Genomic DNA, 56,138 nt, shown 5'->3' on the forward strand with positions numbered 1-56,138 from the left:
CTCGGCCGGTCAGTGGGGTCGTGGCGATCAGGGTCAGGTACACCTCGACGGTCGATCCGTTACCGGTGAAGACATCCAGGTCGCCGGACAAGCGTGACAGCAGGTAGACGACGGCATCGACGATGAGCCACGAGGCCAGGTTCGCCCCGATCCACCAAGCCCAGCGATTGGTGACCTTGCGGAGCACGAGTGACTGGGACAGGCCCAGGAGTGGCCCCAGTGCCAGGCTCTGGCTGGCGGCCAGCAGGTAGGCCGTCGACACCTCGTTGGCGGATTCCTCTGCGGTGGCGATCGCGGGCGTGATCACCAGCAGCCAGGCAAGCAACGCCGGGCCGACGTTGGAGCTGATCCACGCCTTGCGGGGGATGGGGACGCGCTGCCGAGCGACCAGCCATTGCAGCGCTCCCAGAACGCCCCCGAACAGCAGGGCCCCAAGGGTGGCGATCAGCAGCGCCACCACGACATGGTTGCTCACGAGATTCAGGTTGAGGGTGTCGCTGCCTACCCATACCAAAAGGAAGCCGACAGTCAGAACAACAACGAATGCGATCGTGTTGCAGCCGATCCACTGCCAGTACAGGCGAGTGTTCCAACCACTCGATGAGGCCGCCTTGCGGCCCGATCCGGAAGCCGCCACCAGTCACCCCTTCTCGTGTGTCGTCGGCGCGCCGGTAAACGAAATCGACGGAGCACAATTCGCCCTGAGGTAGACGCCGCCATCCCGGTGACCATCTGATGCGCCTGCCACATTGGCCCGCGCAGCCCGGGGACGTTGAAGCCACGAGCAGAAGCGATAACTCGATCACCGCATCGGGGGAACCGTGGACAAGACTTCACGCTCGGTGCCTGGAGGTTGCACTCCGGCGTGTCCCTCGCGCAGGCAGGCAGCGGCGCTGTTTGAATCCTCGTATGACCAAGCGCGACGACGCGGCCCTTTTCGGTAACCGATTCTTGACCGCGCCCGCTCCCTCGGAGAAATTCCCCGAGGAAGGAATGGCCGCGACGGACGCAATGAGGCTCGTCGATGTGGATCTCGCCATGGAGGGCGATCCACAGCGTAACCTCGCCACGTTTGTCACCACGTGGATGGAGCCGGAGGCGCAACGGCTCATCGCCGAGAACCTCCACCGCAATTTCATCGACCATGCGGAGTACCCCATTTCCGCCGAGATCGAGCAGCGTTGCGTGCGCATGCTCGCCGATCTCTTCAACGCGCCGGGCAAGACGGCCGGATGTCGGACCCAGGGCTCGTCCGAGGCGATCATGCTCGGCGCGCTGTCACTGAAGTGGAAGTGGCGGGAACGTCGCCAGGCAGCCGGCCTGTCGACCGACCGGCCCAACCTGATCTTCGGCGGGGACGTCCACGTCGTGTGGGAGAAGTTCTGCCGCTACTTCGACGTCGAACCGCGGATCGTGCCGCTCGCCGAGAACAAGTACACGATCGGCCCGGAGGACGTGGAGCCCCACCTCGACGAGAACACGATCGGCGTCGTCGCCGTCCTCGGCACCACGTTCACCGGCCACATGGACGATGTCGTCGGGATCGACAAGCTCTTGCGGGACGTCCGCAAGAAGCGGGACCTCGACATTCCGATCCACGTCGACGGCGCCAGCGGCGCCTTCGTGTGGCCCTTCCTCTACCCGGACTCGAAATGGGACTTCCGGCTGGAGCAGGTCCGTTCGATCAACGTCTCGGGCCACAAGTACGGCCTGGTCTACCCCGGAATCGGGTGGCTGATCTTCCGCGAGGAGGCCGACCTCGCCAAGGACCTCGTCTTCTACGAGAACTACCTGGGCAAGACCGACGCGACCTTCACCTTGAATTTCTCCACCGGCGCGTCGATGGTGCTCGCGCAGTACTACAACTTCGTGCGACTCGGCCGCCAGGGCTACACCTACGTCATGAAGTTGATGCAGGAGAACGCCCATGCGCTGGCGGACAACCTGCGAAGCGGCGGCCGCTTCGAAGTAATCGGCAGCGACCTCGAACAGCTGCCCCTGGTCGCCTTCCGCCTCGCCGGCAAGCACTCCTACGACGAGTCCGACGTCGCCTGGCAGCTCTCCGCCGAGCGCGGCTGGATGGTGCCGGCGTACACGCTCCCGCCCAACGCGGAGCGGGTGAAGATCATGCGTGCCCTCGTCAAGGAGACCCTGAGCCGCGAACAGATCGATCGCCTGAGCCAGGACATCGAGGACGCATGTCGCACCCTGGACGACAAGGGCGCGGCGCACGACACCGAGCGGGCCCAGGTCAAGCGCGGCACCGGTTACTGACGCACCTTCGCCGCCCGGTTGCACACCTGCTCGCACTCAGGGCACCTCCATCGCGCACAGAGTGAGTGTGGAATCCCGCCACCCCGACAGCCGTAAGACCAGTTCAGGGGCCTGATCCGCGTAAGCGGGTCGGGCCCCTGAGTGGTTTCCGGGGTTTCTCCGGCGCGCTTGCTAGGGCTTGGTCGAGCCGGGCTGGGTGGTGGGGATGCGCTGGGTGAAGAACAGGGCGATGAGGGCGGCGAAGGCGAGGACCGCGAGTGCGGCGCGCAGTCCGTCGATTCGCGCGTCGGCGTTCGCGTCCAGTACCTGCTGCGTCTGTTCCTCGCGGGCGCCCGCTTCGTCCAGGGCGGTCTGCAGCTGGGCGTCGGAGAGGAACGGGACGCCGCTTTGGAGTTCGACGGTCGCCTGGCTCTTCACACTGTCCGGGACCGTCGGATTCTGCTCGACGCTCGCCAGGAAGGACGAGGTGAGCGAGGCGATCAGGAGCGATCCGGCGAGTGCGGTACCGATCGAGGCGCCGAGGTTGGTGACGGCGTTCTGGACGCCGCCGACCTCCGCGCTCTTCTCCTCCGGCATCGCGGAGACGGTGACGGACCCCAGCTGGGAGGCGAGTGCGCCCATCCCGAGCCCGATCAGGAGCATCGGGATCGTGACCACTTCCGCGCCGGCGTCCGCGTCGAGTGCGGCCATCAGGATCACCGCACCGAGAAGCAGAGCGACGATCCCGAGGCGTACCACTCGTCGGGGTGAGACGTCCGGGAGGAAGCGCGGGATGAGGACCGCGGCGGCGAGCAGGGTCACCGAGAGCGGCAGGAGCCGGGCGCCGGTGGCGAGCGCGGACAGGCCCAGGGCGACGGACAGGTAGAGCGGGACGAGGAAGAACACGCCCATCTGGACGAGGTACTGGAAGAAGAACATCGTCAGCCCACCGGTCAGCTGCTTGTTCTGCAGCATGGCGGGGTCGAGGAGGGGTTCCTTGTGCTGCCCGACGAGGCGGGCCTCCCAGCGGAGGAACAGCCAGGTCAGCCCGATGCCCAGCAGCATCAGCCACACGGTCAGGGAGATCCCGAACAGGGCGGGTGCGTCGGGCTTGGGCTGGAACCAGCCCCACTCGTCGGAGCGGAGCACACCGTAGACGAAGATCCCGAGCCCGAGGGCCGAGAGCACGACACCGATGACGTCGATGCGCGGCCGTTCCTCACTCACCGCGTCGGCGATCGGACGGGCGAGGACGAGGATGCCCAGGACCACGAGGACCTCGCCGGCGAACACCCATCGCCAGGAGAAGTACGCGGTCGCGACGCCGCCGATCAGCGGGCCCACCGCGATCGCCACCGCGCCGGCCGCGGCGACAAGCCCGTAGGCGGCGGGGCGCCGCTCCGTGGGGAAGTTGCCCGCCACGAGCGCCACGATCGCCGGCAGGATCAGCGCTGCCCCGATGCCTTCCAGGAACGACCAGCCGATCAGCAGCACGGTGAGGTTGGGCGCCAGGGCGGTGGTCAGGGAGCCGCAGCCGTAGATGACGCAGCCGATGATGAAGGCGCGTTTGCGGCCGATCAGCGCCCCGACCTTCCCGCCGGGGATCATGAACATCGCCATCACCAGGGTGTAGGCCGTGATGGCCCCCTGGATCCCCACCACCGTGGTGCCGACGTCCTCGGCCACCGTCGCGATCGAGACGTTCATGACAGAGCTGTCGAGCGCCATCAGGAACTGACCGGACGCCAGTACCAGCAGAACGAGTCGCGCCTTCGCGGAACTTTCGGAAGTGCCTGTTCCCGGTGCCATGACCGGTAGCGTCCCAGCCGCCCGAGGGGGTGCGACGCACGACCCGCCGCGCGCGGCGGGTCAATTCGTCGTCGTGTGCGTCAGCTCTGCGGCAGGCGAGGTGCGGCGCACAGCGCCCAGATGACGATGACGTCGATCGCGATCAGCAGCATCGCCCAGAACGGGTAGTACGGCAGCCACATGAAATTCGCGATCATGCCCAGGGCCGCCAGTGCGACACCGATGAAGCGCGCCCACAGGGCTCCCTTGAACAGCGCGATACCCGCGAGCACCATGATGATGCCCAGGATCAGGTGGACCCAGCCCCAGCCGGTCAGGCTGAACTGGTAGACGTAGTTGCGCGTGGTGACGAACACGTCGTCCTTGGCGATGCCGGCGATCCCCTGGAACAGGGTCATCGCCCCGACGAAGATCATCATTACTGCGGCGAACACCACCCATCCACCGGCGGCTGTGCCGCCATGTGAGTGGTTGTGCGCTGAGTCGCCACGCTCGGTCCCTGTGACGTTGCTGGACATAGGGGTCTCCTTCGCCGACGGCCACTGACTCTGCCTCCGGCGGTCTCGGCGCCGGATCAGGCGCTGCGGCAGGCGGCGGTCACGAGGCGAGAATCCGGCTCTTCTGAGCCGCGAACTCCTCCTCGGTCAGTACGCCTTGTTCCTTCAGCTCCCCGAGTTCCTTGAGTTGAGCGATCTTGGCGCTCATGTCGTCGACCGGTGCGGCGGGCGCCGGCGCCGGGGGAGGTGCCGGTGCTTGCTGTGGGGCTGCCGCCGTCTCCTGTCCGGCCCAGCGACCCGCCTGGCGCCGTGAGACCCGGTTGGAGACCGCGGTCGCCGTACCGGCCACCACGGCGGTGCGCGCCACCCCTCGAAGAAGTCCTGGCATGTCGGTCCTCCTTGCTTCTGCCGAGACAATCCGCTCGCTCGGACATCAGGGGCGTCAGGCAGCGGGGCTGTTCCCCTCCGCCGCCTCCGCGGCTTCGAGCGAGGCCAGGAGAGCCTGCACGGGGATGCGTCCGCCCGCCACGAGTTGCGCACCGCCGCGCCGCAGGGCTCGCGCGAGGGGCGCGGCCCAAAGGTTCTCGTACACCAGGATTCCGGCCGCGTTGCCGGGTTCGAGCGCCATCCCTGCCTCGTCGAGGTCGTCCTGGCCCAGAAGTCCGGACGAAACGCCCTCGAACACGGACAGGTCGAGCCGGCCGTCACCGTCCAGATCTGCCAGCTCCAGGGCGACGACACTCCCGTCGTCGTCCTTCCGTACGAACAGGAGGTCGAGAACGCGGATGACGCCTCGGTCCACCAGGTCGAGCAGCAGGGGGAAGCCTTCGCCCGTCATGCGGTTGCCCGGGAACTCGATCACCAGGAAGTCGACCGGTCCCATGTCTTCGATTGCGTCGCTCATCACCACTCCAGACACACGGCTCGCAGGACTTGGCCGCGCCCGGCCTCATCCCGCCACCGTGTCCCGCAGGGCATGGTCGGCCGGAGCTCTCCATCCATTGCAGCATTCGCCAGAAGGCTTCGCATGTTCACGGAGCAGGCCGCCGCCCGTGGCTCGGGCGGCGGCCGGGGCGTCAGATGACCGGCGGTCGGCCCAGGCGGGTCATGTGGCGGACCGTGGACCAGCGCATGGGGTGGCGGGGGCCGCAGGAGCGGCGGACGCCCTCCGCGAAGCCGGCGAACCAGGACGCGAGGCCCGGCAGGGAGCGCGTGCGGGCCAGCGTGAGGAGGGTCCAGACGCCGAGGTAGACGGGGACGAGCAGGGCCGGCAGGTTGCGCTTGGCCAGCCAGACGCGGTTGCGGGCGGTCATCCGGTAGTAGACGGCGTGCCGGGCCGGGCTGGTCTTCGGGTGCTGGAGGAGGAGTTTCGGCTCGTAGACGACCTTCCAGCCCGCGTCGAGGGCCCGCCAGGCCATGTCGGTCTCCTCGTGGGTGAAGAAGAAGTCCTCCGGCCAGCCGCCGATCTCGTCGAGCATCACCATCGACAGGCCGTGGCCGCCGCCCAGGAAGGTCGTGACCTCCCCGCCGCGCATCGGGTCCTTCGCCCCGAGGCGCGGGACGTGGCGCCGCTGCGTCTCGCCCGTCTCGTCGGCGATGCGGAACGACACGACGCCCAGGGCCGGGTCGTCCTCGTACAGGTCGGCCAGGCGGCGGAAGACGTCCGTGTCGACGAGCAGGCCGTCGTCGTCGAGGTCCACCACCACGTCGACGTCGCCGAACGCGCGGAGGGTCTCGATCGCGACGTTCCGGCCGCCGGACACGCCCCGGTTCTCGGGCAGTTCGACGCCGGTCACGCCCTCGGGGAGCTCCGGGAGGGTCCCGGCGCCGTTGCCGACGACCACGATCCGGGTGGCGGCCTCGTCCTGCGCCGCCACGGCGTCGAGCAACGCCCGCAGCTCGACCGGGCGCGTGCCCATCGTCAGTACCGCCACACCCACACGAGGTCGCGCCACGACCACTCCGTTCGCTGTTCACCGGAACTCGCTCCGGGCCGCGATGCTAACGCCCGGCGTCACCTTCCGTTCACCCGCATCACGGGTGTGGTGCACCCGACGTGCGCCGGGAGGGGGGAGCGCGGCGAACGGCGTTGCCCGACGGCTCTACGCTGGTTCCCTTCCGTCAAGTTGAACGATCGTCGAAAGGGTGGTCTCCAGGTGCTGGTCGCGGACCGATATCGGCTTCATGTGTGTATCGGCCGGGGCGGCATGGGCGAGGTGTGGCAGGCCACCGACGAGGTGCTCGGCCGGGACGTCGCCGTGAAGCTGATGCTGGCGCACGGGACCGACCCCTCCGCCGCCGACCGGTTCCGGCTGGAGGCGCAGACCGCCGCCCGGCTGAGCCACCCGCACGTGGTGGGCGTCTTCGACTTCGGTACGTGGGACGGAAAGCTGTTCCTCGTCATGGAGTTGGTGGAGGGAGACAGCCTCGCCGGGAGCCCCTCCGATCCGCTGATCCTGCCCGCCGAGCGGGTCGCCGTGGTCGCCGCCCACGCCGCCGCCGGGCTCGCCGCCGCGCACCGGCAGGGTGTCGTGCACCGGGACATCAAGCCGGGAAACCTCCTGGTCGACGCCGACGGGACGGTGAAGCTCGCCGACTTCGGTATCGCCCGCTTCGTCGACGACCCGTCGGCGGCGCTCACGACCACGGGCCAGATCGTGGGCACGGGGCTCTACCTCGCCCCCGAGCGGGCCCTCGGGCAGCCCGCCTCGCCCGCCTCCGACGTGTACTCGCTCGGTTGCGTGCTCTACCAACTCCTCACCGGCCGCCCGCCGTTCCGCGCGGACACCGCCACGGCCCTGCTGTACCAGCACATCGACACCGCGCCGATGCCGCCCGCCCGGCTCGGGGTGGCGCTGCCGCCCGAGTTCGAGACGTACCTGCTGAGCCTGCTGGCCAAGCAGCCGGAGCAGCGGCCCTCGGCGCAGACCATCGCGGACTGGTTCTCCTCCGGCGCCTGGCGCGGCTACTCCCGGCCCGCCCCGGTGCAGCCCCATGTCCCGCACCACAACGCCGGCCCGCCGCCCGGCGTCGCCACGCGGCCCGCGCCGATGCCCGGGGCCGCGCCCATGCCCGGAGCCATGCCCGGAGCCATGCCCGCCACCGGGCCGACGCACAGACCCGCGCCGCCCGCGCAGGGGCAGAGACCGCCGTCCGCCGGCGCGCCCGCGTCCCGGCGGCGTGAGCGGCCGAGCAGCACCGGCAGCGGGCTCGCGGAGCTCTCCCGGCGCCGTCCCCGCAAGACGGCTGCCGTGGCAGGTGCCATCGCCTTCGTGGTCTTCCTGATCATCGGGATGGCCTGGCTCTCCTGAGGCGCTCGCCCGGGGCGCTCGCCCGGGGCCGCCCCGGAGGCACGTCAGTACAGCCTCGGCGCCATCACCTGCGGCTCCCCGTCCACCGTCGCGAGCAGCAGGCAGCGCGGTACGCCGGGCCCCGGGGTGGCCCGTACGGTCACGGTCGTCGGCGGGTCGGTCGGCAGCTCGATCGGGACGGCGACCGGCCGGTCGTCCTTGGTCGTGGCATGGCCCGTCTCCTTGCCGTCGACGAGGATCTCGACGACGGGCGTGTGCCCGGTCTGGACGGTCGCGGAGACCGAGTGCCCGAGGTAGTCGATGTGGAAGTGGTGCCGTCGCCTCATGGGTCACCTCCGTACCTCCAGAGTAGGTACGGAGCCGTACGGCGGCACCCGGCGGCCCCGGAGGGTCAGCGGCTCGCCCACACGAGGACCCCGAGCAGGATCAGGGTCAGCAGGATCCCGAGGTTGACCACCTTGTACTGGAGGAAGACCGCGGCGAACTCGCGGATGGTCGCCGACGGCCAGAAGTAGGCGGCGGTCGGCGAGCCCACCACCTGGCCGTTCACGCCCGCGCGGCGGGCCAGGATGGCGGCCCGGAAGGCGTGGAAGTTGTTGGTGACGATCACGCACGAGGAGCCCGGCCGTTCCCGCTCCATCAGCTCCTTGCTGAAGAGCATGTTCTCCTCGGTGGTGCGCGAGCGGTCCTCGCGCACCAGCGCGACGGACGGGAAGCCGCGCTCGACGAGGTAGTCGGCCATCGCGTGGGACTCGGGGACCTCCTCGTCGGGGCCCTGCCCGCCCGAGGTGATGAGGACGGGGGCGTCGCCGTCGCGCCGCTCGTACGCGGCCAGCCTCTCGTGCACCTCGCGTCCCCGGTCCAGGCGGCTCGCCAGCAGCGGGGGCACCCGGCGGCCGCCGATCAGGCCCGAGCCGAGGACGACGACGTAGTCGGCGTCGCGGCGGATCCTCATGCGGCCGTACAAGAACGCGTAGCCGACGAAGCAGACGAAGAGGAAGGAGACGTAGCCGAGGATGAGGAGGAGGGTGACGACGAGGGTCTGCAGGGCCCACGAGTCGGTGGCGGCGGCGGCCACCGCCAGGACCATCACCCCGAACATGCCGAGCCCGGCGAGGAGCGCGAGCAGGTTGGCGGGGCGCCTGCCCTCCTTGCGCACCATCTTCACGCCGTTCGCGGTGAGGAGCCCCGCGAGGACGACAGGACCGAGGCCGAGCACGAGCAGCCCGCAGATCATCACGGTCTCGGCGACACCGGGCGGGGCGTCCTCGATCCCGGCGAGCAGCCCGATCCCGAGGAAGGTGACGGCGAGGCCGAGGTGCACGGCGTTGCCGAAGCGGCGCCGGTCCCGCCGTACGCCGAGCCCGAAGAACAGCAGGAAGACCGTGGCCACGGCGAAGGCGTACGACATGACGGCATCGTAGACAGACCTCAGGCCTCCCCGGCCAGAGCGAGCGGGCCTCAGGCCTCCCCGGCCAGAGCGAGCGGGCCTCAGGCCTCCCCGGCCAGAGCGAGCAGACTTCAGGCCTCCCCCGCCAGAGCGAGCAGACCTCAGGCCTCCCCCGCCAGGGCGAACAGGCCGCGTCTCGCGCCCTCTTCGTAGGCGTACCGGAGTTCACTGCCGTCGAGCAGCGACCGGAGCGCCCTCTCGCTCCGGGCGCGGGTCACCACGCAGTACTCCGCAGGCCGGTACGAGTCGTCGAAGGCCGAGGTCCGCAACAGGTCCACGGCGCCCAGCAGATGGGCCGCCGCGTCACGCCTTCCGGCCGACACCCGGATCTGGGCCAGGAGTTCCGCCGCGCCGGCCGCACCCGCCGCCGTGCCCATCCGCAGGTGCTCGCACAGCGCCCACCGGGCGTGTTCGGCGGCGCGGTCCAGGTCCCCGTCCCACGCCGCGAGTTCGGCGCGTGCCATGGACGACCAGGCCTCGGCGTACATGTCGCGGCCCACCCAGGGCCACCGGCTCTCGCGGTCCAGGTCGCCATGGTCCAGCGCCTCCTGCGCGGCCTCCGGGTCCGTGCGGCAGAGGGAGAGCGCGAGGCCCGCCCAGCAGGCGTGCCGGGTCGGCCCGAACTCCGGGTACTCCCCCATTCAGCGCGAGGGCCTCCCGGAATTCGTGCGCCGCCGCGCGCGTACGTCCCTGATACAGGGCGGTCGAGCCCCGCAGATGGGCGAGGAGGCCCAGGGTGCCTTCGTCCCCGTCCCGCACGGCCGCCGCCCAGGCCCGGCCGAGGAGCGGATCGGCGTCCTCCGGGCGGCCCGCCTCCAGATCCAGGAACGCGGCGAGCCACAGGGCGCGGGCCGTCGGCTCCCCGTTGAGCAGGGCGAGGGCGTGCCGCAGCCGCGTCCGGCCCTCGGTGGCCCGCCCGCAGGCCACCCACAGGAACCACAGCGAGACGGCGATCTCGACGGCCTTGTCGGCCTCGTTGCCCGGCGAGAGCGGCGCGGTCGTCGGGTCCATGGCGGCGGCCAGGTCCGGGAGTTCCCGCAGGGCGAGGTCGCGGGCGTCGAGCTGCCGGCCGCTCTGCCACCAGTCGGCGGCCCGCCGGGCGAGCTTCACGCACCACCGCCGGTGCCGCAGGACCACGGACCGTCGGTCGCCGCGTTCGGTGAGCCGGCGGGCGCCCACGGCCCGCATCGCGTGCGGCATCCAGTAGCGGGTGACGTCGTCCTCGCCGGCGAACAGGTCGTCGACGGGGAGGAGGGCGAGGGGCACGAGCCGGTCGAGGACCGCCGGGATCGCCGCCGGGGGCAGTTTCCCCGACGCGCACACCTCGACGACGGCGTCCCGGCCGAAGGTCCCCTCGAAGACGGACAGCCGTTCCCACAGGAGCCGTTCGGCGGGCCCGCCGCAGGCGTATCCGCGCTCGGCGGCGGCGAGCTGGTCAAGGCTCACCGGCTCGCCCCACAGCACGGTCGGCCCACTCCAGGAGGCACCCCAGGAATCACTTCTGGAGTCACCCCGGGAATCGCTCCTGAAGTAACCCCGGGGATCGCTCGTGGATTCACTCGTGGAGTCACCCCAGGAGTCGTTCCACGAGGCCGCTGTCCCGGCCCGTTCCGCGGCCTCCGGTGGATCGCCGATCCCCATGTCGTACCGCCCCCGTCCTCTTCCCATGTGTGAGTTATGCCTGAGTCAATGGCGAACAACCGCCACTACGGCTTGAATGCATATGCCTCGGTCCACATCCTGGGGCGCCCTGGAACCCACACCCACGGTTTGCCGGGGATCGACCAGGGAGGGAAATGAGTACCGGGGAATCCGTCCTGGGAGAGCCGGATCTGTCGCTGATCCACGCACTGCAGATGGCCCCGCGCGCCAGCTGGACCCAGCTCTCGGCCGTTCTGGGGGTGAGTGCCGACACCCTCGCCCGGCGCTGGGAGCACCTCACGGCCGGGGGCTACGCCTGGAGTTCGCTGCTCGCCGCCCGCCGTGGCACGGACGCGATGCTCTACGCCTGGGTCGAGCTGGAGTGCGTCGCGGGCGCCTCCGAGGCCACCGCGATCGAGGTCTCGGGGGATCCGTGCACCCTCGGCGTCCACCAGGTGACCGGCGACGCCGATCTGGTCCTGCTCGTGGTCTGCCCCGACCTCTACGCCCTCGACGCCTATCTCGCCGGGCGGGTGCGGCGGCTGCCCGGGGTGCTCCGGGCCCGCACCCAGGTCGTCACCCGGCTGCACAACCGCCCGTACCGGTCACGGATCGAGCAGCTCACCCCCGGGCAGGTCCAGCTCCTCAGGGAGATCACGGGCGGGGACCGGCCACGCGCGCACGTGCGTACCGCGCCGAACCTCACGGAACTCGACCACCGGCTGGTCGCGGAACTGGCGGGGGACGCCCGCCGCAGCGCCGCCGAGCTGGCCCGGCAGTGCGGTACGAGCGCGTCGACGGTACGGCGGAGGCTGGACGCCCTCACGGCCGGCGGCGCCCTCCACCACCACTGTCTGCCGGCCCCGAGGTTCTCCGGCCGCCCGGTGTGGGCGATGGTCACCACCGACGTACCGCCCCTGGAAGTGCCGACGACGGTGGCGGCGCTGGCCCGGCTGCGTCAGACCCGGCTGGTCACCTCGGTCACCGGACCCCACAACCTGGCCGTCGCCCTGTGGCTCCGTACGGTCGACGAACTGCACGAGGTGACGGCGGCGCTCGTACGGGCCGCCCCGGCGCTGCGGATCTCCGGCACCGCGCTCTCGCTGCGCACCCACAAGATCGGGGCCCAGGTCCTCGGTCCCGACGGGCGGCGGATGCACCACATCCGTCCCGACACCCCCTGACGCATCCGTCCGGGGCGTGGTCTGATGGATGGCATGGAGTTCGCCGTGTTCGTGACGCTGCCGGGTCTGGTCATCCTGCTGACCGTGATCGCCTTCGCCGATCAGATCCTGCGGATGACCGGCCGCGGGAAGCGCAAGGGTCAGATCTCCTCGACCGGCTTCGAGCAGCTGCACGCCACCTTCTCGCAGGGCAAGCAGAACGAGCTGAAGGAGCGCCAGAGCGCGCTCGTGCTGCGCGACGACGAGGAGGACGGCGCCCCGCCGAACCGCTCGACGGTGGACCTCACGGGCGGACGCGCGGTCATCCGGCTTCCGTAGCTCTCTCCGCAGCTCTCTCCGCAGCCCTCGTGGAGCCGGCTCAGACAGCCGGGCGGGACGCCTTGATCGAGTACATCAGCGGGATGCGGGGCCGGTCCGCCGGGAAGCGGTAGTAGCCGTCCTCGTGCCGCTGGAGCGCGCCGTAGCGGGGGAACAGCGAGGCCTCGTGCTCGTGCAGGAACTCGATCCGCAGGCCGACCCGCGCGAGCGCGGTGACGACCTCGCCGACCGGGTGCACCCACTCCACGCTGCGGTTGTGGACGGTGGCGGCGTCGAGCTCGGCGTACGTGCCCGGGCTGGTGTCCACCCAGGGTTCGCGGACGAAGTAGTCGTGCACGATCCGGCTGCCGGTCTCGTCGTCGAGCGAGTCGGTGAACGGATGGAACTCGGCCACGTAGAGGAAGCCGCCCGGGGCGACGAGCGAGGCGGCGGTCTCCGCCCAGCGCTCGATGTCGGGCAGCCAGTTCAGCGCCCCGCTGCCGGTGTAGACGATGTCGTACGCGCTGTCCGGGACGGCCTCGGCGGCGTCGTACACATCGGCGGCGACGAAGGCCGCCCGGTCCTGTGTCAGACCCAGGTCGGCGGCGAGCGAGCGGGCGGTCTCGACGGCCGGCTCGGAGAAGTCCAGGCCGACGACGTGCGAGGCACCGTGGCGGACCCACGAGAGGGTGTCGAGCCCGATGTGGCACTGGAGGTGCAGCAGGGACCGGCCGGTGACGTCACCGACCTCCGCGAGCTCGAAGTCCCGCAGAGCGTCCTTGCCCGCGCGGAAGGCGTCGAGGTCGTAGAACGCGCTCGCGGCGTGGATCGGGACGCGCTCGTCCCAGCGTGCGCGGTTGGCCTCGTGCCAGTCCTCGGGCGTGGGTGAGTACATGTCCGCGAGGTTATCCACAGGTTGAGGGGGACGCGACCCGATTGTCCGCCGCGCGGAGCATCATGGGTGCCATGACTGAGAGTAAGAACGCCGAGCTCAAGGCCGAGCTCACCGAACCGGCCCCCGTGTGGGAGCAGCGCTTCCGCGCGCCGCGCGTCTCCCTGCCCGAGTGGGCCGAGGAGGCCCCGGACCGCTCGCTGTTCGTGTCGAACGCGACGGGGACGTACGAGCTGTACGCCTGGGACCGGGCGAGCGGCGAGCAGCGGCAGGTCACGGACCGGCCGAACGGCACGACGGACGGCACGCTGTCGCCGGACGGCGCCTGGATCTGGTGGTTCGCGGACACCGACGGGGACGAGTTCGGGGTGTGGATGCGCCAGCCGTTCGGCGGCGGCGCGGACGAGCCGGCCGTCGCCGGCCTCGACGCCTCCTATCCGGCGGGGCTCGCCATCGGCCGGGACGGCACGCTCCTGGTGGGCCGCTCCACGGACGAGGACGGCTCGACGGTCCATCTCGTGCGCCCCGGGGCCGGCGCCCCGGTCGAGATCTACCGGCACCGGGAGTCGGCCGGGGTCGGCGACCTGTCGTACGACAGCACGCTGATCGCGATCGAGCACACCGAGCACGGGGACGCGATGCACTCGGCGCTGCGGGTGCTGCGCGCCTCGGACGCGAGCGTGCTCGCCGAGCTCGACGACACCAAGGGCGGCACGGAGGAACTGGGGCTGGCGGTCCTCGGCTTCGCACCGGTCGCCGGGGACACCCGGCTGCTCGTCGGGCACCAGCGGCGCGGCCGCTGGGAGCCGATGCTCTGGGACGTGGCGGCGGGCACGGAGACCGATCTCCGGCTCGACCTGCCGGGCGACGTGTCGGCCGAGTGGTACCCGGACGGGTCCGGCCTGCTGATCGTGCACAGCTTCGAGGCCCGCAGCGAGCTGTGGCGGTACGAGATCGCCACCGGCGCCCTGGTCCGGGTGGAGACCCCGGCCGGTTCGGTGTCGAGCGCGACGGCCCGGCCGGACGGCAGCGTGGAGTACCTGTGGTCCTCGGCCGCCGAGCCGCCGGTGGTGCGCTCCACGGACGGGGGCGTCGTCCTCGACCCGCCCGGCCCGAAGGCGCCGCCGTCGGTGCCGGTGGAGGACGTGTGGGTGGAGGGCCCCGGAGGCAGGGTCCACGCGCTCGTGCAGCGCCCGGCGGGCGAGGGCCCCTTCCCCACGGTCTTCGAGGTGCACGGCGGTCCCACCTGGCACGACAGCGACGCCTTCGCGTCGGGCCCGGCGGCCTGGGTGGACCACGGGTACGCGGTGGTGCGGGTCAACTACCGGGGCTCGACGGGGTACGGACGGGAGTGGACGGACGCGCTCAAGCACCGGATCGGTCTGATCGAGCTGGAGGACATCGAGGCGGTCCGCGCGTGGGCGGTGGCGAGCGGCCTCGCCGACCCGGCCCGGCTCGTGCTGTCCGGCGGCTCCTGGGGCGGCTATCTGACGCTCCTCGGCATCGGCACGCAGCCGGAGGCCTGGGCGGTCGGTCTCGCGGCGGTCCCGGTCGCGGACTACGTCGCGGCGTACGAGGACGAGATGGAGGCCCTCAAGGCGCTGGACCGGACGCTGCTCGGGGGTTCCCCCGAGGAGGTGCCCGAGCGGTACGCGGCCTCGTCGCCGCTGACGTACGTGGACGCGGTGAAGGCCCCGGTGCACATCTCGGCCGGCGTCAACGACCCGCGCTGCCCGATCCGCCAGATCGACAACTACGTCGACCGGCTCAAGGCCCGGGGCGCGGTCCACGAGGTGTACCGCTACGACGCGGGCCACGGCTCGCTCGTGGTGGAGGAGCGGATCAAGCAGGTCGGCCTGGACCTGGCGTTCGCCGAGAAGCACCTGGGGGCCGGTCCGGTGGAAGGCTGAGGCGGCCGGGGACCCGGGGCAGGCAGGGGTGACACCCGGCAGGCAAGTGGGACGCGCCCGGCCCCCGGTGCGCGCGGCAGGCGGGACCCGGCCGACAGGTCGGACCCGGCCGACGGAGGACCGAGGCCGCTTGCGTACCGTGGGGGGCGTGTACCGGTTCCTGAGAACGCCCCGCTGGTGGGGGATCAACGTCTTCGTCCTGCTGGCGATCCCGTTCTGCGTGTTCATGGGGACCTGGCAGCTGGGCAAGTTCGAGGGGCGCGTCGAATCCCACGAGGCGGCCGAGAAGCGGCCCGACGCGAGCACGCTGAAGGCCGAACCGCTGGCCTCGCTGCTCCCGGTGGACACGGAGACCTCGGGCCGGTCGGCCGAGGCGCGCGGCCGGTTCGGGGAGCAGTTCCTCGTCCCGGACCGTGAGCTGGACGGCCGGACCGGCAGTTACGTCCTGACGATGCTGCGGACGGACGGCGGCCGGTCGCTTCCGGTGGTCCGGGGCTGGCTCCCCACGGGTGCCGAGGTCCCCGCCCCGCCGTCCGGCGAGGTCACGGTGGTGGGCGCGCTCCAGGCCTCGGAGAACGGGGGCACCAAGGGCGTCCACCAGGCCGGTGGGCTGCCCGAGGGACAGCTGGGGATGATCAGCGCGGCGTCCCTGGTGAACGTGGTCACGGACGACGTCTACGACGCCTGGATCACCCTCGCCGACTCCCCCACCGGCCTCACCCCGGTCCCGGCGGCGGCCGCGGCGGGCACGAGCCTGGACGCGAAGGCCTTCCAGAACCTCGGCTACACCGCGGAGTGGTTCGTCTTCGCGGGCTTCGTCCTCTTCATGTGGTTCCGCCTGGTGCGCCGCGAGGCGGAGGCGTCCCGCGACGAGGCTCTGGGTCTGTAGCCCCGCCGCCCTGCGCGCGCGCCGGGCGGGAGCCGGTACGCCCTGCGGAGCCCGTACGCCCGCCCAGGAACGGTACGACCGCCGGAGCCGTACGGCTACTCAGGCGCCGTGCGCGCCCAGAGCCGTACGGCCGCTCAGGCGCCGTGCGCCCCCGGAGCCCGTACGCCCGCTCAGGAGGAGCCCAGGACTCCGGTCCGGTAGATGGTGCCCGCGCAGGCGTTGGGGATGCTCGCCGACGCGTAGGGGCCGCCCGGCTCCGCGACATGGCTGACCAGGACGCTGCCGTCCGCCGGACCGCCGTCCTCGTGGAGCAGCTGGGGCGCCACACCGGAGCCCGCGCCCGCTTCCGCGCCGGTGCCCGGTTCGGTGCCGCTCCCCCCGGAGCCCGTACCCCCGCTGGGATCGGGGTTGCCCGTGGCCTCGGTCGGGGTGTCCGTCGGCGGCGGCGTGGTCGGCGGCTCGGTCGGCGTCGGCTCCGTGGGGGTCGGGCTGGTGGTGGTCGTGGGGCAGGTCTCGCTCGGCACCCAGACGAACTTCAACTCGTAGGTGTCGCTCGGCTTCAGGAGGAGCGACGAGTACTCCTGCGAGGGGTCGGGCAGCCCGCTCCCCGCGTCTCCCGAGGTGTGCCGGATCACCGAGATCCGCGCCGGGTCGGCCGCGCCGTGGGCCTCGAAGCCGACGATCCCGCTGCCGTTCACGACGCACGCCCGGTCGGAGACGTTGGCGATGCGGAAGATGCCGTGGACCTTGCCCTCGCCGTCGGGTGCGCCGGCCCCCGCCGAGCTGACGCCGAGCTGCTCGGCCCCGCACGCCGGCACGGAGCCGGGCGGCACGTTCTGCGCCTCCCGGGGACCGGTGGCGGACGCACCGGAGCCGGGTCGCTGCGGCTTGCCCGAGGAACCGTCGGCCGCGCCCTGGCTCGGGGCCAGGGTGCTCGCGGGGGTCGTGGCGCTCTTGCCGCCCTCGACGCCGGTCTCGGCGCCGGTGCCGCCCTGGGCCTCCTCGCCGTGGCCCGCGTTCACGGGGTTGGCGGCGGAGATGCCGCCGGACGCGGCGACGTGCACGAAGGCGGGTACGGCCGTCCCGATGAGGACCGCGGCGGCGGCGGCACCCACGACGGCCTGCCGCTTACGGGCGCGCCGTGCGGGCACGGCGCGGCGCAGGTGCTCCAGCGAGCCCAGGGAGGGCTCCAGGCCGGAGACGGTGCTCTGGAACAGCCGCCGCAGCGCGAGTTCGTCGTCCCCGTCACCCTCGCCGGGGCCGGGCTCGATGTTCACCATGCGCTGTCCACTCAGGTCGTCACGTTCATCCGGGGCGCCGCTCTCGACACCGTCGCCGTTCTCGACATCGGCGCCGCTTCCGACGCCCGCGTCCTTCGCGGCGCTGTCGCCGTTCTCGGCCGCCGCGCCGTTCTCGACGCTGTCGGCCTCGCCGGCGTCCTTGCCAGGTGCCTCGCTCACGACGTCGCTCCCATCGCGACGCGCAGCGACGCGATGCCCCGCGAACCGTACGCCTTCACCGAACCCAGGGATATCCCGAGCGCCTCGGCGACCTGAACCTCGGTCATGTCCGAGAAGTACCGCAGGGCCAGCACCTCACGCTGGCGCCGTTGGAGTCCGCGCATCGCCTTGATCAGGTCCTCGCGCTCCAGCTGGTCGTACGCCCCCTCCTCCGCGCTGGCCATGTCCGGCATCGGCTTGGACAGCAGTTTGAGTCCGAGGATGCGGCGGCGCAGTGCGGACCGGGAGAGGTTCACGACGGTCTGGCGCAGATAGGCGAGCGTCTTCTCCGGCTCACGCACCCGCTTGCGGGCCGAGTGGACGCGGATGAACGCCTCCTGGACGACGTCCTCGCAGGAGGCCGTGTCGTCGAGGAGCAGCGCGGCGAGGCCGAGCAGCGACCGGTAGTGGGCACGGTACGTCTCGGTCAGGTGGTCGACGGTCGTTCCGGCCGCCGAGGCGCCTTCGGTGCTCGTCCGGGGCGACGGGATGCCGTCCACGGCGCTCGCACGGGATCCGGTGGGCACGGGGGCGATCACCGGCATCCCACCGAGAGCGCGCGGCCGCCGATAGGGGCGGACCGCCGGCCCGCGTACGGGGACGACGCCGACGCTCCGCGCGGGGAGCACAGCTGTGCCCGCGCCGCGCAGCGGAGCGATGGTTGCGATGTCGAGTACGTCTGCCACGCATGTTGGACACGCTTCCCCCCGGCAGGGTTGTACGCGTACGCCACCCTTTTCGACGGTGAGTTGTTTGTCCTCATGTGTAACCGTTCTCCCCCGATGCCCCGCTTCACAGCGTGCTCCGCGTCACACGACCATGGGTGCACGCAGAGACGCCCCGCACCCAACTACTGGTTGCAGTAAGGGGGAAGAGCATCGTCGGCTACGGCATCACCGCAGTTCAAGAGGTATCTGACGCCTATTTGCTCACAGGTCGTTCACAGATCCTACAAAGTTGCGACAACAGATTCCGCGATCTGCAGGGCGTTGAGGGCCGCGCCCTTGCGCAGATTGTCGGCGCAGACGAAGAAATCGAGCGCCCGCTCGTCGTCCATGGAGCGCCGTACCCGTCCGACCCAGGCGGGGTCGGTGCCGACGACGTCGGCGGGGGTGGGAAAGTCACCCGCGGCGGGATCGTCGTACAGCACGACCCCCGGCGAGGTCGCGAGGATCTCGTGCGCGCGCCCCAGGGGGACGGGGTGCTCGAAGCGGGCGTGCACGGAGACGGAGTGCCCGGTGACGACCGGCACGCGCACACAGGTGGCGGCGACCCGCAGCGCGGGCAGGGCGAGGATCCGCCGGGTCTCGTCCCGTACGCGCTCCTCCTCCGAGGAGGCACCGTCGGCGCCGGCCGTACCCGACCAGGGCAGGACGTTGAGCGCGAGGGGTCCGGGGAAGGGGCCGGTGTTCTCGCCGACCGCTCGTCGTACGTCTCCGGGGTGGGTGCCCAGGTCTCCGTCGCCGGCCACCAGGCCGAGCTGGGCGCGGAGCGCCTCGACACCGGCCTGTCCCGCACCGGCGCCGCTGGCGGCCTGCTGGGCGGTGACGACCAGTTCGGCGAGCCCGAACTCGGCGTGCAGGGCGCCCACGGCGACGACCAGCGCGAGCGTGGTGCAGCCGGGGCTGGAGACGATGCCACGGGGGCGTACGCGCGCCGCGTGGGCGTTGGTCTCGGGGACGACGAGGGGGACGTCGGGGTCCGCGCGGAAGGCTGCGGAGGTGTCCACGACGACGGCGCCCTTGGTGGCGGCGATGGGCGCCCAGCGGGCGGCCACCGTCTCGGGCACCAGGAAGAGCGCCAGGTCGACGCCCTCCAGGGCCTCCTCGCTCAGCGCGAGGATCTCGCACTCCTCCCCGCGCACGGCCGTCTTGCGACCGGCCGAGCGCGGGGAGGCGAGCAGGCGTATCTCGCCCCAGACGTCCGCGTGGTGCGTGAGCATCTGGAGCATCACCGAGCCGACGGCTCCGGTCGCACCGACGACCGCGAGCGTCGGCTTCGGTGTCATCGGCCGGTGCCTCCGTAGACGACGGCCTCGTCCGAGTCGCTGTCCAGGCCGAAGGCGCTGTGGACGGCGCGCACGGCCTCGTTGACGTCGTCGGCGCGGGTGACGACCGAGATGCGGATCTCGGAGGTCGAGATGAGCTCGATGTTCACGCCCGCGTCGGAGAGCGCGCGGAAGAAGTCCGCGGTGACCCCCGGGTTGGTCTTCATCCCGGCGCCGACCAGGGAGATCTTGCCGATCTGGTCGTCATAGCGCAGCGAGTCGAAGCCGATCGCGGTCTTCGCCTTCTCCAGGGCGTCGATGGCCTTGCGGCCCTCGGCCTTGGGGAGGGTGAAGGAGATGTCCGTGAGACCCGTCGAGGCGGCGGACACGTTCTGCACGATCATGTCGATGTTGATCTCGGCGTCCGCGACGGCCCGGAAGATGGCCGCGGCCTCGCCCGGCTTGTCCGGCACGCCGACGACGGTGATCTTCGCCTCGGAGGTGTCGTGGGCGACGCCCGAGATGATGGCCTGCTCCACCTTGCGGTCCCCTTGCGGCTCGTTGCTGACCCAGGTGCCCTGCAGCCCCGAGAAGGACGAGCGGACGTGGATCGGGATGTTGTAACGGCGTGCGTACTCGACGCACCGGTGCAGCAGCACCTTGGAGCCTGAGGCGGCGAGCTCCAGCATGTCCTCGAAGGAGATCCAGTCGATCTTCTTCGCCTTCTTCACCACGCGCGGGTCGGCCGTGAACACACCGTCGACGTCGGTGTAGATCTCGCAGACCTCGGCGTCGAGCGCGGCGGCCAGCGCCACGGCGGTGGTGTCGGAACCGCCACGACCGAGCGTGGTGATGTCCTTCTTGTCCTGGCTGACACCCTGGAACCCGGCGACGATGGCGATGTTGCCCTCGTCGAGGGCGGTACGGATCCGGCCCGGCGTGACATCGATGATGCGCGCTTTGTTGTGGACCGAGTCGGTGATGACACCGGCCTGACTGCCCGTGAACGACTGGGCCTCGTGGCCCAGGTTTTTGATCGCCATGGCCAGCAGGGCCATGGAGATCCGCTCTCCGGCGGTCAGCAGCATGTCGAACTCACGCCCGGCAGGGATCGGGGATACCTGCTCGGCGAGATCGATCAACTCGTCCGTCGTGTCGCCCATCGCGGAAACCACGACGACCACCTGGTGGCCGTTCTTCTTGGCGTCCACGATCCGCTTGGCGACGCGCTTGATGCCTTCGGCATCGGCAACGGAGGAGCCTCCGTACTTCTGCACGACAAGGCCCACGTGCGCTCCTCGCTCAGTGTGTGCCGCAGCCGGCGCTGCGATCGGCTCAGTCTAACGAGCGACCCGGGAACGCCTACGTGGTATCGAATGGTGAGACGAGGCGCTCACTGGGTGATCATTCCGGCCCCTGCGCGCGCTTCGTCCCCTGCGCATGGCTCGCCCCCTGCGCGCGCTTCGGCCCCTACGCGTCGTCCTGCCATGGCGCGTCGAGGGCCTCCCGTACGTGGACGGTGTACGGGTGGTCGTCGCCGAGGAGGCGTACGCAGACGGTCAGCAGCTCCGCGAAGTCGGCGCGGGCCCGGTCGGTCACGCCGGCGCCGGCGTACAGCCCGGCCAGATTGATCCGGGTGATCAGGGTGTCCAGGTCCTCCTCGCCGAGGACCACGCTCATCTCGGCCGCCGCGTACGCGCCCAGCGCGACGGCGTCGCGGGTCAGGTTCAAGGCCCGGTAGATCCCGGCGAGCTCGGAGCAGGCCAGCAGCGTCTCCCGGTCCTTCGCGCCCAGGACACGGACCATGTCCATGAGCATGCTCTCCTGAAGGGCGACCGCCCTGTGGACCAGCCCGGCCTTCACATGGGCCTTCGCGAGGCAGCTCCGCGCCCTGAACGTGTCCCTGTCGTCGGCTCCCAGCACCTCGGTCATGCGCCGCACCACCGCGGCCGCCGCGTCGATCGCCTCGTCCGCGCGTCCCGCCGAGGCGAGGGTCTCGGCCAGTGCGCCGCGCAGGCCGAGGGTGGCCGGATCGTCCGGGCCGAGCAGCCGCTCACAGCCGGCCAGCGCGCGCTCGTACACGTCGGCCGCCTCCTCGTACAGCCCGTTCAGACTCAGGTACGCGCCCGCGGCGGCCAGCACGGGAAGCAGCGCCTCGCCGTCCCCCGCGGGGTCGGTGCACCGCAGGTGCGCCTCGACGTGCGGCAACAGCACCCGCCACGTCTCCCAGTGGGCCGGGTCGTCGCTGTCCAGCGGTGCGGCGACCCCGAACGCCGTCTCCGCGAGACTGCGGGACCTTCCGATCACCCCCTGCCGCCCGTGCCCGTCCCCGGGGGCCGGACGGCGGGCGACGGCCTGCACGAGCCGGTGGACGGACACCGAGCCGTCCTCGTGCAGGGTGATCATGCTGTGCGCGGCCAGCTCCCCGAGCGCCTCTCGGACGCCGGGGAACGGTGGCAGGAGCATCACGGGAATCCGGTCGGGGGCGAACCAGCCGAGCAGCCGGAGCATCCCCGCCGCGTACGGGACCGTGGCGGAGAGCCCGTTGAGCGTGACGCGCAGGGCCCGGGCGACGGCCTCCTCCGCGTTGCCGAGTCCGCCGCTCCGGCCCAGCTCCGCCAGGTAGGCGAGCGGGGACGTGGCCGTGCGGCCGCAGTACGCGGCGGCGATCTCGACGGCGAGCGGCAGCTGTCCGAGGGTCTCGCAGAGCCGCTCGGCGCCGGTGGTGTCGCGCGGCCCCGCGTGGGTGGCGACCCGGGTGAACAGCTCGACGGCCTCGCCGGCCGGCAGCACGGGCAGCGTGAGGACCCGCCCGATCCCGTACCAGGCGTCCGTCGTCCGGCTGGTGACGACGATCCGCCCCCGGCCGGCCCGGGCCAGCAGGCCCGCCACATCAGCCGGATCGGTGACGTTGTCGAGGACGAGCAGCCAGCCGTCGTGCGCGGACAGCCACTGCAACGCCCGCTCGCGCAGGGCCTCCTGCGGGAGTACGTCGATCAGCGCGGGCTGCATCGCGGCGGCGAGCCCCGCGAGCCCGGCGTCCACGTCCGCACGGCTCTCCGCGGTGATCCACCAGACGGGGTTTCGGTGCGCCGCCTGCCGGAGGGCCCAGCGGGCGGCGAGCGAGGACTTCCCCACCCCGCCGAGGCCGCTGATCACGACGGTCTCCGACTCCTCGTCGAGCAGGGCGCCTTCCTCCCCGCGCCCCACGAAGTGGGCGGCCCTGCGGGGCACGTTGACGAGTCCGGGCGGGCAGACCACCGGCGCGAGGGCCTCCGGCGGCAGCGCGGTCACCCGGTCGCCGGTGTGCACCCACCCGATGTCCCCGCCGGCCGCGACGGAACGGTCCCCCGCTGCGGAGACGCCCCCGCTCACGCGTCCCCCGTGGACACGCCGACGCCCCCGCTCACGCGTCCCCCGTGGACACGCTCCCGATGTCCCCGCCGGCGGCGACGGAACGCTCGCCGGAGGCGGTGACGGGGCCGGTGGCGGCAGGGCCGCCGGCGGGCATGGCGGGCGGGGCGGCCGTGGCCTGCGCCCCGTCACCGGTGACGACGACCCCGATGCTCCCGCCGGCAGCGACGGAACGGGTGCCGGACGCCTCCACCGGGGCGGCCTGGCCACCGCGCCCGAACTGCGCCCACAGGGAGAGTCCGAGCCCGACGGCGGCCAGGACAGCGCCTACGACGCTGGCGATCTGGTCGGCCTTGCCGAGGTCGGTGAAGGCGACGAGGAGGAGGGCGATCAATCCGGCCCCGGCGACGCCGATTCCGCTCCAGAGGAGGGTCTTGGAGGGACCGTTCACTGCTGCCATGGGCCCATGATGCGGGACTCAGTCGGCCGACGGGAGCCTTTCGTGGGCGAGTTGCCGCATGGTCGACGTCAACCCGACCTCTCCCAGGGTGGTTTGACAGTCCGAGAGCAGCTCCCGCGCCAGGGCGCGGGCGCGTTCGACCTCACCGGCCTCGCGCGCGATGACGGCGTGGAAGCCGCGTCGCACAAGGGTGTCCAGATGTGCGTCACCGAACCGCCTCCTGGCGTCCTCGGCCGCCTCCTCGGCGAGGTCGAGGGCCTGTCCCGTCCGGCCCGCGTCCACGAGGACGGAGATGAGCGACATCTCGATGGTCCGGATCAGGGCGTTGCCCTCCGGCAGGACGTGCTTGGCCCGGGCAACCAGCGACTCGAGGTCGGAAACGGCGGTCCGGGGGTCGGATCTCGCGGCGATCAGGGCACGCCGGGTGTCCAAGGTCGCCGGAGCGTCCTCCCCCAGGGACCGGACGGCTCGATCCACGTTCTCCCGCAGCAGCTTCTCGGCCCGGCCCCGGGACGACTCCAGAAGGACCTCCGCCAGCCTCGTCCGGGCGTCGATCGTGCGGGGATCGTCGGGACCGTACAGATTGCTGTGGAACGCGAGATGCACTGCGGCAAGCGCCGGGGAGCCATCGCCGTGCCGAGACCCCAGCGTCACGCCGCGCATCGCACGCAGGACCCGATCGTCCTTCATCCCGTACAGCCTCATGTAGGCGAGCAGAGCCCGGGCGCACAGGAAGAAACTGCGTTCGTCGACCGCCATTCCGAACACCAGACCGGCCCAGTCGAAGAGACGGGCCCACTCTCCGGTGTCCTCGTCCGGTTCCGTGCATCGGGCGAGCGCCTCCGCCTGTGCCGCGACCGACTGCCACGGGCCGAAGTTCGCCCGAACCTCGTCCGGGGACTGCGGCCGGCCCACCGCATCCACCAACAGCGCCCCCGCCTCCTCGCGCCCCTCTCCCCCCGCCCGCACCACCGCCTGCACCACCCGGTGCACCGCGATGACGTCGCCCTCCAGCGTGATCATGCTGTGCGCCCGCAGGCGCCGTACCGCCTCCGTCACCTCCAGTGGGCTGCCCAGTGGGCCCAGGAGCCGCCGGGGAACGCCCTCCGGGGCCCACCACGCCAGGACCGCGAGGATCCGGCCCGCCAGCGGGGTGTCCCTGAGGCGGTCCAGGGTCACCTGCCACACCCGGGCCACCGTGCGCCCCGCCTCGCCGCCCTCCGCCGTCAGGGCGTACGTCTTTGCCGGGTAGCGGGCCAGGAGGTCCAGGTACGCGCGCGGGGTGATGCCCGCCTCCGCGCAGTAGGCGGCGGCCTGTCCGACGGCGAGCGGCAGCCGGCCCAGTTCCGCGCACACCTCGGCCACGCCGTCCCCCGGGCACACGCGCGTGAAGAGCGCCGCCGCCTCCTCCGCTCCCAGCTCGGGCACGGCGATCGTCTCCGCGAGGTCCTGCCAGCCGGTGGCCCGGCGTGAGGTGATCAGGATGCGGCCGCCCGTCGCCCGGGCCAGGAACGGCTTGAGGTCGGCCGGGTCGGAGACGTTGTCGAGGATGAGGAGCCAGCCCTCGTGGGTGGCCAGCCACTGGAGGGCCCGTTCCCGCAGGGCGTCCTCGGGCAGGATGCCGACGTACGCGGGCTGCATGGCGCGGGCGAGCGCGGCGAGGCCCGCGTCGAGTTCGGCCGGGGTCTCGGCGGTGATCCACCAGACCGGGTGGTGGCTGTCGAGCCGCCTCGCGGCCCAGTGGGCGGCGAGGGTCGACTTTCCGATGCCGCCCAGCCCGCACAGGACCTGGACGCCGGACACGGCTCCCGCGTCCAGCCGGGCCAGTTCTTCGGAACGCCCCACGAAGAGCGCCGTCCGCTCCGGCAGGTGGACGAGCCCGGTGTCCGGTACGGACAGGAACTCGGTGGGCAGCAGGACACCCTGCTCGACCAGTGTCACGCCGTCGCCGGTGACGACCCGCCCGATGTTCCCGCCGGCCGCGACCGACCGGTCACCGGAAGCGTCTGCCGTCCCCGCCATGGCGCCATGATGGCAGGGGCCGGCCCGAGCGGTCCGCTACTTCCTGAGGGACTTGCTGGGCAGGCCCAGCGGGCCCGCGATCTCCTCCAGCATCACGCGCCCCGCCTCCTCCGCGAGGTCGTCCTCCGTCAGGTCCTCGTCCGTGTCGAGGCCGTCGAGGGCCGCGAGCGGCTGGTCGAGGCGGACGTGGGCGACGAGGGACTGGAGGGCGCGGAGGGTGGCCGAGGCCGTGGGGCCCCAGTTGGAGAAGTACGAGAACTGCCACCACCACAGCGCCTCGCTGGTTCGGCCGGCGCGGTAGTGGGCCAGACCGTGGCGGAGGTCGGTGACGATGTCGGCGAGGTTGTCGGAGATCCGGGCCGGGACCGGGGCCTTGCGCGGCTCGTACGGGTCGAAGACCTCCGAGAAGACGTCGACCGGTTCGAGGAGCACCGCGAAGCGCTCGCGCAGGTCGTCCACGTCCGGCTCGGGGCCCGTGTCCGTCTCGTACCGCTCGTCCGGGACGATGTCCTCGTGCGCGCCCAGCCGCCCGCCCGCGAGCAGCAGCTGCGAGAGCTCCAGGAGCAGGAAGGGCACCGCGCTGTCCGGCTCGTCGCCCTTGGCGACCTCGGTGGTCGCGACGATGAAGCTCTCGATGGAGTCGGCGATCTGGACCGCGAAGTCGTCGGGGTTCTGCGTGATCGCGTGCAGCGTGGGGTCAGACATCGAGGAGCCTCCCTGAGAGCGCGCCGGCCCGGTCGTCATACATCTAGCAGCCTCCGTCCCTCGAAGGCACGGCCGAGGGTCACCTCGTCGGCGTACTCCAGGTCGCCGCCGACCGGGAGCCCGCTCGCGAGCCGGGTCACCTTGAGCCCCATGGGCTTGATCATCCGCGCCAGGTACGTCGCGGTGGCCTCGCCCTCCAGGTTCGGGTCGGTCGCGAGGATCAGCTCGGTGACCGTGCCGTCGGCGAGCCGTGTGAGCAGCTCGCGGATGCGGAGGTCGTCCGGTCCGACGCCCTCGATCGGGCTGATCGCGCCGCCGAGGACGTGGTACCGCCCCCGGAACTCGCGGGTCCGCTCGATCGCGACGACGTCCTTCGGCTCCTCGACCACACAGATGACGGTCAGGTCGCGGCGCGGGTCGCGGCAGATGTTGCACTGCTCCTGCTGTGCCACGTTGCCGCAGACCGCGCAGAACCTGACCTTCTCCTTGACCTCCAGGAGCGCGTGCGCGAGACGCCGTACGTCGGTCGGCTCGGCCTGGAGGATGTGGAAGGCGATCCGCTGCGCGCTCTTGGGACCGACGCCGGGCAGCCTGCCCAGTTCGTCGATGAGGTCCTGAACCACGCCTTCGTACACGGAACGCCCTTTCAAGGGAGTGCTTGATTCTTACGGTAGTGGCTTAAAGCGAGCCTAAGAAGCCCGCGGGAGGAGGGGCCTCGAAAGCCCCGCGCTCACACGCCTCAGAAGCCGAGGCCCGGCATGCCGCCCATGCCCTGCGCCAGCGGGCCGAGCTTGGCCTGCTGGAGCTGCTGCGCGTTGTCGTTGGCGGCCTGTACGGCGGCCACGATCAGGTCGGCGAGCGTCTCGGTGTCCTCGGGGTCGACCGCCTTGGGGTCGATGACCAGGCCGCGCAGCTCGCCGGAGCCGGTCACGGTCGCCTTGACCAGGCCGCCGCCCGCCTGTCCGTCGACCTCGGTCGCGGCCAGTTCCTGCTGGGCGCGGGCGAGGTCCTGCTGCATCTTCTGGGCCTGCTGGAGAAGCTGCTGCATGTTGGGCTGACCACCACCGGGAATCACGGTCACTCCTGAGGTTCGCTACGTCCGTATGTCGGTACGCCGAGCCTACGTGGTCGCCGCCCGCCCTGCCTCCATCACTCTTTCGGGTGAGAAACTGCGGGCTCCTCTACCTGATCAAGACCCCCTTGCGGGCGGAAATCCTGGGATTCCGGGCCCACCGCCCACCATTCGGCGGTAGGAAGGGCAGGCACCACGTGCACCGCACGTCACAGAAGGACATGAGCGCTGAGCTGAACAGAGGAGTCCCCCGGTGAGCCAGCAGCCGGAGATGCAGCCACCGGGGCCCCCCGGGGGAGACGTCCACCGCGATCTGACCGGTACGCCGTTCCCCCTGGGTGACTGGGGCGAGCCCGCCGAACGGCTCGACGAGCTGTACCGCTGGGTGGAGTCCAATGCCCTGCGCACCGCCGAGTGGTACCTCTCCGACCGCGTCTGGAAGCGCCGCAGCGCCCGGATCCTGCGGATCGGTACGGCCGCCGGGGTGATCGCGGGCGCAGCGCTCCCGCTGCTCGACCTGACCGGCGTGGCCGAGGGCACCGCCGGCTGGGGCTATCTCTCGCTGCTGCTCGGCGCCGCCTGCCTGGCGTGCGACCGGTACTTCGGCCTGACGTCGGGCTGGATAAGGGACGTGGCGACGGCGCAGGCCGTGCAGCGGCGTCTCCAGGCTCTGCAGTTCGACTGGGCCTCGGAGAGCGTCCGGGAGGTCCTGGGCCCCACGGAGGGCACCGCCAGCGAGGCCGCCGAGCGATGTCTGGGCGTGCTGCGCCGCTTCTCGGAGGACGTGACGGAGCTCGTACGGGCGGAGACCGCGGACTGGATGGTCGAGTTCCGCTCGGGCCCGGCGCCGCTCGCGCTGCAGTCGGTGGGTGTGATGCCCGCGCGGGCCGAGAGCCATCACCCGTCGGGCCGTTTCCCGCTGCCGCCCGGCACCCGGCCGAACATGCCGCGTCAGCGGCCCCCGGAGGCCCGCTGACGCAGGCCTCCGGCGGAGGAGCCGCGGCGGGCCTCAGCTCAGGATGATCATCGAGCCCTGGGCCAGGCTCCGGGTCGCCGCCGCGTGCAGCCCCAGCCACACGTGGCGCTCGCGTGCGAAGAGGCCGCCGTCCAGCGGAATCGGTACGGCCGGTTCCTCCAGGGTGGTCGGCCGCTCCGGCGGTACGGGGGGCGCCGGCGGGTTCGACGGGTCGATGCCGATCGAGGGCGCGACGAACTCCAGTTCCCGCAGCAGCCCGTACGAGGAGCCGAGCGGCCCGCCGCCCTCCAGGAGCTCGTCGCTGGCGAGCGGGACCGGGAAGTCGACCGGCACGTACGCGCCCGCGTGGTCGTAGTGCCAGACCAGGTGCGACTGCTGGGCGGTCGCCTCGAACATCTCCAGGAGCTGTTCGTAGTCCCCGCCGAGCTCGCCGACCGGTTCGACCGGCAGTCCGCACATCTGGAGGAGGTAGGCGCGGCGCAGGAAGTGCAGGGCCTCGTAGTCGAAGCCGGCGATCGGGGCGACGTCCCCGGAGAGCCCCGGCATGTACGCGTAGACGGGCACGGTCGGCAGACCGGAGGCGCTGAGCACGGCGTCGTACGCGGCGATCTCTTCGGCGAAGGGATTGTCGGGGCTGTGGCACAGCACGTCGACGAGGGGGACCAGCCACAGGTCACAGGCCAAGGGAGGCTCGCTCTCCGTCAGTTGTGGGGGACGCTTGCGGGCGTCTGCCGGGCTCTTGCAGGGACGGCCAGGGTAGTCGGCGCCCCACGGGCACCCACAGGCCACCGCCCTCCCGCTGAGGAACTGCCCTCGGAGGCAGGCCCTCAACCCGACCGGACCCGGCTCGCTCGTCCCCGGCCCCGGCCGGCCGGGGCCGGGTCGTCCTCAGCGGGTCCGCCGCTCCAGCCGGTCCGCCCAGTCCATCGAGTGCCTGTTGTACGCCCGTACGACCTCGACGGCCGCGTCCGCGTCGCCGCGCGTGATCGCGTCGACCAGTTCCACGTGGTCGCTCCACAGCCAGCCCAGCATGTCCCGCTCGGAGCGCAGGTACGGCACGGAGAAGACCCAGGCCTGGACGCGGAGCCGGTGCAGGAAGTCGGCGATGTAGTCGTTGGCGGCGACCAGGCGCCCCAGCTCGCGCCAGTAGCGGATGTCGTAGCCGATGAGGATGTCCAGGTCCCCGGCGCGGGCCGCGCGGGCCGCCGCCTCGCCCCGGCGCCGTATGGAGACGAGGGCGACCCCGACGCCGAGGTCGGGTTCCGTGACCGCGGAGCGGGGCGGAACCATGGAGGCGTCGCGGCGGAAGATGCCGTCGACGACGAGCATCCGGGCCTCGACCATGCCCCGGTAGTCGTCGACCGAGTACTGGTGGACGCGGAAGCCGCGGTGCTGGTCGGAGTCGAGGAGGCCCTGCGCGCAGAGGTCGACGAGGGCTTCGCGTACGGGCGTCGCGGACACGCCGTACTGCTCGGCGATCTGCTTGACCGTGAATTCCTGTCCGGGCTGGAGACGGCCCGCGAGCACTTCGTCACGCAGCGCATCCGCGATCTGCTGTCGCAAGGTGTTGCGGGTGACAGCTCCGCTCGCGGGCATGGGTCGGCCCCCTCCGTCCGGCTCCGGACACCCTAGTCCAGACGGAAGGGGCCACCTCGTCAGGCGGTGACGCGGTGTGTTCGACCCGCGGTTACGCGGTGTGCTCGTCGGCCACCGAGAGGGCCGCGTCGAGGGCCGCGAGGCCTTCCTTGGCCTCCGCCTCGGTGACGTTGCAGGCGGGGACGGCGTGGGTGCGGTTCATGTTGACGAAGGGCCACAGGCCGTTCTTCTTCGCCGCGGCGCCGAAGGCGGCCATGGGCGCGTTGGCCTCGCCGGCCGCGTTGTACGGGACGAGCGGTTCGCGCGTCTCGCGGTTCTTGACCAGGTCGAGCGCCCAGAAGACGCCCATGCCGCGGACCTCGCCGACGGACGGGTGGCGCTCGGCGAGCTCGCGCAGGCCGGGGCCGAGGACGTTCTCGCCGATGTGGGCGGCGTTCTCGACGACCTTCTCGTCCTCCATCACCTGGATGGTGGCGACGGCGGCGGCGCAGGCCAGCGGGTGACCGGAGTAGGTCAGTCCGCCCGGGTAGGGCCGCTTGTCGAAGGTGGCGGCGATCTCGGCGTTGATGGCGACGCCGCCGAGGGGCACGTAGCCGGAGTTCACGCCCTTGGCGAAGGTCATCAGGTCGGGCACGACGTCGAAGTGCTCGGCGGCGAACCACTTGCCGGTGCGGCCGAAGCCCGCCATGACCTCGTCGAGGACGAAGACGATGCCGTACTTGTCGCAGATCTCGCGCACGCCGGCGAGGTAGCCGGGCGGCGGGGTCATGATGCCGGCGGTGCCGGGCACGGTCTCCAGGATGATCGCGGCGATCGTCGCCGGACCCTCGAAGGCGATCGTGTCCTCCAGGTGCTGGAGGGCCCGCGCGCTCTCCTCCGCCTCGGTGGTGGCGTAGAAGGGCGAGCGGTAGAGGAACGGCGCCCAGAAGCGCACGACGCCGGCGGAGCCGTTGTCGGAGGCCCAGCGGCGCGGGTCACCGGTCAGGTTGATCGCGGTGGAGGTGGCGCCGTGGTACGAGCGGTAGGCGGAGAGCACCTTCGTACGGCCGGTGTGCAGCCGGGCCATGCGGACGGCGTTCTCGACGGCCTCGGCGCCGCCGTTGGTGAAGAAGATCTTGTCCAGGTCGCCCGGGGTGCGCTCGGCGATGAGGCGTGCGGCCTCGGAGCGGACGTCGATGGCGAAGGCGGGCGCGAAGGTGGTGAGCTTCGCGGCCTGCTCCTGGATGGCGGCGACCACGCGCGGGTGCTGGTAGCCGATGTTCGTGTAGACGAGGCCGCTGGTGAAGTCCAGGTAGCGGTTTCCGTCGTAGTCCCAGAAGTACGAACCCTCGGCGCCGGCGACGGCGAGCGGGTCGATCAGGCCCTGGGCGGACCAGGAGTGGAACACGTGCGCGCGGTCGGCGGCCTTGACGGCGGCCCCGGCCTGGGGATCGGGTTCGATGACATGAGGGGTCATGGGGTCGAGGGTAAGGAAGTGCAGGTAGGGCGGGCTATGGCCATCTTGTCCACCGAGACCGGGGCGGACGCGACACCTTGTTCCGTGACAGCGGTTCATTGACAGCATCCTGTCGACATGACAGTCTGTTGTCATCGAAGTCATGGGATCAGCCACGGGAACGACCGAGGGAGCAGCCATGGGAACGAAGACCGTCCATCTCGCCGTCTACGACACCCTCGCCGACTGGGAGACGGGCCACGCCACCGCGTGGCTCGCCCGCGCCGGCTACACGATCAGGACCGTCGGCCCGGTCGCCGGGGAACCCGTCACGACCATCGCCGGAATCCGGATCGTCCCCGACCTCGCGCTCGCCGACCTCCGGCCCGAGGACAGCACGCTGCTGATCCTTCCGGGCGCCGAGAAGTACGACGAGGGCGACGAGCTCGCCGCCTTCCCGGCCGCGGCACGTGCCTTCCTCGACGCCGGTGTGCCGGTCGCCGCGATCTGCGGCGCCACGGCGGGCCTGGCCAAGGAGGGCCTGCTCGACGACCGCCCGCACACCAGCGCCGTCTCCTTCTACCTGGCCGCCACCGGCTACAAGGGCGGCGAGCACTACGTCGACACGGACGCGGTGACCTCCGAGGGCCAGGCAGGGACGGGCGACCTGATCACGGCCGGCCCGACGGAGCCCGTCGCCTTCGCGCGCGAGGTCTTCGCCGTGCTCGGCGCGTACGAGGGCAAGCGGGACGCCTGGTACCGCCTCTTCCACGACTCGGACCCGGCCGCCTTCGTCGAGCTGAACTCGTGAGCCGCGAGCAGCAGGACGCCCTCTCCCGTACGGCGCTGGGCGTCTTCCGCCTCAACGGCCAGTTCCTCGCCGTCTCGGAGAAGCTGGCCGAACCGGCCGGCCTGACCGCCGCCTGGTGGCAGGTCCTCGGAGCCGTACTCCAGGAACCCCTCCCGGTGGCCGGGATCGCCCGGGTCATGGGCATCACCCGCCAGAGCGTCCAGCGGATCGCGGACCTGCTCGTACGGGAGGGACTCGCGGCGTACGAGCCGAACCCGGCCCACCGGCGCGCCAAGCTCCTCACCCCGACCGAGGCGGGCCGGGCCGCCATCGCCCGCATCGAACCGGGCCATGCGCACCTGGCAGCCCTGCTCATGCGGGAGTTGGGCGGCCAGGAGGCCTTCGACGAGACGGTACGGGTGCTGGACCGGCTGTCGGCGGCGCTGGAGGCGGCCGGCACGAGGTACGCGGCCCCCGAGGCCGCCGAACCAGAAGGCAGGCAGCCAGGTGGACAGTGACCTGCGGCATGCGGCTGTCGTGGCGCTCGGCGAGCCCGGGCGGAGCCACGACCACCGCGACCGGGCGGATGCCGGTCACGGCCTGGCGGGCTTCGCCGAGTCGCGGAAGGCCGCCGGGCCGCTGCTGGAGCTCTCGGTCACCCGGACGACACCTTCGTCACCCGGGTGACCGCGGAAGCCCTGCTTCGACTCCTTCGCCCCGCCCAGAACTGATCAGCGCGTCGGCGGCTCTCCTGGGCACTGGACGTACCCGACGGCGCGCCGGAGTGACGGACTACCAGCCGGTGCTGGGGTAGTAGCCCCAGCGCTGGTTGGCGTACCCGTTGAACGGATAGGCGATCATCTGGGTGCCCCAGACGCCCGTGCCCCCGGGCACGTCGACGGCGTGACCGGTCGTCGGGTTGATGTAGGACAGGTTCTGCTCCTTCCAGACCTGGTTCCAGCCGTTGTTGCAGTGCCAGAGGATCAGCCGGGCGCCCGGGCTCTGGCTGGCGCCGGAGATGTCCAGGCAGAGGCCGCTGTACGAGTTGATCAGGATCGGCTGGCCGTAGGCGTTGGTGGAGGCGTACCAGAGCTGGTGCAGGGAGCCTTCGCAGCGCCACTGGGTGACGGCGGTGCCGGCGGTCGTGCCCTCGCCGCTGGCCTCCAGGCACAGGCCGGTCTCGTGGTTCTTCAGCGTGTAGCCCGGGTAGATCACTTCCGCCGAAGCGGAAGAGGCGCCGACGAGGCTGGTGGCGGCGACGGCGAGCGTCGCGGCACCGGCGGCGGCCAGGCGGCGGATCTTGCTGGTGAGGGTCATCGATGTCCTTCTGTGACGGCACGGGGAAACCGGCCGACACCGGTGCGCACACAGGCCACCGCGCCGCCGCAGGCTCCCCCGATGCCTTCGGTCGTTGATCGACTCGGAAGGTAACGACCGTCCGTGGACATGTCACACCGGCGCGCCCGGCGTGTCTGCGGATCGAGCCGTCACATTCCCGCCAGGAGCTCGGCCACGGCGCTCCGCAGGAGCAGGGGGTGGACGAAGCGGTCCGGGGCGGTCGGCGGGAAGCGCCAGGACAGCGGCCAGGTCCGGCCCGTCAACGCCGGCACCGGTACGTAACTCACATGGGCGGGCCCGGCATTGAACCGGGTCACCCCGCGCGGCCACACCTTCCGCGCCGTCGACCCCGGCGGCACCAGGAAGTAGACCCCTCGTCGCCCGTTCGCCTCGATCACGACCGGCCCAGGGTCCCCACCGGTGAGTGCCTCTATCCAGTCGGCCAGCCGCCGCCCCTCGTCACCGTCCACACGAACGGCGTCGAATTGCACCCCGGCCTTGCGGAGTTGGAATCCGGAAACTGGAATCCAATCCACGTTTACTTCCCGATTCTCATCATTCACGAGGACATGCTCCCGCGCCGACGCTAGCGTTTTCCACGATTGCTGACGGTGCGTCGCCATCCCCTCGACCTGCGTCAACGCACCTTGAATGCAGTCGAATTCGGCGGGGAGCAGTTGAGACCGGTTGAGATCGGTTGAGTCCGAATGGGGATCGCGATGGCGCGAGCGGAGAACAAGGAATCAGCGGGCCCGGCGGCCCGGATGGCAGCGACGGTGGCGAAGAGAATGCGGGTGAAGAAGGGCCTGACTCAGCCCCAGCTGGGCGAACAGACCGGGTACTCCGGTGCGGCGATCAGCGCCATGGAGACCCTGGCCCAGCCGGTGAGCGACGAGATGCTGGTGCAGCTCGAAATCGCCCTGGGTGGCGGCACGGGCATCTTCGAGGAGATGCGGCCGCTCGTACGGCTGGAGAAACTCCCGGAACAGTTCCGCGGGTACGCGCCGATCGAACAGAAGGCGGTCGCGCTCTGGCTCTACGCGAACCACGTCGTCCACGGGCTGTTCCAGACGGAGGCGTACGCGCGGGCGCTGATCGCGGGCGGCTACCCGGAGCCGACACCGGAACGGGTGGAGGAGCTGGTGGTCGGCCGGATGGCCCGGAAGGCGCTGTTCGACCGGAAGCCGGTCTGCGAGATCGAGCTGGTGCTGGACGAGTCGGTGCTGCGGCGGCCGATCGGGAGCGAGGACATCATGCGCGAGCAGTTGCTGTACCTCGCGGAGTGCGCCCGACGGAGGAACGTGAACCTTCAGGTGCTGCCGTTGGAGGCGGGGTTGGGGGGCGAGTACGCGGGCGATCGAGGCGCTCTGGAGATCGTCGAGACCCCGGCACACGACCGCGTGACCTACCTGGAGATCCAGGGAGAGAGTGTGCTGATCACCGACCGGGCGAAGGTCAGTACGCACATGCAGCGGTATGCGAAGATCCGGGCACAGGCCCTGGATCCGCGCCGGTCGCTGGGTCTCATCGAGGAGTTGGCGGGAGCACGGGATGAACGACAGCCTGCACTGGTTCAAGTCCAGCTACAGCGACAGTGGCGGCGGAAGCTGCGTCGAGGTCGCCTTCGACTGGCACAAGTCCTCGTACAGCGACGACGGTGGCGGCAACTGCGTCGAAGTCGCCACCTGCCCCCACGCCGTCCACCTCCGCGACTCAAAGCAGAGCGACGGGCCCACGTTCACCGTGGAGCCCGCCGCCTGGACCGCGTTCGTTGCCTGGCAGGACTGATCAGCAGGACAGGTTCGACCCCGCGGGCACGCCCAGGATCTGGGTGAACTGCTGGTACTTGGTGACCCGGCTCTGGACCTGGGCCGGGTTGCCGCCGTTGCACTCCAGGCTGCCGTTGATCGCCCAGATGGTCTGGCCGAATCCGGCGCCGTTGACCATGGCGTTGTGGGCGGTCATCGTGCCGGGACCGTTCTGCGTGTTCCAGTACCAGAGGCCGGTCATCATGGCGACGGCCGGGTCCTGCTCGACGCGCCAGGGGTTGTTCAGCAGGTCGATGCCGAGGGCGTCACCGGCGGCCTTGTAGTTGAAGTTCCAGGAGAGCTGGATGGGGCCGCGGCCGTAGTAGGCGGCCTGGCCGGCGGGGCAGCCGTAGGACTGGCTGGTGTCGCAGTAGTGCGGGTAGTTGGCCGTGTTCTGCTCGACGATGTAGACGAGGCCGCCCGTCTCGTGGGAGACGTTCGCGAGGAAGGCCGCGGCCTCCTGCTTCTTCACCGTGTCGCTGCCGGTGTTGGCGAAGCCGGGGTACGACTTGAGGGCGGCGGTGAGGCCCGCGTACGTGTAGAAGGGGTTCCGGCTCGGGAACATCTGGTTGAACTGGGCCTCGGAGACCACGAATCCGGAGCTCGGCGGCGGGGTGGTGGGCGGGGTCGTGGGCCCGCCGCCGCAGGCGCCCTGGTCGGCCCAGACGCCCCACTCGCCGGTCGTGCCGGGAGTCTCGTTCTGGGTCCACCACTTGGCCGACCAGTTGTGGCCGTTGTGCGAGGCCGTCATTCCGCCCGTATAGACGCTGGAGGCGTTCCATGCGGCCACGCAGGCGGCGGCCGCACCGGCGGAGGCGGCGGGGACGAGGAGGACGGCGAGTCCGGCGGCCGTACAGAGCGCGGCCATCAGGGTGACCAACTTACGGAGCATGCGTGCTTCCTTCCGGGTGGGGCCGGGTGGGGAAGCACAGCGAATCGCGATTGGTCTGAACCTGTCAAGGTCTAGACCAAGAGTTGTGACGGAGGGGGTTCCTCTTGTCCCGACGACCGACGAGTCGGCCCCGGGACCCGATGTTCCGGGTCCCGGGGCCGCTCGACTCCCTTACGGCTTACGTCAGATCAGCAGCACGATCCGACCGGGGCGGTGGCCGGCCTCGGCGCGGCGGTGGGCCTCCGCGACCTCCTCCAGCGGGAGGACGTCGGCCACCCGGGTGAGCAGCTCGCGGTCCGCCACCTTCTGCAGCGTCTCCTTCAGGCGGGCGGCGTCCGGCGTGGCCCGGACGACCTCGACGCGGATGTTCCGTTCGGCGGGCGGAATCCGGTCGGGAGCGATCGCCGCGAAGACGCCGCCGTCCTTCAGCAGCGGGAGGGTCCCCCCGCCGAAGAGCGCCCCGTCGAAGATCCCGTCCACCCCCTCCGGGGCCACCTCCCTCACCCGGGCGAGCACCTCCTCCGGGGTACCGCGCGGGACGGCGTGGTCCGCACCGAGAATCCTCAGTTCGGCCTCGTCACCCTCGTGGGCGACGGCCACGACCCGCAGTCCGGCCGCGTGGGCGTGCTGGACCGCGAAGCGGCCCACCACCGTACTCCCACCGGTCACGAGCAGCGTCGCCCCCGCCGGGAGCGCGAGCCGGTCGAGGCCCTGCTGGGCCGTGGCCGAGGCCAGCGGGACGGACGCGGCCACGGTGTACTCCACGTCCTCCGGGATCGCGGCCAGCCACTCCGGATCGACCCAGATGACCTCGGCGTACGTGCCCTCGCCGTTCAGCAGCGCGTACCAGGGCACGGTGCCGGCCACCCGGGTCCCGGGCGCCATTCCGGGCACGGGATCGAGCAGCTTTCCCGCGAAGTCCGTCCCCAGGACGAACGGGGGCTTGAGATCGCCGACCGCGTCGGCGTACAGGCCTGCCCGGATCCGCACATCGGCCTGGTTCACGCCCGCGGCCTTGAGCCGCACGCGCACCTTGCCCGGGACGTCCCCGGCCTCCGGCTCGGGCCGACGGGCCATTCTGAGGACCTCGGGTCCGCCGTAGGCGGTCACTTCGACGACACGCATGGGGTTCTCCTCAGGCTGAAGGCCCCCTCGTGGCCATTACACCCACGCCCCGCAGCCCCGGGCAACCTCTGTTGACCCGCCCGCGCCGGGGCCGCCCGGCGAACGCGACGGCTCCGTTGGCGGAAGGGAGAACTCCAGGTGGCGGGGAGCGACGTACCCTCCGTAACCGCACACACGTCCGTACCGTCGCGCGAGTGGACTGGCTTACCGCTGAGAACCTCATCGCCGTGATCACCGCGCTCCTCGGCGTCCTCGTCTCCACCGGTGCCGTCTGGTACGAGCGGCGCGTGCCGCACCAGCGCCGGATCGGCTACCGCGTCCAGCTCGACACCGCCATCGGCGCCGGGGCGACGCACCTTCCCGTGACCGGCCCCGGCACGACCGTGCGGCGCGGGTTCTTCGACACCTCCCCGGAGCTGGCCAACGCCGACGCCACCATCGTCCTGCTCCGGATCGAGAACGACGGCGGCCTGGCCATCACCGCGGACCACTACACGGACGGTGCCAACAACGGACTCACGGTGGTGTTCGGCAGCACGGCGGGCGGCACGGAGCAGCCCGGGCGAAGACGGCACGTGAAGGCGCTCGTCGTGACCGCCCCCGACCACCCCGGCCTCCTGACCCACTTCCCCGACAGCTGGCGGGGTCCGGCCGACGGCGCCACCTCCCTCGTACTGCCCAAGGTGCCGCTCAACCGGGGCGCCCACTACAAGCTGCTCGTACTGCTCACCGGCGGTCCGATCGGCACCCCCGTCGAGGTCCACGGCAACATCGCCGAGGGCGTCGTCCACGTCAACCACAGCACGACCCCCGACGACAAGCCGCCCGTCTTCAGCCGGGTCGCGCGGGCCGTCACCGTCGTCCTCACCCTCTGCGTGATCGCCCTCGCCGTGATCATCGTCCGGGAGCAGACCCCACCGCCCATCGGCTGCGCCACGGGCAGTCTCACGGTCACCGGGTCGACGGCCTTCGCCCCCGTCGTACGGGAACTCGCGAAGAAGTACGAGAAGGACTGCGAGGGCGCGACGGTGAGCGTGGAGGCGCACGGGTCGACGGCCGGGATCCGGCGGCTGGCCGAGGAGGGGGCGAAGACCGCCAAGGGCTCCCCCGCCGTCATCGCCCTGTCCGACGGGCGCAAGCCGGGCGGCTTCCCGCAGCTGCGGGAGAGCATGGTCGCCGTCTCCCTCTACACCCTCGTCCTCAACGACGGGGTGCCCGTCGACAACCTCACCCTGGACCAGATCCGCCGTATCTACCGGGGCGAGATCAAGAACTGGGCCGAACTGGTCCCCAGCATGGACCAGCCGATCCATCTGGTCAGCCGGGACGCCAACTCCGGCACCAGGGAGGTGTTCCAGCGCCGGGTCCTCGGGCGCAACGAGCCCGCCAACTCCTCCCTCGACTGCCAGAACAGCAACGACTCCGAGTCCGCGGTCATCCGCTGCGAACTCGACTCCACGGAACAGGTCCTCTCCACCGTGGCCAAGCTGCCCGGAGCGATCGGATACACCGAACTCCGCGACGGCACCGGCCTGAAGGGCCTGCACCGGGTTGCCATCGACGGACGCAGGCCCGTCCTGGACGAGATAGGCGAGTCGAGCTACCCGTACCGGGAGATCGAGTACGCCTACACCTGGGGCGAGCCGCCGGCCGATTCGCTGACCTCCAGCTTCCTCACCTATCTGCGCTGGGGCAGCGGCCAGGACGTCATCCGCACCCACGGGCATCTGCCCTGCTCCACCCCGAAGGGGCTGCGGATCTGTGGGGACGGCTGACCCCCGGTCTGGCATGCTCTGACGACGTGGAGCCATTGAACGCGGAAGACCCGGTCAGCATCGGCCCGTTCCGTCTGCTCGGCCGCCTCGGCGTCGGGGGAATGGGACGGGTGTTCCTCGCGCGTTCGTCCGGCGGGCGGACCGTCGCGGTGAAGGTCGTGCACGCGGCACTGGCCGCCCAGGACGAGTTCCGGCGCCGGTTCGCCCGCGAGGTCGCCTCCCTGGAACGGGTCGGCGGCACCGGCACCACGCCCGTGCTCGGCTCGGACACGGACGCCGAGTCGCCGTGGGTGGCGATCGGCTACGTACCGGGGCCCTCGCTGCGGACCGTGGTCGGCGACGAGTTCGGGCCGCTGCCGCCCGCGACCGTGAAGGCCCTGGCCTCCGGCCTTGCCCGGGCCCTCGTGCACATCCACGCCGCCGGGCTCGTCCACCGCGACCTCAAGCCGTCCAACGTCCTGCTCACCGTCGACGGGCCGCGGATCATCGACTTCGGCATCGCGCGCGCCGTCGACACCGTCGCCGACGGCGGCAATCTGACCACCACCGGGGCGGTCGTCGGCTCCCCCGGCTTCATGTCGCCCGAGCAGGTGCGGGGCGACCGCCTCACGCCCGCGTCGGACATCTTCTGCCTCGGCTCGGTCCTCGCGTACGCGGCGACCGGCCGTTCCCCGTTCGGGACGGCGGACAGCGGCGTCCACGCGACCATGTTCCGCATCGCCCACGACGAGCCCGACCTGACGGATCTCGCGCCCGAGCTGTCCGGGGTGATCCGGGCCTGCCTCGCCAAGGACGTGACCGCCCGGCCCTCGGCCGCCGAGATCGCGGAGACCCTGCCGGTCGCCGATCCCTGGCTCCCGGCGGACGTCCTCGCCCGGCTCGGCCGGCACGCGGCCCGACTCCTTGAGGCGGAGACGGAGAGCCCGACCGGGACCGGGTCCACCGCCCTCGCCGCGGGCGACCCGACCCCGCCCACTCCCCTGCCGCCGTCCACCGCCTCCACGGCACCCCAGCCACCGGCCCGGCGCCCTCGCCGTACCGCCCTGGTCGCCGGACTCGCGGCCCTCGCGGTGGCGGCCGCCGCCACCGTCACGTACACCTTCTGGCCCGACCCGAACGCCGGCATGGACGATCAGAAGAACCGCGCCCCCGGCAGCACGGGCAACGTCGCGGCCCGCCCCGCCGGAATCGTCCCGGCCGCCTTCCTCGGCGCCTGGGAAGGCGTCATCCAGGGCTCCCCCGACCACCCCCGGGAGACCGCCCGGTTCGAGATCAGCCAGGGCGCGGCGGGCGCCAAGAACGCGGTCTACGTCCAGGTCGCCGAGAACCGCCTGTGCATGGGCCGCTCCCGGCTCGTCTCCGCCGACGAGGACAAGGTCGTCTTCGGCGAGTCCGACGTGACGACCAGCGTGCCCGCCCAGCGCTGCGTCCCCGCCGCCCACCAGACCCTCACCCTGCGCTCCCCCGACGTCCTGGAATGGACCTCGGGCACCGCGAAGGCCACCTTCCGCAAGGCCCCCACCGGCACCGAGGTCGTCCCCGCCCGCTACCTCGGCCGCTGGTCGCGCATCCCGGCGCCGGAGATCTACGGCGAGAACGACGACCGCTACACCTCACAGGTGACGATCACCCAGGGCCCGGTCGGCGCCCCCGTGGTCAGCACCCTCGACGGCTATCCGCGCACCGTCGACGGCGTGCTCATGGACGAGGACTGGTCCTGCGGCACCACGGCCGTCCTCGCGGGCGTCGGAAACCTGCTGATCGTCGGCCCCGCCACCCGGGACACCAACGCCTGGGACCGCGAATGCCAGGAGGGCCTCTCCCGCTACCTGCTCGTCGACAAGCTGAACGGCAAGGACCGGCTCCTCGTCTATCCGATGCTCGACGGCGAACCGAACGAGTACTACCGCTCGTAGACACGTACCCGAGAACGAGCACTACCGCTCGTAGGAGACCGCCCGCCCCGCCGCCGCGTGCGCGTACGCCCGGACCAGCGGGCGGGTGTCGTCCGCGCGCCAGGCGAGGACGAAGCGGCTGGGGCTGACGCCGTCGACGGGGCGGGTGACGACGCCGCCTCGGGTGAGGAGCGGCGTGTTGCCGGCCGCGACCAGGCAGATGCCGAGACCGCCGACGAGGGCCTCGTACGTCTCGTCGGTGCTGGCGATCTCCCCGCCGACGACCGGCGGCCGGCCGCCGCGGGCATCCAGCGCGAGCCAGTGGTCGCGCAGTTCGGGGCCGGTGTCCGGCAGGGCGAGGAACGGCTCGTCGAGGAGGTCCGCGAAGTCCAGGCGCTCGCGGGCGGCCAGCGGATGGGTCTCCGGGAGGGCGACGAGCCGGGGTTCGGTGGCCACGACGACCCAGCGGAACCGTTCCTCGCCGGCCAGTGGCAGCCAGACGAACGCCACGTCGCTGGCGCCGTCGGCGAGCCCGGCCGTCGGGTCCTCCCACCCCACCTGACGCAGCCTGAGCACGGCCTCCGGGTGGGCCTCGGTGAAGCGGGAGCGGATCGCGGGCAGCAGCCCGCCCCGGCCGGGGCTGGTGCTCATGCCGACGACGAGGGTGGCCTGTTCGTCGGCGCGGGCCCGCCGTACGGCCCCGTCCGCCTCCGCCCAGGCGGCGAGCACGGCACGGGCGTGCGGCAGCAGGGCCGTACCGACGGGGGTGAGGCGGACGCCGTGCCGGTCGCGGTCGAAGAGCGGGGCGCCGAGCTGCCGCTCCAGGGCCCGGATCTGCTTGCTCAGCGCGGGCTGGGAGACGTACAGCCGCTCGGCGGCGCGGGTGAAGTGCAGCTCCTCGGCGACGGCGACGAAGTACCTCAGGTCCCGCCCGTGCACGTCCATGGTCATAACCATGAGTTATCACAGCAGATCTTGGACGACAACACCCGTGGGACACAAGCTTGTTGTGTCGCCGAGACGCGGAGACACCGAGACACCGGAACAGCAGCACAGCAGCACCGCGGGACAGCAGGACACCGAAACGACTTGGGAGAACGGTCCACATGAACAAGGTCTGGCTGATCACAGGCGCCAACAGCGGCTTCGGACGCGCCTTCACCGAGGCGGCGATCGCCGACGGCGACGTCGTGGTCGCCGCGGCCCGTCGGACGGCTTCCCTGGACGACCTGGTCGCGGCCCACCCCGACCAGGTGCACCCGGTCGCCCTGGACGTCACCGACACGGCGGCGATCGACCGAGTCGTCGCCGAAGTCGCCGAGCGCCACGGCCGCATCGACGTCCTCGTCAACAACGCGGGCCGCACGCACGTCGGTTCGGTCGAGGAGACGTCGGACGCCGACCTGCGCTCCCTCTTCGACGTCCACGTCTTCGGCCCGGCCGCCCTCACCCGCGCCGTCCTGCCCCACATGCGGGCCCGCCGCTCGGGCGCGATCGTGCAGCTCAGCAGCGTCGGCGGCCAGATGTCGATGGCGGGCTTCGGCGCGTACAGCGCGACCAAGTTCGCCCTGGAGGGCCTGTCCGAGGCGCTCGCGGCGGAGGTACGACCGCTGGGCATCGACGTCCTCATCGTCGAACCGGGCGCCTTCCGCACGAGCCTCTTCGGCAACCACAGCCTGAGCGACGACGGCATCACCGACTACGCGGACACGGTGGGCGCGACGCGCACCTTCGTGGAGACGGGCGGCGGCACGCAGGCGGGCGACCCGGCGAAGGCGGCGGCAGCGGTCCTGGCCGCCCTGGCCGCCGACGAGACCCCCCTGCGCCTCGCCCTCGGCGACGACTCGATCGACACGATCCTGGGCCACCTGGACCAGGTCCGGGACGACCTCGGCACCTGGGAGAAGGTCGGCCGGGACACCAAGCTGGACGTCTGACGGCCAATGGACGCGGAAAAGGCCCGCACCCCGGCGAACCGGGGGCGGGCCCTTCGTCGTGCGTGCTCCTACAGGAACGAGTTGATCTCGATCGTCTCGGTGCGGCCGGGGCCCACGCCGATCGCGGAGATCGGGGCGCCCGACATCTCCTCCAGGGCCTTCACGTACGCCTGCGCGTTCTTCGGCAGGTCCGCGAAGGTCTTGGCCTTGGTGATGTCCTCGGACCAGCCCGGGAGCATCTCGTAGATCGGCTTCGCGTGGTGGAAGTCGGTCTGCGAGTAGGGCAGCTCCTCGACGCGCTTGCCGTCGATCTCGTACGCGACGCAGACCGGGATCTGCTCCCAGCCCGTCAGCACGTCGAGCTTGGTGAGGAAGAAGTCCGTCAGGCCGTTGACCCGGGTCGCGTAGCGCGCGATGACCGCGTCGAACCAGCCGCAGCGGCGGTCACGGCCGGTGGTGACACCGCGCTCGCCGCCGATGCGGCGCAGCGCCTCGCCGTCCGCGTCGAAGAGCTCCGTCGGGAACGGGCCGGCGCCGACACGGGTCGTGTACGCCTTGAGGATGCCGATGACCCGGCTGATCTTCGTCGGGCCCACGCCGGCGCCGGTGCAGGCGCCGCCCGCGGTCGGGTTCGAGGAGGTGACGAAGGGGTACGTGCCGTGGTCGACGTCGAGCAGCGTGCCCTGGCCGCCCTCGAAGAGGACGACCTTGTCCTCGTCGAGCGCGTTGTTGAGGATCAGCGTGGTGTCCGCGACGAACGGCTTGATCTGCTCCGCGTACTGGAGCATCTCCTCGACGATCTGCGCGGCGTCGATCGCGCGGCGGTTGTACAGCTTGGCGAGCAGCTGGTTCTTGCCCTCCAGCGCCGCCTCGACCTTCTGGACGAGGATCGACTCGTCGTACAGGTCCTGGACCCGGATGCCGACGCGGTTGATCTTGTCGGCGTAGGTCGGGCCGATGCCGCGACCCGTGGTGCCGATCTTGCGCTTGCCGAGGAACCGTTCCGTCACCTTGTCGAGGGTGACGTTGTACGGGGTGATCAGGTGGGCGTTACCGCTGATCAGGAGCTTCGACGTGTCGACGCCGCGCTCGTTCAGTCCGCTCAGCTCGGAGAGCAGGACCGCCGGGTCGACGACGACACCGTTTCCGATCACCGGGGTACACCCCGGCGAAAGGATTCCGGAAGGGAGAAGATGCAGCGCGTACTTCTGGTCGCCGACGACGACGGTGTGGCCGGCGTTGTTGCCGCCCTGGTAGCGCACTACATAGTCAACGGATCCACCGAGGAGATCGGTGGCCTTTCCCTTGCCCTCGTCACCCCACTGAGCACCGAGCAGCACAAGTGCGGGCACAGGCGTACACCCCTTCCGGGTGGGGCATGTCCAAGGTCAGGGGCCGAGGCCGCCTCACCGGTGTGCCCCGGAATAGACGAAGCCCCTGGCGCAATAGCGCAAGGGGCTCTTGCACAAAGATGCTACCCGAGGAAGGACCGAGGTGTCGGCTCACGACCAGCTGCTGGTGGTCATCGACCCGGTCGCCCGCCGAAGTGACGGCGAGTCCGTACGGATCGCGAAAGATGTCTTGTCCGCGGGCGCGGAAGCGAAGATCTGCCTGCCGGACAGCCCGGAAGAATTCTCCCGCGCCCTGGCCCGGCGCGGCTCCCGGCGCCCCGTGGTGCTCGGCGACGACCGTACGCTGCTGCGTACGGTGGCCCTCCTCCACCGGGAGCGGGAGCTCGCCGAAGGGGCCCTCTCCCTCATCCCGATCGGCGCCCCGGACGCCCTGGAACTCGCCCACTCCCTCGGCGTGCCGCGCTCCACCCCGGCGGCCGCCCGGGCCGTCCTCGACGGGACCGTACGGCGCCTCGACCTGCTGGTCGACGACAGCGACGGCGTCGTCCTCGGCGGCCTCCGCATCCCCGGCGTACCGGCCGTACCCGGCCTCGCCTCGGTGTCCCCGACCGTCTGGGGCACCTGCCGCTCCCTGGTCCGCACCCTGGTCCGGCCGGCCCCGACGGCCCTCGCGGTCCGCGCCCTCCGGCTGCGGGTGGAGGCGGACGGGGTGCTGCTCAGCGATGTCGACACCCCGCTGGAGAGCCTGACGGTCCGCTCGGTCGGCGGTACCGCCGAGGTGGTCGTCCACCCCTCGGCCACCCCGCCCCGGCACACCACCGCCGGCGTCCTCACGGTCTCGGGCCCGGACTTCCGCTACCGCGCGGACGGCCGCGTCACGGGGCCGGTCCGCCGCCGGACGTGGACGGTCCGGGAGGGGGCGTGGGGGCTGACGCTTCCCCGCGGCTGACCCGTGCCCCGCGACTGACGCTGCCCCGCGGCCGGCCCTGCCCCGCGGCTGATCGTGTCGCGGAGCCGAGCCGGTGACGGCCGGGCTGGTGCCGGGTACGGCAGCCGTCTACCGTCGCGCGTGGGGTGGACGGCATGCGTGACGGGGGATGGGCGATGGCACGGGCGTTGGATCTGCCGGAGACGGCGGAGGCGCTGGACCGGTACGGGCGAAGAGCGGGCGGGGTGATGGTGAGCGGGGGCGTCCTGTTCGCCCTCGCCGCAGGGGTCGCGCTCGTCGTACCCGGGGAGCCGTGGGCGGACGAACTGATCGGTGCGCTCGTCGCCCTGGGCGTACTCGTGGCCGGCGCCGGTGCCGGGTCCTGGGCCCTGGCGCGTCGGATGAGGCGCGTGCTCGGCTCCGGGGCCTGGTCGGCGCATGCCGCGGTGGGGGTGCGGATCATGCGGACCACCGAGGCCGTGGTGCTGCGGTCCCCGGCCGGGGAAGGGCTGTGGCCGCTGGAGGTGGTCGCGATGCGGCAGCGGTACGAGCCGCTGCGGCCGGGCCCCGACGGGGTGATGTGGTGGTGCGGGGACCCGTCCAGGGGCGGGGTGGTCGCGCCGCCCGGCGGCGGGGCGCTGATCTGGACCAGGACGGTGAAGCACCGGCGGGCCCGGCGGCGGATCGTGGAGCAGGCCACGCGGATGGGACTCCTCGGCCGGGCTGCCCCTGTCCAGCCACAGGTGCGGGTTCATGTGCCGCCGGTCCCGGATCCGGTCCCGACGACCGTTCCCGCCCCGACGACCGTTCCGGCCCCGCGCGTGAGTCTGGTCAAGCGACCCGAGTCCGACACGTCCGGCGCCCCGACGTACGCGCGGCTCGCGGCCCACGCCGGGCGGCAGGCCGTGCCACGGATCCGGACCCGGACCCGGCGACCGGAGGCGGACGTCCGCCAGGTGGCGTGGTGGCGCGTGCGGAGCCTGCGACGGGCCGCCGGGGTCGGCCGGGTACTGATGTCGCTGGCCGTCTGCGCGGTGGCGGCGGTGGCGGCGGTCCTCCGGCCGGAGGGGAGCGGCCTGATGAAGCTGTTCGTCGTGGCGATCGTGGGGCTCGTGGCACTCGCCCACTCCGGGCACGGCCTGCTGACCGGCGGGATTCCCGCGGTCCGGCTGATGGCCCGGGCCGCGCACTCCCCCGTACCGGTCCCGCGGCGGTACGTACTGCTCCACGACCCGAAGGACGGGGTTCCCGTTCTGGTCGTCTTCCCCGCCCACGGCGGAGCGCACGCCCCGCCCGAGGGGCTTCTCGCACTGTTGCACCCCGGCACCGGTAAGCGCCCGTGGCTCGGGTTGCCGTCGGAGCCGACCGGGACCGTCGAGCTGCGGGGCTGGCGCGACTTCTCCGCCGACGGCCTGCCGGTCGTCGTCCCGCGGTTCGAGGGGCGCGCGCTGTGGCCGGCGGGGCCGTACCGGCCGGCGGGCGGGGCGGAGGGCGCCGCGCTCCTCGCCCGGCTCGCCCCACCCATGGCCGCTCGGGCCCGTCAGGAGGAGAGTTCGGCTCCCTGAGCCGCCTTGTAGGCGCTCCAGCGGTCCATGATTCCCAGCATCTCCCGCTGGAGGAACGCGAAGAACTCGGCCGTCTCGGCGGTGCGCGTGCCCGCCGCCGAGTCCGGGCCGAGCAGCTCGGAGCCGTCGCGGAGGACCTTCTCCCAGCGGGTGAGGACCTGGTCTCGGCGGGTGAAGGTCTCGTACCAGAGCTCGTTGTGGAGGACGTACCGCTCGCGTCGGGTGCCGGGGTCGCGCTCGCGGCTGACCATGCTGACCTGGCTGAGGTAGCGGATCGCGCCGGAGACCGCCGCCGGGCTGATCTGTAGTTGTCCGGCGAGTTCGGCCGAGGTCATGGAGGCGGTCTCGGAGGCGAGGAGCGCCGCGAAGACGCGGGCGCCCATGCGCTGCATGCCGGCTTCCGTCAGCTCGGCGGCGAAGCGCTCCACGAAGCGGGACACGGCCTCCTCGTTGCCTTCGCCGCTGCCCTCGGTGGTCGTCATGCCGGTCATCGTCTCCCTCACTCGCTCCGCCGCCCCAACTTTATACGCTTCCTTAACTTCACAACTTTGTGAAATGAGCGTACGTTCTGAAACATGACGAAGGCAACCAGCATCGCCGGACTGCACAAGTCCTTCGGGCGTACCCACGCGCTCGACGGCCTCGACCTCGCCGTCGAGACCGGCGAGGTCCACGGCTTCCTCGGCCCCAACGGCGCCGGGAAGTCCACCACGATCCGGGTCCTCCTGGGCCTCCTGCGGCCCGACTCCGGCGCCGCCATGCTCCTCGGCGGAGACCCCTGGCAGGACGCCGTCGCACTGCACCGCCGGATCGCCTACGTCCCCGGCGACGTGACCCTGTGGCGCAACCTCTCCGGCGGCGAGGTCATCGACCTGTACGGGAAGCTCCGGGGCGGCCTCGACAAGGCCAGGCGGGCCGAGCTGATCGAGCGCTTCGAGCTCGACCCCACCAAGAAGGGCCGCACCTACTCCAAGGGCAACCGGCAGAAGGTCGCCCTCGTCGCGGCCTTCGCCTCCGACGTCGACCTGTACGTCCTCGACGAGCCGACCAGCGGCCTCGACCCGCTGATGGAGGAGGTCTTCCAGAGCTGCGTCCAGGAGGCCCGCGACCGGGGCCGCACCGTCCTGCTGTCCAGCCACATCCTCAGCGAGGTCGAGACCCTCTGCGACCGGGTCAGCATCATCCGCAAGGGCCGCACCGTGGAGTCCGGTTCGCTCGCGGAGCTGCGGCACCTGACCCGTACCAGCGTCACCGCCGAACTCGCCGCCGCGCCCGACGGCCTCGCCCACCTCCCCGGCGTCCACGACCTCGACGTCCAGGGGTTCCGGGTGAAGCTCCAGGTCGACACCGACAAGCTCGACGCCGTCCTGCGTTCCCTGACCGCCTCGGGCGTACGGAGCCTCACCAGCACCCCGCCCACCCTGGAGGAGCTGTTCCTCCGGCACTACGAGGACGAGCACGTCGCGGACGGGCACGTCACGGACGAGGTGACCGCGCGATGAGCGCCGCCGCCCTCGCCGGCACCGGGACCCTCACCCGGCTCGCCCTGCACCGCGACCGACTGATGATCCCGGTCTGGGCGCTCGTCACCGGCGGCCTGGTCGCCAGCGGTGCGGGCTCGCTCGAAGGGCTCTACGGCACCGCCGCCGAACGGGCCGACGCCGCCGCCTCCATGACCGCCAACAGCTCGATGCGCGCCCTCTACGGGCCGGTCTTCGACGACTCCCTCGGCGGGCTCGTCGCCTGGCGGTTCGGCACCTTCGCCGCCGTCCTCGCCGCCGTCGCGAGCCTGATCGTGGTCGTCCGGCACACCCGCGAGGAGGAGGAGACCGGCCGTCAGGAGATGCTCTCCGCCGGCGCGGTCGGCCGCCGGGCCCCGCTCACCGCCGCCCTCCTCGCCGCGCTCGTCGTCAACACCGCCGTCGCCCTCATCGTCACCGCCGGCCTCGCCGGGCAGGGCGCGGCCGGGGCGCTCGCCCTCGGCCTGGCGATCGGCGGCACCGGCATGGTCTTCGCGACGACGGCCGCGCTCGCCGCCCAGCTGACGGAGAGCGCCCGCCTCGCCAAGGGGCTGACGGGCGCCGTCCTCGGCCTCGCATTCGTCCTGCGGGCGGCCGGGGACTCCGGGACGGCGGACGGCAGCAGCGCCCTGACCTGGCTCTCGCCGATCGGCTGGGCCGAGCACGTCCGCGCCTTCGCCGGTGAACGCTGGTGGGTGCTGCTCGTGATCGCCGCGGCCGTCCTGGCCCAGACGGCGGCGGCGTACGCGCTGACCGCCCGCCGGGACGTCGGCGCGAGCTTCCTCGCGACCCGGCCCGGCCCGGCGGAGGGCAGGCTGGCGACGGCGGGCGCGCTCGCCCGGCGGCTCCAGCGCGGCACGCTCCTCGGCTGGTCACTGGGCTTCCTGCTCGGCGGGCTCGTCTTCGGCGGGATGGCCGAGGGCGCCGCCGACATCGTCGGCGACAACGAGGCCGCCCGGCAGATCTTCGAGCGCATGGGCGGCCAGAGCGCCCTCACGAACGCCTTCCTCGCCACCATGGTGTCCCTCTTCGGGATGCTCGCCGCCCTGTTCGCGGTCGGCTCGGTGCTGCGGCCGCACGGCGAGGAGACCTCGGGCCGGGCCGAACCGCTCCTCGCGAACGCGCTCGGCAGGCTCCGCTGGGCGGCCGGCCACCTGGTGATCGCCTTCGGCGGCTCGGCCCTGATCCTTGCCCTCAGCGGGCTCGGCCTCGCCCTCTCGTACGGGCACGATCCCGGCCCGATCCTGGGCGCCTCGCTCGCCCAGCTCCCGGCGGTGTGGACGCTGGCCGGACTCGCGGTCCTGCTCTGGGGCGTGGTCCCGAAGGCCGCGACCGCCGCGTGGGGCGCGGCCGGGCTCTGCCTGGCCCTCGGCTGGATCGGCCCGGCGCTCGACCTGCCGCAGGCCGCCCTGAACCTCTCCCCCTTCGGCCACCTGCCCAAGCTCCCGGGCCAGGAGATGGCCTGGACCCCGGTCCTGGCGCTGACGGTCCTGGCGGCGGCGCTCGTGGCGGCGGGACTGGCGGGACTGCGGCGGCGGGACATGGTGAGCTGAGGTCAGCCGAGCCGAGCCGAGCCGGGGTGAGGCGAGCCGAGCACTGCTGCTTCGTAGGAGCAGTGCTCACACCTCCACCACCAGCTCCTCGAACCCCCTGATCACGTACCCCGGCTTCCGTACCGGCTCCGCCACGAGCCGCAGCCCCGGCGCCTGCTTCAGCAACTCCCCGAAGACCGCCGTCAGTTCGAGGCGGGCGAGCGGGGCGCCGAGGCAGTAGTGGATGCCCGCGCCGAAGGTGATGTGCGGGTTGTCGGCGCGGGTGAGGTCGAGGGTGTCGGCGGTCGGGCCGAAGCGGGCCGGGTCGCGGTTGGCGGAGCCGAAGAGCAGGGCGACCTCGGAGCCGCGCGGGATGGTCTGCCCGCCGATCTCGATGTCGTCGAGGACCCAGCGCTCGAACATCTGGAGCGGGGTGTCGTACCGCAGAAGTTCTTCCACAGCTGTGGACAACTTTTCGGGATCCGGACGGACGTCGTTCCGCAGGAGCGTCCACCAGCCGTTGACCGTGGTGTTCACGGTGGCCTCGTGGCCCGCGTTCAGGAGCAGCACACAGGTGGAGATCATCTCCTGCTCCGTCAGCTCCTCCACCCCGACGAGGCCCGAGATCAGGTCGTCCCCCGGATTCCTCCTGCGCCGCGCGATCAGCTCCCGCAGATAGTCCGAGAACTCGACCGAGGCCTCGACCGCCCGCCGGGCCGTCTCCTCCGAGGGGTTCAGCTCGAACATCCCGCAGATCGCCGCCGACCAGGGCCGCAGCCGCCCCCGCTCCTCGTCGTCCTCGGGAACGCCCAGCATCTCGGCGATCACCGCGACGGGCAGCGGCTCCGCGACCACGGCCTGCAGGTCGCCGCCGCCCGCCGCCACCAGGTCCCCGACCAGTGCGGCGGCGAGGCGCCGTACCGTCGGAGCCAGGTTCTCCACCGTCCTCGGCGTGAACGCCTTCGACACCAGACGCCGGATCCGGCTGTGGTCGGCCGCCTCCAGATCGAGCAGCCCGTGGTCGTTGAGCGTGTGGAAGGGCTCGTACGCGGCGGCCGGAGCCTCCTGCCCGAACTCCTCGTGGGTGAAGCGGTGCGTGTACGTCCGCCCGAGCCGCCGGTCCCTGAGGAGCGCCGACACGTCCTCGTAGTGCGGGATCAGCCACTGCCGGGTCGGACCGTGCCAGTGGGCACGGCCCGCCTCCCGCAGCGCGGCGTACGCGGGGTACGGATCGGCGACGAAATCGGGCGACCAGGGGTCGTACGCGGCGACAACAGCGTCCATGCGAGCGTCCATGACCGGACGCTACCCGCGCCCCGGAGCCCGCTCTAGCCGCCGACGCGCACCAGGCCCGCCTCGTACGCGAAGACCGCCGCCTGCGTCCGGTCCCGCAGCGCCAGCTTCACCAGGATCCGGCTCACATGCGTCTTGATCGTCGACTCGGCCACGACGAGATGCTCGGCGATCTCGGCGTTCGACAGACCCTGCGCGATGAGCACGAGGACCTCCGTCTCGCGCTCCGTCAGCTCCCCGATCTGCGCCATCGCCGGCGGGCGCGGAGAACTCCCCGGCGCCTTCGCGAACTCGGTGATCAGCCGCTTCGTGACGGTCGGCGCGAGCAGCGCCTCGCCGGCCGCGACGACGCGCACCCCCTCCGCGAGCTGCCGGGCCGAGGCGTCCTTGAGCAGGAAGCCGGAGGCCCCGGCGCGCAGCGCCTGGTACACGTACTCGTCGAGGTCGAAGGTGGTCAGCACGAGCACCTTCGCGTCCGCGTCGGCGGCGACGATCTCCCGGGTGGCGTCGATGCCGTTCAGCTCGGGCATCCGGATGTCCATGAGGACCACGTCGGGGCGGAGGGCGGCGACCTGCGCGACGGCCTCCCGGCCGTTGACCGCCTCCCCGACGACCTCGATGTCCGGCATCGCGCCGAGCAGCACCGAGAATCCCTCGCGGACCATCATCTGGTCGTCGACGATCAGTACGCGGATCACTGGCCGGCCCCCTCACGGTCCTGGTCGCGGTCACGGTCGTGGTCGCGGCTCACGGGGACGAAGGCGGCCACCTCGTAGCCACCGTCCTCGGTGGTCTCGGCCGTCATCTCCCCGCCGAGCATCGTCACACGCTCCCGCATGCCGGTGATGCCGTGCCCGGCGCCCGGCGAGGGCTTCACGAGCCCCCGCGCCGGCCCGTTGGCGATGCGCAGGCCCAGACCGCCGAGGACATAGCTGACCTCGACCTTCGCGGCCGCGCCCGGCGCGTGCCGCAGCACGTTCGACAGGGCCTCCTGGACGATCCGGTACGCGGAGAGCTCCACGCCCTGCGGCAGCTCCCGTACGGCGCCGGTCACCGTCTTCTCGACGACGAGCCCGGCCTCCTGCACGTTGCGGACGAGCGAGTCCAGGTCGGCGAGGGTCGGTTGCGGGGCGTCGGGAGCCTCGTAGTCCTCGGCACGGACGACACCGAGGATGCGGCGCAGCTCGGTCAGCGCGGCGACCGCGTTCTCCCGGATGGTGAGGAAGGCCTGCTCCAGCTCCGGCGGCGGGTTCTCGACCCGGTACGGGGCGGCCTCCGCCTGGATCGCGACCACCGACATGTGGTGGGCGACGACGTCGTGCAGCTCGCGGGCGATCGTGGTGCGCTCCTCCAGGAGGGTCCGCTTGGAGCGCTCCTGCTCGGTGACGGTCAGCTGGGCGGTCACCTCGCGGTCGGCCTGGCGGCGGACCTGGAGGACGGTGACGGCGAGGAGGACCAGGGCGGCGACGAAGAGCAGCGGGACGGCGTCGGAGTTGTATCCCCTCCCGAGGAACATCTCCGTGAAGAGGGAGAAGGCGGCCGTCACGAGCCACATCCACGCCGAGGTGCGGGGCCGGGAGCGGGCCGCGACCACGCCGAGGACCACGAGGTGGGAGAAGAACGTGATGTGCGACCAGGGCCAGCCGGCGTCGTAGCCGGTGAGGTAGCCGATGACGGGCGCGGTGGCGAGCGAGGCCCAGAAGGCGAGGACCGGCCGCACCAGGGTGAGCAGCACGATCGCGGGCGGGGTGCAGACGACCATCAGCGTCAGCGGGGCGAAGCTGGTGTCGAATTCCTCGTACCCCAGCGCGAAGGCGATCATGGCGAGGAACGCGACGACCACGTGCGGGAACAGTCCGAGGTGCGGCCGTATCCCCTTCGGCAGGAAGCGCGCCACCTTGGGGTTCACCTCGGCCGGCTGGAGCGGCCGGTAGGCCGACGCGTCGTGGAAGAGTTCCTGCCGCAGCCCGCCGAGGACGACCTGGACCAGGTGGAACTCGGGGGCGCGGCTCGTCTCGGGGGTCTGTGTCTGAGTCACGTCGACCACGGTACGTGCGGCGGGGGACCCGGTCGTCCCGCTCGTTGCGGATCCTTCCGGGTCCCCCTTGAGGACTAGGGCAGGCCTCAGGAGACGTTGTTGAACTTGGAGCCGTCGCCCGCGTACAGCGTCGTCGTCTGACGGCTGAAGGGGGCGGTGACGCTGCCCGTCGAGCGGTAGACGTACGTGCCGCCCGACCCGTACGCGATCAGGTCCGGGCGACCGTCGTTGTCGAGGTCACCGGCGCCGACGAGCTGGGAGAAGGCGCCCCAGCCGGCACCGATCCTCACGCGGGGGGCGAAGCCGCCGGTGCCGTTGCCCTGGTAGAGCCAGAGGACGCCGGCGGTGTCGCGTGCGACGAGGTCACCGGCCGCCGAGCCCGCGATGTTGCCGACGGCGGTGATCTGGTTGTAGACCTGCCAGCCGCCGCCGACCTTCACCCGGGTCGCGAACGGCTTCGCGTAGCTGCCGGTGCCCTTGTAGAACCACAGGACACCGGCGCCGTCCGTGGCCACCAGGTCGGAACGGCTGTCGCCGTCGAGGTCCGAGCCGCCGGCGAGCTTGTTGTAGATCTGCCAGCCCGTGCCGACCTGCAGCCGCGTGGCGAACGTGCCGTCACCCTTCCCCAGGTAGAGCCACTGCACGCCGGATCCGTCGACCGCGACCACATCGCCGTTGGCGGCACCGCCCACGCTGCCGACGGCCTCGATCTGCTTGTACACCCCCCAGCCCGCGCCGATACGGGTGCGCTTGGCGACATTGACCTGGCCGTAGTCCGGACGGTCCCGCAGGTCGTCGCGCCACAGCACGCCGGAGGCGTCCCGGGCGAGGACGTCGGTGGAACCGTTGTCGTTGTAGTCGTGCGGGTTGTACGCCCGGGCGAGGTTCATGAACCAGCCCTGGTAGGCGGGCTCGCCGACACCGTCGAGCGGCGTCGCCTCGGCCTCCACGCCGTACTTGCCGTTCGGCGCGTCGACCCCGTCGATGACACCGTCCCAGTCGAAGGAGAACAGGGTGCCGGTGGCCGGTGCGGCCACACGCGTCCGGAACTCCTTGCCCGTGGCGATGTGCGTGAGCGTGACGTCGAGGTAGGCGTCGCGGCGCGACAGCGTCCAGCCCAGGGTCACCCTGCCGCCGGACTTGTCGAGGTTCACCACTTCGGGGACGTGGACCTGCTCGATCGCCAACGGCATCACCACCGTGCCCGTCTCGGCCACCTTGGTGACGGTCGGGGTGCCGTCCGCACCGGCCACGACGCGGAACAGTCCGTCGCCGTCCGCGGCCCGGCTGCCGCGCAGCACCGCGCTGCCGTCGTCCGATGACGACACGCCCGACGCCGAGACGCCGAGCTCGTGGATCTCGCCCGTGGCGAGGGAGACGGCCTTGGCGGGCGTCTTGGGGTTGCCGTAGACCAGCCACTCGCCCATGAGCGTGCTGTACCACTCGTCGAGGTGGGAGCCGAGGACGGTCTTCTTCTGCTCGCCCGTCTTGCGGTCGACGGACGTGATGTAGTCGCCGGTACCGCTCTCGTAGCCGAACCAGGTCACGTGCGAAGCGGAGAAGTTCAGGCCGCCGTAGCCGAACCCGGACTCGGGAGAGGCGTACGTCGCGGTCACGGTCCCGGCCGCCACGTCGACCAGGGCCCGGCCGCCGGTCCGCGCGCCCTCCGGTCCGGTCTCGAACCCGACGAAGACCTGGCCGTCGTGGGCCCCGGAGCCGAAGAAGTCGGTGGCGTTCGCCGGCAGGCCCGCGATCTTGCGGCTGGTCGTCGTGGCGCCGTCCTTGGTCACGACGTGCAGTTCGGCCTGGCCGACTTCGTTCATCACCTGCGCGAGCACGCTCGTCGGGCTGAGCACGGCCACGTAGTTGCCGTTCAGCGCGGCGAGGTCGATGGTCACGGCCGGGGCGGCCGGGGCGGCCATGTTCCGCAGGGTGATGGAGCGGAACTCGGCGGACCAGGAGGCGTCGCCGAGGACGACCACGTCACCGGCCCCGACAGACCAGCCGTCGGGGTCCTGGAGCGGGGTCGCGGCGCCGCCGTCGTACGGCGTCCAGAGCAGGTTCCGGGTCCCGTCGGACGCGAAGGAGTACGTCAGGAAGCCGGAGGAGCCCACGCCTCCGAAGTCGCTGCTTTTCGGGAAGACGGGAAGAGCAGCGGCCTGCTCGGCCGAGGCCGGGGCCGAGGTGGCCGCGAAGGCGGCCGGGGCGGTGGCGAGCGTGCCGGCGCCCATCGCCGTGACGGCGAGGACGGCCGTGACGGCCAGGGCGAGACGGCTGCCGGTGGAGCGGAGCTGCAAGGTAGAACCTCCACGAGGAAGATCGGACACGGGAGTGCCGCGCCCGATCAGACTCGCGATCGGTTCGAAGGGTTGTACGGAACCTCGCCGGAACATTCCGCTCCGGGGTCACCAGGCCAGTTGGGCGATCTCCTCCGCCACCACCGCGCACGCGTCCGCCGCCGGGTCGATCAGCGGGAAGTGGCCGACCTCCTCCAGGAGCGTCATGCCGACCGCCTCGCCCGCCTTCGCCGCCGCCTCGGCGTACGCGTCGGCGACGGTGTACGGCACGTCGAGGTCCTCGCGGCCCTGGACGACGGTGGTCGCGATCCCCGTCGGGAGCAGCGCCGACGGGTCGGCGTGGGCCGCCCGCTCCACGTACGCGGAGGGGTCGCCCAGGAGTTCGGTGACCGCGCCGCCGCACACCCCCAGCTCGATCGACCGGCCGAAGTGGGCGATCGGGGCGAGGGCGACGACCCCGCGCAGGGCGGGCGGGGCGGGCAGCCGCCACGGGGAGCCGACGGGCAGGACGTGCCGGGCGGCGGCCCACAGGGCGAGCTGGCCGCCCGCCGAGTGGCCGGTGAGCACGATCCGGCCGGTGTCGGCCTGCGGCAGGTGTACGGAGGCGAGCTCCGGTACGGCGTCGAGCGCGGCGGCCACGTCGTCGAAGGTCTCGGGCCAGCGCCCGGCGACCGGGGCGGCGCCACCCTGACGGGGGATGTCGCTACTGCCGCGCCGGTACTCGACGTTGGCCACGGCGAAGCCGCGACGGGCCAGGAAGTCCACGAACGGGGTCAGGTGCTGCCGGTCGTAGGGGGCCCGCCAGGCACCGCCG

At 71.8% G+C, this 56,138-nt stretch carries 54 protein-coding genes and 1 pseudogene (2 of these 55 running past the window's edge); 19 read left to right on the forward strand and 36 right to left on the reverse strand.

The window, feature by feature from the left end; translation table 11 throughout:
* A protein-coding gene (locus tag OG462_RS20830) for a hypothetical protein (RefSeq protein ID WP_406059632.1) crosses the window boundary here: on the reverse strand, positions 1-637 show its 5' portion. The gene continues 56 nt to the left of window position 1, outside the view; the window shows 637 of its 693 coding nt (coding positions 1-637); the start codon lies at positions 635-637; its stop codon lies beyond the left edge, outside the window.
* Between the two features lie 272 nt (positions 638-909).
* Between OG462_RS20830 and OG462_RS20835 the strand changes: the two genes are divergently transcribed.
* On the forward strand, positions 910-2,274 hold the full coding sequence (locus tag OG462_RS20835) for a glutamate decarboxylase (protein ID WP_406059634.1): 1,365 nt from the start codon (positions 910-912) through the stop codon (positions 2,272-2,274).
* A gap of 171 nt (positions 2,275-2,445) precedes the next feature.
* Here the strand turns inward: OG462_RS20835 and OG462_RS20840 are convergent, their stop codons facing one another.
* From OG462_RS20840 to OG462_RS20860, 5 genes are all read right to left on the reverse strand, one after another.
* Positions 2,446-4,062, reverse strand: coding sequence for an MFS transporter (locus tag OG462_RS20840; RefSeq protein WP_406059636.1), 1,617 nt, complete (start codon positions 4,060-4,062; stop codon positions 2,446-2,448).
* Between the two features lie 80 nt (positions 4,063-4,142).
* Positions 4,143-4,580, reverse strand: coding sequence for a hypothetical protein (locus OG462_RS20845; RefSeq protein WP_406059638.1), 438 nt, complete (start codon positions 4,578-4,580; stop codon positions 4,143-4,145).
* Between the two features lie 79 nt (positions 4,581-4,659).
* Positions 4,660-4,947, reverse strand: a complete 288-nt coding sequence (locus OG462_RS20850) for an SHOCT domain-containing protein (protein WP_406059640.1) — start codon at positions 4,945-4,947, stop codon at positions 4,660-4,662.
* 54 nt (positions 4,948-5,001) lie between these two features.
* Positions 5,002-5,463, reverse strand: coding sequence for a DUF6325 family protein (locus OG462_RS20855; protein WP_406059642.1), 462 nt, complete (start codon positions 5,461-5,463; stop codon positions 5,002-5,004).
* A gap of 172 nt (positions 5,464-5,635) precedes the next feature.
* Positions 5,636-6,514, reverse strand: coding sequence for a glycosyltransferase family 2 protein (locus OG462_RS20860; protein ID WP_406059644.1), 879 nt, complete (start codon positions 6,512-6,514; stop codon positions 5,636-5,638).
* A 231-nt stretch (positions 6,515-6,745) separates the two neighbouring features.
* Here OG462_RS20860 and OG462_RS20865 point away from each other — a divergent pair, with 231 nt between their 5' ends.
* Positions 6,746-7,870 carry a protein kinase domain-containing protein gene (locus OG462_RS20865; protein ID WP_406059646.1) on the forward strand — a complete coding sequence of 375 codons (1,125 nt, stop codon included), beginning with the start codon at positions 6,746-6,748 and terminating at the stop codon, positions 7,868-7,870.
* Between the two features lie 44 nt (positions 7,871-7,914).
* Here the strand turns inward: OG462_RS20865 and OG462_RS20870 are convergent, their stop codons facing one another.
* The 4 genes from OG462_RS20870 to OG462_RS20885 form a co-directional block, all read right to left on the reverse strand.
* Positions 7,915-8,196, reverse strand: coding sequence for a hypothetical protein (locus OG462_RS20870; protein ID WP_406059647.1), 282 nt, complete (start codon positions 8,194-8,196; stop codon positions 7,915-7,917).
* Between the two features lie 65 nt (positions 8,197-8,261).
* Positions 8,262-9,281, reverse strand: coding sequence for a YdcF family protein (locus tag OG462_RS20875; protein WP_406059649.1), 1,020 nt, complete (start codon positions 9,279-9,281; stop codon positions 8,262-8,264).
* 140 nt (positions 9,282-9,421) lie between these two features.
* Positions 9,422-9,598: a hypothetical protein gene (locus OG462_RS20880; RefSeq protein ID WP_406059651.1), complete on the reverse strand. Its 177-nt coding sequence runs from the start codon at positions 9,596-9,598 to the stop codon at positions 9,422-9,424.
* 25 nt (positions 9,599-9,623) lie between these two features.
* Complete coding sequence (locus OG462_RS20885) at positions 9,624-10,766, reverse strand: hypothetical protein (protein WP_406059653.1); 1,143 nt, start codon at positions 10,764-10,766, stop codon at positions 9,624-9,626.
* Between the two features lie 350 nt (positions 10,767-11,116).
* Here OG462_RS20885 and OG462_RS20890 point away from each other — a divergent pair, with 350 nt between their 5' ends.
* Positions 11,117-12,145, forward strand: coding sequence for an Lrp/AsnC family transcriptional regulator (locus OG462_RS20890; protein WP_406059655.1), 1,029 nt, complete (start codon positions 11,117-11,119; stop codon positions 12,143-12,145).
* Positions 12,146-12,178: 33 nt separating this feature from the next.
* Complete coding sequence (locus OG462_RS20895) at positions 12,179-12,463, forward strand: DUF6191 domain-containing protein (RefSeq protein WP_406059657.1); 285 nt, start codon at positions 12,179-12,181, stop codon at positions 12,461-12,463.
* Between the two features lie 40 nt (positions 12,464-12,503).
* Here OG462_RS20895 and OG462_RS20900 read toward each other — a convergent pair whose 3' ends face one another.
* Positions 12,504-13,337 carry a class I SAM-dependent methyltransferase gene (locus tag OG462_RS20900; RefSeq protein ID WP_406059659.1) on the reverse strand — a complete coding sequence of 278 codons (834 nt, stop codon included), beginning with the start codon at positions 13,335-13,337 and terminating at the stop codon, positions 12,504-12,506.
* A gap of 62 nt (positions 13,338-13,399) precedes the next feature.
* Between OG462_RS20900 and OG462_RS20905 the strand changes: the two genes are divergently transcribed.
* Both OG462_RS20905 and OG462_RS20910 read left to right on the forward strand, forming a co-directional pair.
* Positions 13,400-15,244: a prolyl oligopeptidase family serine peptidase gene (locus OG462_RS20905; RefSeq protein WP_406059660.1), complete on the forward strand. Its 1,845-nt coding sequence runs from the start codon at positions 13,400-13,402 to the stop codon at positions 15,242-15,244.
* A 148-nt stretch (positions 15,245-15,392) separates the two neighbouring features.
* On the forward strand, positions 15,393-16,133 hold the full coding sequence (locus OG462_RS20910) for an SURF1 family protein (RefSeq protein ID WP_406059662.1): 741 nt from the start codon (positions 15,393-15,395) through the stop codon (positions 16,131-16,133).
* Positions 16,134-16,303: 170 nt separating this feature from the next.
* Here the strand turns inward: OG462_RS20910 and OG462_RS20915 are convergent, their stop codons facing one another.
* From OG462_RS20915 to OG462_RS20960, 10 genes are all read right to left on the reverse strand, one after another.
* A complete protein-coding gene (locus OG462_RS20915; RefSeq protein WP_406059663.1) occupies positions 16,304-17,593 on the reverse strand; it encodes a hypothetical protein in 1,290 nt (429 codons plus the stop codon).
* A complete protein-coding gene (locus OG462_RS20920) occupies positions 17,590-18,318 on the reverse strand; it encodes a SigE family RNA polymerase sigma factor (protein WP_406059665.1) in 729 nt (242 codons plus the stop codon). The genes OG462_RS20915 and OG462_RS20920 overlap by 4 nt, the downstream gene beginning before the upstream one ends.
* A gap of 263 nt (positions 18,319-18,581) precedes the next feature.
* Positions 18,582-19,640 (reverse strand): aspartate-semialdehyde dehydrogenase, encoded by a 1,059-nt coding sequence (locus tag OG462_RS20925; protein WP_406059666.1) that lies wholly within the window; start codon positions 19,638-19,640, stop codon positions 18,582-18,584.
* Entirely contained in the window at positions 19,637-20,908 is a 1,272-nt protein-coding gene (locus OG462_RS20930) for an aspartate kinase (RefSeq protein WP_073908126.1), read from the reverse strand. Before OG462_RS20930 ends, OG462_RS20925 begins: the two co-directional genes overlap by 4 nt.
* Positions 20,909-21,089: 181 nt before the next feature.
* Positions 21,090-22,994 (reverse strand): tetratricopeptide repeat protein, encoded by a 1,905-nt coding sequence (locus tag OG462_RS20935; protein WP_406059668.1) that lies wholly within the window; start codon positions 22,992-22,994, stop codon positions 21,090-21,092.
* Between the two features lie 31 nt (positions 22,995-23,025).
* Complete coding sequence (locus OG462_RS20940; RefSeq protein WP_406059670.1) at positions 23,026-23,433, reverse strand: hypothetical protein; 408 nt, start codon at positions 23,431-23,433, stop codon at positions 23,026-23,028.
* 18 nt (positions 23,434-23,451) lie between these two features.
* Positions 23,452-25,455, reverse strand: coding sequence for a tetratricopeptide repeat protein (locus OG462_RS20945; protein ID WP_406059672.1), 2,004 nt, complete (start codon positions 25,453-25,455; stop codon positions 23,452-23,454).
* Between the two features lie 36 nt (positions 25,456-25,491).
* Complete coding sequence (locus OG462_RS20950) at positions 25,492-26,160, reverse strand: DUF5063 domain-containing protein (RefSeq protein WP_406059673.1); 669 nt, start codon at positions 26,158-26,160, stop codon at positions 25,492-25,494.
* A 35-nt stretch (positions 26,161-26,195) separates the two neighbouring features.
* Positions 26,196-26,795, reverse strand: a complete 600-nt coding sequence (gene recR / locus OG462_RS20955) for a recombination mediator RecR (protein ID WP_328943925.1) — start codon at positions 26,793-26,795, stop codon at positions 26,196-26,198.
* Positions 26,796-26,899: 104 nt separating this feature from the next.
* Positions 26,900-27,235 carry a YbaB/EbfC family nucleoid-associated protein gene (locus OG462_RS20960; RefSeq protein WP_015034576.1) on the reverse strand — a complete coding sequence of 112 codons (336 nt, stop codon included), beginning with the start codon at positions 27,233-27,235 and terminating at the stop codon, positions 26,900-26,902.
* A 268-nt stretch (positions 27,236-27,503) separates the two neighbouring features.
* Here OG462_RS20960 and OG462_RS20965 point away from each other — a divergent pair, with 268 nt between their 5' ends.
* Positions 27,504-28,208 (forward strand): SLATT domain-containing protein, encoded by a 705-nt coding sequence (locus OG462_RS20965; protein WP_194480406.1) that lies wholly within the window; start codon positions 27,504-27,506, stop codon positions 28,206-28,208.
* Between the two features lie 33 nt (positions 28,209-28,241).
* On the opposite strand, the gene OG462_RS20970 is transcribed toward OG462_RS20965, so the two are convergent.
* The 3 genes from OG462_RS20970 to OG462_RS20980 form a co-directional block, all read right to left on the reverse strand.
* The gene (locus OG462_RS20970; protein WP_406059676.1) at positions 28,242-28,892 is read right to left on the reverse strand and encodes a hypothetical protein; all 651 of its coding nucleotides are present in this window, start codon (positions 28,890-28,892) and stop codon (positions 28,242-28,244) included.
* A 204-nt stretch (positions 28,893-29,096) separates the two neighbouring features.
* Positions 29,097-29,804: a GntR family transcriptional regulator gene (locus tag OG462_RS20975; RefSeq protein WP_406059677.1), complete on the reverse strand. Its 708-nt coding sequence runs from the start codon at positions 29,802-29,804 to the stop codon at positions 29,097-29,099.
* A 91-nt stretch (positions 29,805-29,895) separates the two neighbouring features.
* On the reverse strand, positions 29,896-31,260 hold the full coding sequence (locus tag OG462_RS20980; protein WP_406059679.1) for an aspartate aminotransferase family protein: 1,365 nt from the start codon (positions 31,258-31,260) through the stop codon (positions 29,896-29,898).
* A 178-nt stretch (positions 31,261-31,438) separates the two neighbouring features.
* Here OG462_RS20980 and OG462_RS20985 point away from each other — a divergent pair, with 178 nt between their 5' ends.
* The 3 genes from OG462_RS20985 to OG462_RS20995 are packed head-to-tail and all read left to right on the forward strand — an operon-like array spanning position 31,439 to position 32,716.
* Positions 31,439-32,050, forward strand: a complete 612-nt coding sequence (locus OG462_RS20985) for a DJ-1/PfpI family protein (protein WP_406059680.1) — start codon at positions 31,439-31,441, stop codon at positions 32,048-32,050.
* Positions 32,047-32,547, forward strand: coding sequence for a MarR family winged helix-turn-helix transcriptional regulator (locus tag OG462_RS20990; RefSeq protein WP_406059682.1), 501 nt, complete (start codon positions 32,047-32,049; stop codon positions 32,545-32,547). Before OG462_RS20985 ends, OG462_RS20990 begins: the two co-directional genes overlap by 4 nt.
* Positions 32,537-32,716 (forward strand): hypothetical protein, encoded by a 180-nt coding sequence (locus OG462_RS20995; protein WP_406059684.1) that lies wholly within the window; start codon positions 32,537-32,539, stop codon positions 32,714-32,716. The genes OG462_RS20990 and OG462_RS20995 overlap by 11 nt, the downstream gene beginning before the upstream one ends.
* 105 nt (positions 32,717-32,821) lie before the next feature.
* On the opposite strand, the gene OG462_RS21000 is transcribed toward OG462_RS20995, so the two are convergent.
* Positions 32,822-33,346: an RICIN domain-containing protein gene (locus OG462_RS21000; RefSeq protein ID WP_406059686.1), complete on the reverse strand. Its 525-nt coding sequence runs from the start codon at positions 33,344-33,346 to the stop codon at positions 32,822-32,824.
* Between the two features lie 170 nt (positions 33,347-33,516).
* Positions 33,517-33,930 carry a hypothetical protein gene (locus tag OG462_RS21005; RefSeq protein WP_406066633.1) on the reverse strand — a complete coding sequence of 138 codons (414 nt, stop codon included), beginning with the start codon at positions 33,928-33,930 and terminating at the stop codon, positions 33,517-33,519.
* Between the two features lie 156 nt (positions 33,931-34,086).
* On the opposite strand from OG462_RS21005, the pseudogene OG462_RS21010 reads away from it, so the two are divergent.
* A pseudogene (locus OG462_RS21010) lies at positions 34,087-34,911 on the forward strand (helix-turn-helix domain-containing protein); the annotation flags it as partial.
* Between the two features lie 7 nt (positions 34,912-34,918).
* Positions 34,919-35,155: a DUF397 domain-containing protein gene (locus tag OG462_RS21015; protein WP_406066634.1), complete on the forward strand. Its 237-nt coding sequence runs from the start codon at positions 34,919-34,921 to the stop codon at positions 35,153-35,155.
* Here OG462_RS21015 and OG462_RS21020 read toward each other — a convergent pair whose 3' ends face one another.
* Together OG462_RS21020 and OG462_RS21025 are read right to left on the reverse strand one after the other, a co-directional pair.
* Positions 35,156-36,067, reverse strand: coding sequence for a glycoside hydrolase family 19 protein (locus tag OG462_RS21020; protein ID WP_406059688.1), 912 nt, complete (start codon positions 36,065-36,067; stop codon positions 35,156-35,158). It lies immediately after the preceding gene.
* A 183-nt stretch (positions 36,068-36,250) separates the two neighbouring features.
* Complete coding sequence (locus OG462_RS21025; protein ID WP_406059689.1) at positions 36,251-37,192, reverse strand: NADP-dependent oxidoreductase; 942 nt, start codon at positions 37,190-37,192, stop codon at positions 36,251-36,253.
* Between the two features lie 194 nt (positions 37,193-37,386).
* On the opposite strand from OG462_RS21025, the gene OG462_RS21030 reads away from it, so the two are divergent.
* Positions 37,387-38,967: a substrate-binding domain-containing protein gene (locus tag OG462_RS21030; RefSeq protein ID WP_406059691.1), complete on the forward strand. Its 1,581-nt coding sequence runs from the start codon at positions 37,387-37,389 to the stop codon at positions 38,965-38,967.
* A 26-nt stretch (positions 38,968-38,993) separates the two neighbouring features.
* Positions 38,994-40,883, forward strand: a complete 1,890-nt coding sequence (locus OG462_RS21035; RefSeq protein ID WP_406059693.1) for a serine/threonine-protein kinase — start codon at positions 38,994-38,996, stop codon at positions 40,881-40,883.
* A gap of 21 nt (positions 40,884-40,904) precedes the next feature.
* On the opposite strand, the gene OG462_RS21040 is transcribed toward OG462_RS21035, so the two are convergent.
* Positions 40,905-41,813, reverse strand: coding sequence for a LysR family transcriptional regulator (locus OG462_RS21040; RefSeq protein ID WP_406059695.1), 909 nt, complete (start codon positions 41,811-41,813; stop codon positions 40,905-40,907).
* Between the two features lie 155 nt (positions 41,814-41,968).
* Here OG462_RS21040 and OG462_RS21045 point away from each other — a divergent pair, with 155 nt between their 5' ends.
* Complete coding sequence (locus OG462_RS21045; protein WP_406059697.1) at positions 41,969-42,799, forward strand: oxidoreductase; 831 nt, start codon at positions 41,969-41,971, stop codon at positions 42,797-42,799.
* Between the two features lie 68 nt (positions 42,800-42,867).
* Here OG462_RS21045 and OG462_RS21050 read toward each other — a convergent pair whose 3' ends face one another.
* Positions 42,868-44,151: an adenylosuccinate synthase gene (locus OG462_RS21050; protein ID WP_024760101.1), complete on the reverse strand. Its 1,284-nt coding sequence runs from the start codon at positions 44,149-44,151 to the stop codon at positions 42,868-42,870.
* A 142-nt stretch (positions 44,152-44,293) separates the two neighbouring features.
* On the opposite strand from OG462_RS21050, the gene OG462_RS21055 reads away from it, so the two are divergent.
* Together OG462_RS21055 and OG462_RS21060 are read left to right on the forward strand one after the other, a co-directional pair.
* The gene (locus OG462_RS21055; RefSeq protein ID WP_406059699.1) at positions 44,294-45,100 is read left to right on the forward strand and encodes a diacylglycerol kinase; all 807 of its coding nucleotides are present in this window, start codon (positions 44,294-44,296) and stop codon (positions 45,098-45,100) included.
* Positions 45,101-45,234: 134 nt separating this feature from the next.
* A complete protein-coding gene (locus tag OG462_RS21060) occupies positions 45,235-46,644 on the forward strand; it encodes a hypothetical protein (RefSeq protein WP_406059700.1) in 1,410 nt (469 codons plus the stop codon).
* Here OG462_RS21060 and OG462_RS21065 read toward each other — a convergent pair.
* On the reverse strand, positions 46,620-47,135 hold the full coding sequence (locus OG462_RS21065) for a GbsR/MarR family transcriptional regulator (protein ID WP_406059702.1): 516 nt from the start codon (positions 47,133-47,135) through the stop codon (positions 46,620-46,622). The two genes, OG462_RS21060 and OG462_RS21065, sit on opposite strands and share 25 nt — an antisense overlap.
* Positions 47,136-47,219: 84 nt before the next feature.
* Between OG462_RS21065 and OG462_RS21070 the strand changes: the two genes are divergently transcribed.
* Together OG462_RS21070 and OG462_RS21075 are read left to right on the forward strand one after the other, a co-directional pair.
* A complete protein-coding gene (locus OG462_RS21070) occupies positions 47,220-48,146 on the forward strand; it encodes an ATP-binding cassette domain-containing protein (protein WP_406059704.1) in 927 nt (308 codons plus the stop codon).
* Entirely contained in the window at positions 48,143-49,717 is a 1,575-nt protein-coding gene (locus OG462_RS21075) for an ABC transporter permease (RefSeq protein ID WP_406059706.1), read from the forward strand. The genes OG462_RS21070 and OG462_RS21075 overlap by 4 nt, the downstream gene beginning before the upstream one ends.
* 66 nt (positions 49,718-49,783) lie before the next feature.
* Here OG462_RS21075 and OG462_RS21080 read toward each other — a convergent pair whose 3' ends face one another.
* From OG462_RS21080 to OG462_RS21100, 5 genes are all read right to left on the reverse strand, one after another.
* The gene (locus OG462_RS21080) at positions 49,784-50,992 is read right to left on the reverse strand and encodes a cytochrome P450 (protein ID WP_406059707.1); all 1,209 of its coding nucleotides are present in this window, start codon (positions 50,990-50,992) and stop codon (positions 49,784-49,786) included.
* A 32-nt stretch (positions 50,993-51,024) separates the two neighbouring features.
* Complete coding sequence (locus OG462_RS21085; RefSeq protein WP_406059709.1) at positions 51,025-51,687, reverse strand: response regulator; 663 nt, start codon at positions 51,685-51,687, stop codon at positions 51,025-51,027.
* Positions 51,684-53,036 (reverse strand): sensor histidine kinase, encoded by a 1,353-nt coding sequence (locus OG462_RS21090; protein ID WP_406059711.1) that lies wholly within the window; start codon positions 53,034-53,036, stop codon positions 51,684-51,686. The genes OG462_RS21085 and OG462_RS21090 overlap by 4 nt, the downstream gene beginning before the upstream one ends.
* Positions 53,037-53,113: 77 nt before the next feature.
* The gene (locus tag OG462_RS21095) at positions 53,114-55,324 is read right to left on the reverse strand and encodes an FG-GAP repeat domain-containing protein (RefSeq protein WP_406059713.1); all 2,211 of its coding nucleotides are present in this window, start codon (positions 55,322-55,324) and stop codon (positions 53,114-53,116) included.
* 108 nt (positions 55,325-55,432) lie between these two features.
* On the reverse strand, positions 55,433-56,138 hold the 3' portion of the coding sequence (locus OG462_RS21100; protein ID WP_406059714.1) for an alpha/beta hydrolase. Its footprint extends 167 nt past the window's final position; the window shows 706 of its 873 coding nt (coding positions 168-873); its start codon lies beyond the right edge, outside the window — the gene reads right to left on this strand; its stop codon occupies positions 55,433-55,435.

The organism is Streptomyces sp. NBC_01077, from assembly GCF_045162855.1.
GTDB lineage: Bacteria > Actinomycetota > Actinomycetes > Streptomycetales > Streptomycetaceae > Streptomyces.

What these genes read in the sequence shown, in the direction of transcription:
- OG462_RS20845 (WP_406059638.1), bottom strand. Translation starts at nt 4,580, where the DNA reads ATGTCCAGCAACGTCACAGGGACCGAGCGTGGCGACTCAGCGCACAAC.
- OG462_RS20890 (WP_406059655.1), top strand. Translation starts at nt 11,117, where the DNA reads ATGAGTACCGGGGAATCCGTCCTGGGAGAGCCGGATCTGTCGCTGATC.
- OG462_RS20965 (WP_194480406.1), top strand. Translation starts at nt 27,504, where the DNA reads ATGCAGCCACCGGGGCCCCCCGGGGGAGACGTCCACCGCGATCTGACC.
- OG462_RS21040 (WP_406059695.1), bottom strand. Translation starts at nt 41,813, where the DNA reads ATGACCATGGACGTGCACGGGCGGGACCTGAGGTACTTCGTCGCCGTC.
- OG462_RS20925 (WP_406059666.1), bottom strand. Translation starts at nt 19,640, where the DNA reads ATGACACCGAAGCCGACGCTCGCGGTCGTCGGTGCGACCGGAGCCGTC.
- OG462_RS20870 (WP_406059647.1), bottom strand. Translation starts at nt 8,196, where the DNA reads ATGAGGCGACGGCACCACTTCCACATCGACTACCTCGGGCACTCGGTC.
- OG462_RS20895 (WP_406059657.1), top strand. Translation starts at nt 12,179, where the DNA reads ATGGAGTTCGCCGTGTTCGTGACGCTGCCGGGTCTGGTCATCCTGCTG.
- OG462_RS21070 (WP_406059704.1), top strand. Translation starts at nt 47,220, where the DNA reads ATGACGAAGGCAACCAGCATCGCCGGACTGCACAAGTCCTTCGGGCGT.
- OG462_RS21025 (WP_406059689.1), bottom strand. Translation starts at nt 37,192, where the DNA reads ATGCGTGTCGTCGAAGTGACCGCCTACGGCGGACCCGAGGTCCTCAGA.
- OG462_RS20900 (WP_406059659.1), bottom strand. Translation starts at nt 13,337, where the DNA reads ATGTACTCACCCACGCCCGAGGACTGGCACGAGGCCAACCGCGCACGC.
- OG462_RS20840 (WP_406059636.1), bottom strand. Translation starts at nt 4,062, where the DNA reads ATGGCACCGGGAACAGGCACTTCCGAAAGTTCCGCGAAGGCGCGACTC.
- OG462_RS21020 (WP_406059688.1), bottom strand. Translation starts at nt 36,067, where the DNA reads ATGCTCCGTAAGTTGGTCACCCTGATGGCCGCGCTCTGTACGGCCGCC.
- OG462_RS21000 (WP_406059686.1), bottom strand. Translation starts at nt 33,346, where the DNA reads ATGACCCTCACCAGCAAGATCCGCCGCCTGGCCGCCGCCGGTGCCGCG.
- OG462_RS20850 (WP_406059640.1), bottom strand. Translation starts at nt 4,947, where the DNA reads ATGCCAGGACTTCTTCGAGGGGTGGCGCGCACCGCCGTGGTGGCCGGT.
- OG462_RS21065 (WP_406059702.1), bottom strand. Translation starts at nt 47,135, where the DNA reads ATGACCGGCATGACGACCACCGAGGGCAGCGGCGAAGGCAACGAGGAG.
- OG462_RS20855 (WP_406059642.1), bottom strand. Translation starts at nt 5,463, where the DNA reads ATGAGCGACGCAATCGAAGACATGGGACCGGTCGACTTCCTGGTGATC.
- OG462_RS20985 (WP_406059680.1), top strand. Translation starts at nt 31,439, where the DNA reads ATGGGAACGAAGACCGTCCATCTCGCCGTCTACGACACCCTCGCCGAC.
- OG462_RS20980 (WP_406059679.1), bottom strand. Translation starts at nt 31,260, where the DNA reads ATGACCCCTCATGTCATCGAACCCGATCCCCAGGCCGGGGCCGCCGTC.
- OG462_RS20950 (WP_406059673.1), bottom strand. Translation starts at nt 26,160, where the DNA reads ATGTCTGACCCCACGCTGCACGCGATCACGCAGAACCCCGACGACTTC.
- OG462_RS20945 (WP_406059672.1), bottom strand. Translation starts at nt 25,455, where the DNA reads ATGGCGGGGACGGCAGACGCTTCCGGTGACCGGTCGGTCGCGGCCGGC.
- OG462_RS21080 (WP_406059707.1), bottom strand. Translation starts at nt 50,992, where the DNA reads ATGGACGCTCGCATGGACGCTGTTGTCGCCGCGTACGACCCCTGGTCG.
- OG462_RS21045 (WP_406059697.1), top strand. Translation starts at nt 41,969, where the DNA reads ATGAACAAGGTCTGGCTGATCACAGGCGCCAACAGCGGCTTCGGACGC.
- OG462_RS21060 (WP_406059700.1), top strand. Translation starts at nt 45,235, where the DNA reads ATGCGTGACGGGGGATGGGCGATGGCACGGGCGTTGGATCTGCCGGAG.
- OG462_RS21015 (WP_406066634.1), top strand. Translation starts at nt 34,919, where the DNA reads ATGAACGACAGCCTGCACTGGTTCAAGTCCAGCTACAGCGACAGTGGC.
- OG462_RS20975 (WP_406059677.1), bottom strand. Translation starts at nt 29,804, where the DNA reads ATGCCCGCGAGCGGAGCTGTCACCCGCAACACCTTGCGACAGCAGATC.
- OG462_RS20940 (WP_406059670.1), bottom strand. Translation starts at nt 23,433, where the DNA reads ATGGCAGCAGTGAACGGTCCCTCCAAGACCCTCCTCTGGAGCGGAATC.
- OG462_RS21075 (WP_406059706.1), top strand. Translation starts at nt 48,143, where the DNA reads ATGAGCGCCGCCGCCCTCGCCGGCACCGGGACCCTCACCCGGCTCGCC.
- OG462_RS20905 (WP_406059660.1), top strand. Translation starts at nt 13,400, where the DNA reads ATGGGTGCCATGACTGAGAGTAAGAACGCCGAGCTCAAGGCCGAGCTC.
- OG462_RS20835 (WP_406059634.1), top strand. Translation starts at nt 910, where the DNA reads ATGACCAAGCGCGACGACGCGGCCCTTTTCGGTAACCGATTCTTGACC.
- OG462_RS20875 (WP_406059649.1), bottom strand. Translation starts at nt 9,281, where the DNA reads ATGTCGTACGCCTTCGCCGTGGCCACGGTCTTCCTGCTGTTCTTCGGG.